This window comes from Lysobacter sp. BMK333-48F3 (assembly GCF_019733395.1).
Lineage (GTDB): Bacteria > Pseudomonadota > Gammaproteobacteria > Xanthomonadales > Xanthomonadaceae > Lysobacter.
In genome coordinates, this window is record NZ_JAIHOO010000001.1 from 3953600 (window position 1) to 4011092 (window position 57493).

Below are 57493 nucleotides of genomic sequence, written 5' to 3' on the forward strand. Positions count from 1 at the left end.
GTTCTGCTTGATGTCCCAGGTCAGCACGCTTTCGCCGCCGCGCGTGCCCTGGTCGGTCTGCTCCCAGTACTGCTTGGTGACCTTGGCCGCCTGGAAGGTGTAGTCCATCAGGATCGCGTCGCTGTCGTGGTCGGCGGTGTGCTCGACCGCGGTCACCAGTACCTCGTTGAGGGTGATGCGCAGGTACTCGACCTGGGTGCCGCCGGCCTTACAGACCGAGATCTCGACCGACGGAAGATGGCGGCCGTTGGCGCAGTACTTGAGGATCGCCGGCGAAGCCTTGTCGATCACCGCAGTGACCTTGAGGTCGTTGAAGCTGGCCTTGCCGGTGCCGCCGCCGGAGCCGGTGGCCATGCTGCCGGGTTGCTTGGCGCCCCAGCCGTAGGAACGCACGTTGCTCCAACCGCGGTGGTTGGCGTCTTTCGCTTCGCCGACCACGCCGTCGACGCGCATGTACATGTCGATTGCCATTTCGTTTCCTCTTCAGTGAGTGATTGCTTGCCAATGGCGTCTCAGGCGACGCCTTCCTTCAGCGAGGGGAGCTTGGATACCAGTCGCAACGAGACCGTGAGGCCTTCCAGCTGGTAGTGCGGACGCAGGAAGAACTTCGCGCTGTAGTAGCCCGGGTTGTCCTCGACTTCCTCCACGATGACTTCGGCCGAGGCCAGCGGTTTGCGGGCCTTGGTGTCCTGGGACGAATTCGCCGGATCGCCATCGACGTAGCCCATGATCCAGTCGTTGAGCCAGGTCTCCATCTCGGCGCGTTCGCGGAACGCGCCGACCTTGTCGCGGACGATGCACTTCAGGTAATGGGCGAAGCGGCAGCAGGCGAACAGATACGGCAGGCGCGCGGAGAGCTTGGCGTTGTCGGTGGCTTCCGTGTCGGTGTACTCGAACGGCCGCTGCAGGGACTGGGCGCCGATGAAGGCGGCGAAATCGGAGTTCTTGCGGTAGACGAAGGGCATGAAGCCGTTCTTCGCCAGTTCGGCCTCGCGCCGGTCGCTGATCGCGATCTCGGTCGGGCATTTGATGTCCACGCCGCCGTCGTCGGTCGGGAAGGTGTGGGTCGGCAGGTTCTCGACCGCGCCGCCGGATTCCACGCCGCGGATCGAGGTGCACCAGCCGTAGGACTTGAACGAGCGATTGATGTTGGTCGCCATCGCGTAGGCCGAGTTGATCCAGGCGTAGCGCGCGTGGCTGGCGCCCTCGGTGTCCTCTTCGAAATCGAAGTCGTCGACCGGGCTGGTGCGGATGCCGTAGGGCAGGCGGGCCAGGAAGCGCGGCATGGCCAGGCCGACGTAGCGCGAATCCTCCGATTCGCGCAGGCTGCGCCAGGAGGCGTATTCGGTGTTCTGGAAGATCTTGGTCAGGTCGCGCGGGTTGGCCAGCTCCTGCCAGGAGTCCATCTGCATCACCGCCGGAGACGCGCCGGCGATGAAGGGGCAGTGCGCCGCCGCGGCGATCTTGGCCATTTCGCCCAGGGTTTCCACGTCCTGCGGGCTGTGGTCGAAATAGAAGTCGCCGACCAGGCAGCCGAACGGCTCGCCGCCGAACTGGCCGTATTCCTCTTCGTAGATCTTCTTGAAGATCGCGCTCTGGTCCCAGCCGATGCCCTTGTAGCGCTTGAGCACGCGGCTGAGCTCCTTCTTGCTGATCGGCATGCAGCGGATCTTCAAGGTCTCGCTGGTCTCGGTGTTGTTGACCAGGTAGTGCAGGCCGCGCCAGGACGATTCGAGTTGCTGGAACTCGGGGTGATGCAGGATGGCGTTGATCTGCTCCGACAACTTGCGGTCGATCTCGGCGATGATCGCCTGCACGGTCTGGTAGGTGTCGGAGGAGACGGTGACGGTGTTCTCCAGCGCCTGCTGCGCCAACGTGCGCACCGCGCTTTCCACGGCCTGCTTGGCCTGGTCGGTCTTGGGCCGCAGCTCGCGGTAGAGCAGGCTGGAGAAATCGTCCGCCTGCAGGGCTTCGGCGGCGTGCACCGCCTGGGCGGCGGTTTTCTTCTCGGTCGGTTGGGTCTGGGTCTTCATCGGCAATGTCCTGGCTCGGCGGCGGTATCGCAGCGGTGCGTCGTTCAGTCGGCGCTGTCGTCGGCATCGGGCGCGGCGGCGCCTACGGTGGCGTCGTCGGAGGCCGCGGGCTTGGGCGAATTGGCCAGCGCGGCCAGCAGCGCCGGTTCGCGCAGGGCGCGCGCGATCAGTTCTTCGGCGGCGTTCTTGCCGTCCATGTAGGACAGCAGGTTGGCCAGCTGGATGCGCGCCTCGAGCAGGCGGCTCAGCGGCTCGACCCTGCGCGCGACCTGGGCCGGCGAGAAGTCGTCCATGCTTTCGAAGGTGACGTCGACCAGGATGTCGTCGCCCTCGGTGAGTTTGTTCGGCACCTGGAAGGCGACCCGCGGCGCCACCGACTTGAGCCGCTCGTCGAAGTTGTCGATGTCCACTTCCAGGAACTGGCGCTGCTCCAGGTTCTTGGGCGGGGTTCTGGACTTGCCGGCCAGGTCGGCCATCACGCCCATCACGAAGGGGATTTCGACCTTGCGCTCGCTGCCGTACAGCTCGACGTCGTATTCGATCTGGACGCGCGGCGCGCGGTTGCGGCCGATGAATTTCTGGCCGCCGGACTTTTGCTTGAGTCCCTTCTTGATGTTGGTGTTGACCACGGCGATTCCTCTGGTTCGGCTTGAAAGGGCGGGGTGGGGCGGAGCGCGCGCCGATCAGTCGGCGGATGCGGGAGCGATGCCGGCGACGGTTTCGACCTGGGCCAGGCTGGCCGGGGCGAGTTCGCGCACGATGTCGTAGAAGCTCATGTCCATCAGCCGCAACGCACGCCGGATCAGCAGCGGGGCGGGGTGGCTGGGCTCGTGGCGCTCGAGGTAGGCGCTGGCCAGTTCCAGCACCGAGGCGACGTCACGGCGCGAGCGCAGCTGCAGCGCGGCGGGGTCGTGCGGCGCGGCGGCGGCGCTGTCGGCGCCGGGCTCGGCCTGCGCGATGGCGTCGGCGGCGATGGCGGCGGGCGATTCCTCGGCGACCGCGCACACGGTTTCGATCGTGTGCAGCGGTTGCTCGATCGGGCTGAAGTCGGGGATGGACTCTGCGCCGAGTTCGAGCGCGAAGCGCGCCTTGATCCGCGCCAGCGCCGCCAGCACCCCCGGGATGCTGGCGACGTCGGCCTGGCCTTCGGCATGGGCGCGGCGCAATTGCCCGATCAACGCCGCCTGCTCGCTCGTCGCCAGCGCGGTCGAGTTGACCACCGCGACCGCGACCGCGGCATCGCGGACGCTGATGGTGGCGCCGCGCCGGTCGCGCAGCAGCGGTGCGTTGCGCAGCGAACGCGCCATCCCCGTGGGGTCGCTCAAGCCGGCCACGGCGTTCAAGCGCGGCAGCGGATCGTGGTCGTCGAGCGCGTCCAGGCGCGGGTGCAGGTCGGACCAGTAACGGTCCAGCCAGGCGGCGATCAGTTCCAGGCCCTGGGCCAGCCCCGGCAGCCCGTCGCGCTCGAGCTTGGCCTGGGCGATCAGCGCGGCGATGCGCAGGTCCTTGGTGCGCGCGCTGAGTTGCAGCGCGCGCCGCTCGACCTCGTTCCAGTCCGGTGGCTCGGCCGGAATCACCGCGGCGCCATATTGTCGCTCTTCGCGGCCGGCGGCCAGACGCAGAATATGCAGATATTCCTCGTCATATTCGAGATCGTCCCCACAGGGGGCGTCCGAACGGGAATATTCGTTGATCAGCGCGTCCAGCCCGCCGGCGTCCTGAAGCACCATCTCCCTTCCCCTGTTCCTGTCGCGACCGAGCGTCCGGTCGCCTATTGATATGGATAACAATCGCGGTGGCGGCTCGGCAACGAGCGCGACTGAAGGGGCTTGCGTGATTCAAATCACTTTTCACGAGGCTGAATGAGTATTGTTAGGAGGCGATGAATTCCGTTATGGCGTTGCACAAAATCCGCGATTAGTTGGTGTATCGATGCGTAGTTTCTTATAGCTGCGCATGAATATTGCTAAGCACATTAAGGCCGATGTCGCATTCGGCTCAAACACCAAATTTTGCAAAATGAATTTGCGCTGAATAGTAAATGTTGAACATTATTTCCCTGCGCGAGCGCACGGTGGCGATATTTGTGACCGCTTGTGGAATTGTTTATCTGGCCGATATTGGCCGGCGGCGCCGGTATTTTCTTTTCATGAATACGCGATGCCGCCGCGCGAGTATCAAATTCCGGTCCATCGCATGACGGGAGGGGCGCGGACGGGCGGGTGCCGGCTGGCGGGGCCGGCCGCGACGCGGCTGTTGCGCCGCTCATGTTGCATGGCAACATGTGGCCGTACCCCATCGGACTGTCCCGCGATGCCGCGTGTGCTGCTGGTCACCGACACCGACAAGCCGATCGGCGAACTGCGCGCGGTCCTGCAGGCGGCCGGGCACGAGGTGCTGGGTGAAGTCGCGACGACCTGCGGTCTGCTACGTGCGGTCGAGACCGAGCGCCCGGACGTGGTCATCGTCGACGTCGACTCGCCTTCGCGCGACGCCCTGGAGCAGTTGGCGATGTTGCATGCTCATGCGCCGCGGCCGGTGGTGATGTTCTCCGCCGACGGCGACGAGCGTCTGATCCGTGCTGCGGTCGGCGCCGGGGTCGCCGCTTATGTGGTCGACGGCCTGGCGCCGGAGCGGCTGGCCTCGATCGTCCAGGTCGCGATGGCGCGCTTCGAGCATCAGGCCGACCTGCGCCAGCGCCTGGACCGGGTCCAGCAGCAATTGCTCGACCGCAAGCTGATCGACCGCGCCAAGGGCTTGTTGATGGAGAAGCGCGGCATGAGCGAGGCGCAGGCCTATGCCGCGTTGCGCCAGCAGGCGATGAAGCAGGGCGCCAGGCTGGCCGACGTGGCGCGGCGGATCATCGACCTGGCCGAACTGCTGGGATGAGGAGCCGATGAGCGAGAGCACCGACGTCACCCTGAGCTTGGGCTATCTGCCGCTGATCGACTGCGCGCCGCTGATCGTCGCGGCCCGGCTCGGCTTCGATCGTCGCCACGGCCTGCGCTTGCGCTTGCAGCGGCAGGCCTCCTGGGCCGCCCTGCGCGACAAGCTGCTGTCGGGCGAACTCGACGCCGCGCAGGCCCTGGCCGGACTGGTCTACGGCGTCGACGCCGGCATCGGCGGACCGCAGGCCGACCTGGCGGTGCTGATGACGCTCAATCACAACGGCCAGGCGATCGTGCTGTCCTCGTCGCTGGCCGCGGCGCTGGCCGAGGGCCGCGACGTGCGCGCCGCCCTGGCGACGCTGCCGCGCGTGCCGGTGTTCGCCCAGACCTTTCCCACCGGCACCCACGCGATGTGGCTGTACGGCTGGTTGGCCGGGCAGGGCGTGGACCCGCTGCGCGAGGTGCGCAGCCTGACCCTGCCGCCGCCGCAGATGCCGCAGGCGCTGGCGCGCGGCGAACTCGACGGGTTCTGCGCCGGTGAGCCTTGGGCCGCCGAGGCCATTGCTGCGCATGCGGGTGCGGTCGCGTTGCCCAGCGGCCGGCTGTGGCCGGGGCATCCGGAAAAGGTGCTGGCCTGCCGGCGCGCGTTCGCCGCCTTGCAGCCGGATACGGCGACGGCGCTGACCGCCGCGGTGCTGGAAGCCTGCCGCTGGCTCGACGAGCCGCAGAACCGGTGCGAGGCCGTGGCCTGGCTGGCGCAACCGGAGGCGATCGGTCTGCCGGCGGCGACGATCGCCGACTGTCTGCTGGCGCAGCCGCCGACCGACCCGTCGGCGCTGCGCTTCCACGGCGACGGCGAGGTCAACCCGCCGCGGCGTTCGGACGGGCGCTGGTTCCTGCGCCAGTTCCGCCGCTGGGGCTGGCTGGCGCCGGCCGCGGCGGACGAGGAGGAAACCCGCTTGGCCGATCTGCATCGGCTCGATAGCTATCGTTCCGCCGCGCAGCGCCTGGGCATCGCCCTGCCCGTATCGGTCGAACGCCCCGACCCCGTCGCTTGGTAGGAGCGGCGTAAGCCGCGACAGGGGACGCGAAGAGAATGCAACGACGATGCCGTCGCTGATCGAGCTGCGTTGGTTGCGTCGGCGGAAAGCAAATCCCCCCTGCCCCCCTTTTTCAAGGTAATTCCTAACGTTTCTGGACCAAAAGTGGAGTGATTTGGTCAAGGTCTATGACCCGCAGAGCCTTGTCCAGCAAGGCTTGCAGGTCTTCGGCCCGGTGGTTGTAGCGGTAGCAAACTTCACCCAAATACAGATGGAAGAATTGGCGGGGCACCCCACGGTACGGGGCTAACCAGTTCTTGGCGTAGCTCCAGAAGCCTTCGATGCCGTTGATGTGGTCGCGTCCGACCGGCTTGCCCTTCTCCTTGCGGATCATCACGTGGTCGCCTCGTAGCTTCAGCGTGGCGTACGCCTGCCAGCGGTCGGTGTAGTACAGCGACCCTTCGCGGGTGTGCGCCTCGATCTGCTGCATCACGCTGTCGCGATCGTGCGCCGCGATCGGCATGGCCTTGACCTGGCCGTTGCGCTTGACGATGCCGAACACGATCACCTTGCCGGCGGCGCCCCAACCGGTTTTGCCATGACGTATGCCGCCAAACGTAGTTTCGTCGCATTCCACGACCCCATCGAACGGCCCTCGCCACTGCTCTTCGAAGGCGCAGCAAGCCCGCAGGACGCGGTAGAACTTTTCTGCCGTGGCCGGGCTGCATACGGGCCGGAATCGCTGCCGGTAGACCGGTACGCCCAGAGCGAAACGTTCGATCAGTTGCCGCTTCTGGGAAGCGCTCAATCGGACCGATTCCCAGGCCAAGACGGCCGGACGAAAGCGATGGGCGCACGCCCGGCACTTGAGCCGTCCATCGCTCAATTTCCATGGCCGCGCACGTTGGCAAACAGGACATTTTTGCATCTGGAACCAGCCTAATCTGGTCCAGATTCGTAGGGAATTACCTTTTTCAAAGGGGGGAACAGCAAAGGCGGCGCCGCTTTCTGTAGGAGCGGCGTCGGCCGCGACAGCCGCTGCGGTGCATGCCGATGTTGCGACTCAAGCGAGCCGACGGCGGAGGTGGACTGGACGAGCCGATCGGCCCATGAAGGGGCGATGCGCGGCCGAGCCTCATCCGTCGGCTTGCCGATGCAAGGCCAGGGCCGCCGCCAGTCCCAGCAGCACCAGCGCCGCTCCGCGATGGATCCGCCGCAGCCCACGCGCGCGCCACCGCCGGGCCGCGCTGGCGCCTGCCAGCGCGTAGGCGCCCATGACCAGAACATCGATCGCGACGAACACCAGGGCCAGCAGCGCGTACTGCGGCCACAACGGCTGCGAGTCGCGTACGAACTGAGGCAGCAAGGCGCAGAAGAACAGCCAGCCCTTCGGATTGCCCAGCGCCACCGCCAGGCAGCGCACGAATGCGCAGGCGCCTGCGGGCGTCGGTGCGGGTGTCGGCGTTCTGGGCAGATCCTGCGGCGGATCCTCGGCGATCGCGGTGTCCGCCGTGCGCCATAGCTGCAGCGCCAGCCAAGCCAGATAGGCGATGCCGAAGCTTTTGATCGCCAGGAACACGGCGGTGGAGGCCATCGCCGCCGATCCCAGGCCGACCGCGACGGCGCCGATCAGGATCAGGTCGGACAGGGCGGCGCCGGCGATGCCGAAGCCGGCGAGGCGCAGCCCGCCGGTGTTGCCGTGGCTCAGCGCGAGCAGGGTGGTCGGGCCGGGCACCACGATCACCGCCGTCGCGGCGCCCGCGAACCAGGCCAACATCGGCGCGTCGATCATGGCGTTGCGGGAGGGCCGTCGGCCGCGGCCGGATGCGCCGCGCTGTCGCGACCGCCGGCCGGATCGTCGCGATACACCTGCCCGCCCTTCATCACGAACGATACCCGCCGCAGCAGGCCGATATCGGCGACCGGATCGCCGGCCACCGCGACGATGTCGGCCTGCTTGCCCTCGGCGACGGCGCCGGTCTCGCGGTCGATGCCCAGCATCTGCGCCGCGTGCAGGGTCGCGGCCTGGATCGCGCGCATCGGCGGCAGCCCCGCCTGCACCAGCAACTGCAGTTCGCGCGCGTTCTCGCCGTGCGGGTACACCCCGGCGTCGCTGCCGGAGGCGATCTTCACCCCGGCCCGGTAGGCGCGCGCGGTGGTCTGCAGGTTGCGCAAGCCGGCTGCCTTGATCTTGGCCGCCACCACCGGAGGGAAATAGCCGGACTGGTCGGCCTTGTCGAAGGTGTAGGCATTGGGGCTGATGGTGGGCACGAACCAGGTGCCGTGCGCCTTCATCAGCCGCAGGCCTTCCTCGTCGACGTAGGTGCCGTGTTCGATCGAATCCACGCCGCCCAGCACCGCGCGACGGATCGCTTCGGCGCCGTGCGCATGCGCGGTGACCTTGAAGCCGTAGTCGCGGGCCGCGGCCACCACGGCCTTGATCTCGGCCACGGTCATCTGCGCGTTGTCGGCGCTGGCGCCTTCGCTCAGAAAACCGCCCGAGGTCATCAGCTTGATCGCGTCGGCGCCGCGCTTGTAGTGCTCGCGCACCGCCTTGCGGGCATCGTCCTCGCCGTCGATCACTCCCTGCGCCACGCCAGGGTCGCCGGCCAGATCGGCGCGATAGCCGTTGGTCGGGTCGGCATGGCCGCCGGTGGAGCCGATCGGCACGCCCGCGGTGAGGATGCGCGGGCCGATCGCGTAGCCCGCAGCGATGGCATCGCGCAGGGCCACCGTCTCGTAGGCGTTGTCGCCCAGGTTGCGCACCGTGGTGAAGCCGGCCAGCAGCGTGTCGCGCGCATAGCGGGTCGAGCGGACCGCATAGTCGGCGATGTCGAGGCGAAACTTCTCGACCGCGCTGGCCGGGCCGACCTGGTCGGACAGGTGGACATGGGCGTCGATCAGGCCGGGCAGGCAGGTCGCGTCGCTCAGGTCCACGACCCGCGCGCCGGAGGGGGCGACGCGGCCGGGCAGCACCTGGGCGATACGCGCATCGCGCACCAGCACCGTGGTCGGGCCGAGCAACTGGCCGCGGTCGACATCGACCAGGCGGCCGCAGTGCAGGGCGCGCAGCGCGGTGCCGTCAGCGCCGCCGGAGCCGTTTTCGGCGGGCGTGGCGAGTGCGGTCGAGGGGGCGAGCGACAGCAGCGCCGGCGCCCATCGCGATATCTTGAGTAGATGTAACATCAACCGTCCGTTATGGAAGTGCCTGACGGAATCGTACGAACGCTTACGAGCCACAGGAAACGATCGTTTCTCGCAAGTCTTATGACTGGAAATAACAAGCGATGATGCGTGGACTGCCGCCTTTGAGCTCGCTGCGCGCGTTCGAGGCCGCCGCCCGCCTGCAGAATTTCTCGCGCGCGGCCGAGGAACTGCACGTCACCCCCGGGGCGGTCAGCCACCGCATCAAGGCGCTGGAAGCGTTCCTGGGCGCGGCGCTGTTCGTGCGCCACGGCAAGCGCAGCCTGGTGCTGACCGGCGAGGGGCGGGACTTCGCCGAGCAGGTCCGCGGCGCCCTGCAGCAGGTCGCCGATGCGGCGCGGCGGATCCAGCGGCAACGGCCCGAGCGCCTGGTGATCAGCACCTTGCCCTCGTTCGCGTCGCGCTGGCTGATGCCGCGCATCGGCAGCTTCCTCGATGCCCATCCCGAGATCGACTTCGGCCTGCGTACCGGCAGCGCGCACGTGGATTTCGCCGCCGAGGGGGTCGACCTGGCGATCCGCTTCGGTCCCGGCGGCTGGCCGAACGTCGATTCGGAACTGCTGCTGCGCGACGAGCAATTCCCGGTGTGCAGCCCCGCGTTCCTGGATGCGCGGCCGCCGTTGGGCCCACAGGATCTGTGCGCGCTCCCGCTGCTGCAGGCCGATCCGCCCGGCTGGCGCCCGTGGTTCGAGGCGGCGGGGCTCGGCCCGCTGGAACCGCGTCCGGCCTTGGCCTTCAACGACGCGGCGCTGACCCTGCAGGCGGCGATCGACGGACGCGGCGTCATGCTGGCGCGACGCTCGATCGTGGAGCGCGACCTGGGCGCAGGCGTCCTGGTCCGTCCGTTCGCGACGGCGGTGGCGACCGACTATGCCTACTACCTGGTCTGGCCCAGGCAGGTGTCGCGTTCGGAACTGGCGGCCGAGTTCCGCGCCTGGCTGCTGGCGCATGCGGGCGCGGTGGGCTGAGCGAGCGGTGCCGGGTGCGGCCTGCGTCTGCGTCAGCGCGGACCGCGATGGGGATACGCGCATAGGCGCGGACTTGCCGTTGTTGCCCGCAGGCGCAGCAGGGCCATCCATCGACTACCGCTCGATGGCGCCGGTTCGGAATATCCCGGAACGGGTTCCGACCAGGATCGCTTGTCTGAGATCGCCTGCTCGAGATCGCTAGTTCGAGATCGCTTGTTTGGGATCGCTTGTTTGGGATCGCCTGTCCGAGCCGACGCGGCCACGGCTTACGCCTGCGACACGTCGAGACCTGGTGCGTCGCACAATATTGGTGCAGCGCCGCACGATTTTGGCGCGGCGGGGCTGCCTGGCGCTGATCCACGCAGGAGGCAGGGCGCCTAAGCATCTGAATTTGTAACGAATCACATTCGACGAATGCCTCGCACGCGATTGGCACGGGCTTTGCTTGATCTGTCGTGCGGGCGCAACGGCGCGTTCGCGACAACCCGATAGCGGCAGGCGGACCAACGGCGGTCCGGTTGCCGAAGACAACGGCGTCTTTCCGGTTCGCACCGGGAAGGCGCCGTTTTCGTTTGCCCCTTGCGGTCGCCTGGCGTGCCGATGGAACGGCGCGGCGCGGCCACCTTTCGGAGATTGCGCGGATGGATCGTTCGTTCTGGCGGGCCGGGCATACGCCCACCTTGTTGTCGGCGTTTTTGTATTTCGATCTGAGTTTCATGGTCTGGTACCTGCTGGGGCCGATGCAGGTGCAGATCGCCGAAGCCTTGGCGCTGGACACGCGCCAACGCGCGCTGATGGTGGCGGTGCCGATCCTGTGCGGCGCGCTGTTGCGTTTGTTGCTGGGCCTGGTGGCCGACCGCATCGGCGCGCGCCGCACCGGCCTGCTTGCCCAGGGCGTGGTGATCGCGGCGCTGTTCGTGGCCTGGTATTCGGGCGTGCACAGCTATGCGCAGGTGCTGCTGCTCGGCGCCATGCTCGGCGTCGCCGGCGCCTCGTTCGCGATCGCCTTGCCGCTGGCCTCGCGCTGGTATCCGCCCGAGCACCAGGGCACGGCGATGGGGATCGCCGGCGCCGGCAACTCGGGCACGGTGCTGGCGGCGCTGTTCGCGCCGGCCTTGGCCGCTGCGTTCGGCTACCGCAACGTGTTCGGCCTGGCCTGCCTGCCGCTGCTCGTCGTGTTGGCGGTGTTCGCCCTGTACGCCAAGGACGCGCCGGTGGCGGTACCGCAGCGGCGCCTGCGCGATTACGGCCGGGTGCTGGTCGGCAACCGCGATTCGTGGTGGTTCATGTTCTTCTACGCGATCACCTTCGGCGGTTTCGCCGGCTTCGCCAGCGCCTTGCCCGGCTACTTCCACGATCAGTTCGGCTTCGAACCCAAGCTCGCCGGCTGGGCCACCGCGGCCTGCGTGCTGGCCGGCTCGCTGATGCGTCCGTTCGGCGGCGCGATCGCCGACCGCATCGGCGGTACCCGCACCTTGCTGGCGGTGTACGCGCTGGCGGCGTTGCTGGTCGCGTTGGCCGCGTTGGGCCTGGGCGCGGCGGCGACGGTGGGCCTGTTCGTGCTGACCCTGCTGTGCCTGGGCGCCGGCAACGGCGCGGTGTTCCAACTCGTGCCGCAGCGCTTCGGCAGCGACATCGGCCTGATGACCGGCCTGATCGGCATGGCCGGCGGCGTCGGCGGTTTCCTGCTCGCCGCCGGCATGGGCGTGCTCAAGCAGGAATACGGCAGCTATGCGCCCGGCCTGTGGGGCTTCGCCGCATTCGCCGGACTGGCCTGGTTGTCGGTGGCGGGATTGCGCCAGCACTGGCGCCAGCAGTGGACCGCGGTCGGCGCGGCCCGGGTCTGAGGGGAGAGCCCATGAACAAACTCAAGCTGGTGGTGATCGGCAACGGCATGGCGGGCATCCGCACGCTGGAAGAACTGCTCAAGCTGGCGCCGGAGCTGTACGACATCACCGTGTTCGGCGCCGAGCCGCATCCGAACTACAACCGGATCCTGCTGTCGCCGGTGCTGGCCGGCGAGCAGGCCTTCGACGACATCGTGCTCAATCCGTTGTCGTGGTACGAGCAGAACGGGATCCGCCTGCACCTGGGCAAGGAAGTAGTGCGGATCGACCGGGTGCGCCGGCGGGTGATCGCCGCCGACGGTACCGAAGCCGAGTACGACCGCCTGCTGCTGGCCACCGGCTCGCTGCCGATCCTGCTGCCGGTGCCGGGCAAGGACCTGGGCGGGGTGATCAGCTACCGCGACATCCGCGATACCCAGGCGATGATCGACGCCGCCCGGGTCAAGCGCCATGCGGTGGTGATCGGCGGCGGCCTGCTCGGCCTGGAGGCGGCCAACGGCCTGCGCCAGCGCGGCATGGAGGTGGTGGTGGTGCACCTGGCCGAGTGGCTGCTCGAGCGCCAGCTCGACCCGGTCGCGGGCGAGTTGCTGCAACGCTCGCTGAGCGAGCGCGGCCTGCGCTTCCGCCTGGGCACCTCGACCGAGGCCTTGCTCGGCGACGAGCAAGGTGCGGTGCGCGCGGTGCGCTTCTCCGACGGCAGCGAGGAGCCGGCCGAACTGGTGGTGATGGCGGTCGGCATCCGTCCCAACATCCGCCTGGCCCAGGACGCGGGGATCCACTGCGCGCGCGGCATCGTGGTCAACGATTCGCTGCAGACCTACGACCCGCGCGTGTACGCGGTCGGCGAATGCGTCAGCCACCGCGGCGTCGCCTACGGCCTGGTCGCGCCGCTGTTCGAGCAGGCCAAGGTCTGCGCCAATCATCTGGCGCGCTACGGCATCGGCATCTACCGCGGCTCGGTGTCGTCGACCAAGCTCAAGGTCACCGGCATCGATCTGTTCTCGGCCGGCGAATTCATGGGCGGCGAGGGCTGCGACGAGATCGTGCTGTCCGACCCGGCCGGTGGGGTCTACAAGAAACTGGTGATCCGCGACGAGCGCCTGGTCGGCGCCTGCCTGTACGGCGACACCGGCGACGGCGGCTGGTATTTCAAGCTGCTCAAGGACGCGAGCCCGATCGACGACCGCCGCGACCAGCTGATCTTCGGCGAGACCGCGCTCGGCGACGCCGGCACCGCCGGCCAGGACCGCGCCAGCGCGATGGCCGACGCCGACGAGGTCTGCGGCTGCAACGGGGTCAGCAAGGGTTGCATCGTCAAGGCGATCAACGAGCAGGGCCTGTTCACCGTCGACGAGGTCAAGAAGCAGACCAAGGCCGCCAGTTCCTGCGGTTCCTGCACCGGCCTGGTCGAGCAGTTGCTGATGAACTGCCTGGGTTCGAATTTCCAGGAAACGCCCAAGACCAAGGCGGTGTGCGGCTGCACCGACCACAGCCACGGCGAGGTGCGCCAGGCGATCCGCGAGCACAAGCTGCTCAGCCACGCCCAGGCCTACGCCTTCCTGGAATGGCGCTCGCCCAACGGCTGCGCGACTTGCCGGCCGGCGATCAACTACTACCTGATCTCGACCTGGCCGCGCGAAGCGGTCGACGACCCGCAGTCGCGCTTCATCAACGAGCGCGCCCACGCCAACATCCAGAAGGACGGCACGTTCTCGGTGATTCCGCAGATGAAGGGCGGGGTGACCAACGCCTCGGAACTGCGCCGGATCGCCGACGTCGCCGACAAGTACGCGATCCCGATGGTCAAGGTCACCGGCGGCCAGCGCATCGACCTGCTCGGAGTCAAGAAAGAAGACCTGGTCGAGGTCTGGCGCGATCTGGGAATGAATTCCGGCCACGCCTACGGCAAGTCGATCCGCACGGTGAAGACCTGCGTCGGCAGCGAGTTCTGCCGCTTCGGCACCCAGAACAGCACCCAGATGGGCATCGACCTGGAAACCATGCTGGCCAACATGTGGAGCCCGCACAAGGTCAAGCTGGCGGTGTCGGGCTGCCCGCGCAACTGCGCCGAGTCCGGGATCAAGGACGTCGGCATCATCGCGGTGGATTCGGGCTGGGAGATCCACGTCGGCGGCAACGGCGGGATCAAGACCGAGGTCGCGCGCTTCCTGGTCAAGGTGCGCAGCGCCGAGGAGGTGCGCGAGTACACCGGCGCCTTCCTGCAGCTGTACCGCGAGCAGGCCTATTACCTGGACCGCACCGTGCACTACCTGCAGCGGGTCGGGATGGACTACGTGCAGCAGCGGGTGGTCGCCGACGCGGCCAACCGGCGCGCCTTGTACGAGCGCTTGCTGTACGCGCTGGAAGGCCTGACCGACCCGTGGGCGGCGCGGATCGCCGCGGCCAAGCCGCGCGAGTACCAGCGCCTGCGGATTCCGGCGCAGTTGGTCGGGGCGGAGGGCTGAGCGATGCACGAGATCGACGACGATCCGCGTTGGCAGCGCATCTGCGTGCTGGAAGACATTCCGCGCCTCGGTGCGCGGGTGCTGGAGATCGCCGGCGGCGACGACGTCGCCGTGTTCCGCACCGCCGACGACCGGGTGTTCGCCCTGATCGACCGTTGCCCGCATAAAGGCGGGCCGCTGTCGCAGGGACTGGTCGCCGGCGACCGGGTGACCTGTCCCTTGCACGCCTGGACGATCGGTTTGGGCGACGGCCGTGCCTGCGAGCCGGACGTCGGCTGCACGCCGACCTTGCGCGTGCGGCTGCAGGCCGGCGAGGTCTGGCTGGCGCTGGCCGATCTGCCGTTGCGGGGCGCGGCCTGATGGACGGCGGCGGCGCGCCCGGTCGGGAGGCCGACGACCGGATCCGTTCGGTGTGCTGCTACTGCGGCGTCGGTTGCGGCGTGCTGGTGCAGACCGCCGGCAGCGGCGAGCAGCGGCGCATCGTCGCGGTCGAGGGCGACCCGCAGCATCCGGCCAACCAGGGCCGGCTGTGCAGCAAGGGCCGCGCCCTGGCGCAGAGCGCGAGCAGCCTGCAGGGGCGGTTGCTGGCGCCGCAGCTGCGGCCGTCGCGGCATGCGCCGCGGCGCGAGGTCGACTGGTCGCTGGCGCTGGACACGGTGGCCGCGCGGCTGGCCTCGATCGTGGCCGAACACGGTCCGGACTCGGTCGCGTTCTACTTGTCCGGGCAGTTGCTGACCGAGGACTACTACGTCTTCAACAAGCTCGCCAAAGGCCTGCTGGGCAGCAACAACATCGATACCAATTCGCGTCTGTGCATGTCCAGCGCGGTCGCCGGCTACAAGCTCGCGCTCGGCGCCGACGGGCCGCCGACCTGTTACGAGGACCTGGAGCTGGCGCGTACCGTGCTGTTCGCCGGCAGCAACATGGCCTATGCGCATCCGGTGCTGTTCCGGCGCCTTGAGCAAGCGCGCGAACGCGATCCGCAGCGGCGCTGGATCGTGGTCGATCCGCGCCGCACCGACACCGCGGCGATGGCCGACCTGCATCTGGCGATCCAGCCCGGCACCGACGTGGCCTTGTTCAACGGCATGCTGCACCACCTGATCTGGGAAGACCGGATCGACCGCGACTACATCGCCCGCCACACCCAGGGCTTCGACGAACTCAAGCGGACGCTGCGCGACTACACCCCGCGCATGGCCGCGGAGATCTGCGGCATCGAAGCCGCCGACCTGGTCCAGGCGGCGGAATGGTTCGGCAGCGGCGAGCCGGCGTTGTCGCTGTACTGCATGGGCCTGAACCAGTCCGCGCACGGCACCGACAAGAACCTGGCCCTGATCCACCTGCATCTGGCCACCGGCCAGATCGGCAAGCCCGGCGCCGGCCCGTTCTCGCTGACCGGCCAGCCCAATGCGATGGGCGGACGCGAAGTCGGCGGCATGGCGACCATGCTGGCCGCGCACCGCGAGATCGGCAACGCCCAGCACCGGGCCGAACTGGAAACGCTGTGGGGCCTGCCGGCGCAGCATCTGTCGGCGCAGCCGGGCCTGTCCGCGGTGCCGCTGTTCGAGGCCTTGCGCAGCGGTCGGGTCAAGGCGGTGTGGATCGCCTGCACCAACCCGGTGCACTCCATGCCCGACATCGGCCGGGTGCGCGAAGCGCTGCAGCAGGCCGACTATGTGATCGTGCAGGAAGCCTTCGAACGCACCGACACCACGCCGTATGCCGACGCCTTGCTGCCGGCGGCGACCTGGGGCGAAAAAGAAGGCACGGTGACCAATTCCGAGCGGCGCATCTCGCGGGTGCGCGCCGCGGTGCCGGCGCCCGGCCGGGCCCGGCCGGACTGGTGGATCGCGACCGAAGTCGCGCGCCGGCTGGAAGCGCGGCTGGCGCCGCCCGGCACCGCGCCGATGTTCGGCTTCGACGGGCCGGCGGCGATCTTCGACGAACACCGGCGGCTGACCGAAGGCCGCGACCTCGACATCGGCGGACTCGACTATGCGCGCCTGGATGCGCAGGGGCCGCAGCAATGGCCGTACCCGGCCGGCGCGCAAAGCGGACAGGCGCGGCGCTACGCCGACGGCCGCTATCCCACCGACGACGGCCGCGCGCGTTTTCAGCCGACCCCGTACCGGCCGGTGGCCGAGCCCACTTCGTCGCGGTTTCCGCTGCGCTTGCTCAGCGGCCGGCTGCGCGATCAGTGGCACGGCATGTCGCGTAGCGGCCGGGTGCCGGCGCTGTTCGCGCACAGCCCCGAGCCCGGCCTGCGCATGCAGGCCCAGGACGCGGCGCGGCGCGGCCTGGCCGCCGGCGATCTGGTGCGGGTGATCGGCAAACGCGGCGAACTGGTGTTGCCGCTGGAGCTGTCCGACGAAGTGAGTTCCGGCACGGTGTTCGCGGCCATGCACTGGAGCGGCCAGTTCCTGTCCAGCGGCGGCATCAACGAAGTGACCCAGCCCGCAGTCGACGCGCGTTCGCTGCAGCCCGAACTCAAGCACGCCGCGGTGCGGGTGGAGAAGGCCGAGTTCGGCTGGCACCTGCTCGCGGCCCGTTGCGGCGACGCGCTGGCGCTGCACGTCGCGGCGCAGCCGTTCCTGCGCGATTGCGGGTATGCCGGGATCGGCCTGTATCCCTGGGCGATGCCGGGCGACGCGCCGGGGCGCGGCGAAGCCGACCAGGGGCGCGGCTGGCTGGTGCTGCGCGCGGCCCGCGTCGAGGCGCCGCCGGCAGCCTGGCTGGACGAGTTGGCGGCGGCGCTGGACCTGCAGGCGCAAGCCTTGCGGCTGGAATACCGCGACCCGCGCCGCGGCCTGGTCAAGCGCGTGGTCTGGGGCGACGCCAGCGCGCAGGACCGGATCGAAGGCCTGCTGTGGACCGATCCGCAGCGCCCGGCCGCGGCCGAGGCGCTGCTGGACACCGCCCTGTCCGGCACCGCCTGGGAAGGCCCGCGCCTGGCGGTGTTCTCGCGCTCGGCGGCAAGCGCGCGCGACCCGGTGGTCTGCCAATGCCTGCAGGTGCGCGAGTCGGCGATCCGCGCCGAGATCGCGCGCGGCGCCGACGCCGAGACGGTCAAGCAACGGCTGGGCTGCGCCAGCGTCTGCGGCTCCTGCGGGCCGCAGGTCATGCGCATGTGCCGCGAGACCGCGTTGCGGGCCTGAGCGCAGGCAAGCGGTCGCGGCCCTGGCCGCGGCGGTGGAACAGGCGGGACAAAAAGACAGGACGAGCAGGCAAGACGAGCAGACAAGACGAACAGGCGCAACACGGCATCCGGCGGAGACGAACATGCGGCAGAACATCGGCACAGGCGGGGCAGGGCGCGGCGGCGAAGTGGTGCTGCTGTCGGCCGGTCCCGGCGATCTGGAGCTGCTGACCCTGAAGGCGGCGCGCGAACTGGCCGCGGCGCAGGTGCTGCTGCTCGACGAACTGGTCGATCCGGGCATCGTCGAACTAGCGCCGCGGGCGCGGGTGCTGCGGGTCGGCAAGCGCGGCGGTTGCCGGTCCACGCCGCAGGCGTTCATCTGCCGGCTGATGCGCCGCTACGCGCTGCAGGGCGCGCGGGTGGTGCGGGTCAAGGGCGGCGATGCGCTGTTGTTCGGCCGCGCCGGCGAAGAGATCGAATTCCTGCGCGCGGCCGGGGTGCCGGTGCGCATCGTCAACGGGGTCAGTTCGGCCTTCGCCGCGGCCGCCGGGCTGGGCGTGTCGCTGACCCATCGCGAGCATTGCCACGGGGTCAGCTTCGTCACCGCGCACACTCGCGACCACGGCGAACCCGATTGGGCGGCGCTGGCGGCGACCGGCACGACCCTGGCGATCTACATGGGGCTGGGCCGGGTCGCTTCGGTCGCCGCGGCGCTGTTGCGGCATCTGCCGGCGCAGACGCCGGCGGCGATCGTGTTGGCGGCCAGCCGGGCCGACGAGCGCCGCATCGTCACCACGCTGGCGCGCCTGCACGAACACGCCGAGGCCGGCCGGGGCGGCGCGCCCGGCCTGATCCTGGTCGGCGCGGCGCTGGCCGCAGCCGCGGCCTCGCCTGCCTGCGTCGAAGAAGCGGCCGCCGCAGCGCGGCGCTGAAGCGGCCGGCGATGCCTATTTCTCGACCTTCTTGCGCTTGGCCGCGGTCTTCTTCGCCGCCGTCGCCGCGTTCTGCGGCGCGCGTGCGGCGGCCACGCTCAGATCGCCGGCGACGGCATCGTTGTCGACCGGTCCCGGCACGCGGGTGAGTTCGCCGCACAGGCGTTCGGGATAGACCAGGCACTGGCAGGAATCGACCTGTCCGCCTTCGCCGTCGTCGCCGCTGCCGACGAAACCCAGCGGCGCGTAGCGGTGCTCGACGCCGAGCGGCGGACGCAGTTCGGCCTCGCCGTCGATGCGCGGCCATTCCACGTCGCCGGTCGCGACCCGCGCCGGAATCAGCCAGTAGTCGCCGCTGCGATACTCGCCGCCGTCGCCGAAGCGGACCACGATGCCGTCCTCGAGCGGAATCCAGTACGGCTTGGCTGGGTCGTGTTTGGGCGGCGGGTTCAGCGGCACCGCGTTGTCGCTGGCCAGGCCGAAGTCGCCCTGGCCGACGTGGTCCCAGCGCCGCAGCTTGGTGCTGGCGTTGGGGCTGCGGTCCTGGGCCTGGGTCAGGACCAGCACGTTGCCCTCGACGCTGGCGATCTGGCTGAGCCGGCCGGGGCGGCCGAGCAGATCGTCTTCCTCGTCGGTGATCTCGACCCATTGCCGATCGCGGAAGTCGCGCGCGTTGGCGACTTCGATCCGGTCGCCACCGCCGCCGATCCAGCGCGTCAACACGCTGCCGTTGTCGCGCGACCATTTGAAGGTCGGGCCTTGGGGATGCTCGCTGCCGCGGTGGATCTCGACCCGGTACAGGTGATTCTCCGCGCCGCGGTAGGCCGAGTCGGGGCTGGTCGCGCAGGGGTCGTCCAGGCGCTCGTGCTCCTGCAGTTGCGCCGCCAGCCGCGGCCGGTCGCGTTCGAACAGGCGCAGCGGCGCGGCGCAGGCGGAGCGGTAGTCTTCCGACAGTTGCGACAGCGCCGCATCCAGGCGCGCGATCCACTCCAGCAGGCGCTTGCGCTCGTCCTCGTCCTCGGTCTGCTCGGCGCGCTGCTTGAGCTGGGCGATGCGGTCCTCGAAGGCCTTGCGCAACGGCTCCTGGGCCCAGGCGCGGACCTGCCACACCACTTGCCGCCGGCTGCAGGTGTCCGGCCCGCCGAGCGCGACTTCGCGCAAGTGCGGCATTTCGACCGAGGTGACGTGGCGTTCCCACACGTCCAGATAGACCCAGAAGCGGGCTTCGTCGTCGTCGCCCGATTCCAGCCACAGCCGCAGCGGATCGCCGCCGCCGGCGTTCGGATCGGCCGGCGCCGGGGTGTAGTGCGGTTGGGCGAGGTAGTCGCAGCCCTCGTTCTCGCACAGGATGCCGTCGACGTAGTAGCGCCCGGCGCCGATGCTCAGCGAGCGTTTGCCGTCGTTGTCCTGCAGCTCCAGGGCGAAGCCCGGCTCGGCGGCGGGCGCGGCGTAGGGGCCGAACACGTCGCGGGCCAGGGTGCGCAGCAGGTGCAGCAGGATCGCGCCCTGTTCGTTGGGATCGGCGTCCAGGGTGACCCGGCCTTGTTGCAGCAGGACCTGGCTGAAGTGATGGCGGGGATCGAAGGTCGCCCGAGTGAAATCGCCTTTCATATGCGTTCCTTCCAGGTCAGTCGGCGAAGAGGAGCCCGACCGTCATCCCGGCCGGGGTGTACTGGTCCAGGCGCGCGCGCAGATTGGCGGCACGCTGCGGCTCGTAGAGGTGGTGATAGACGCCCATCTGCGATTCGTCGTCGGCGCCGCGCAGGATCTCGATCGCGCAGGCGTCGAGCAGGCGCGCATAGCCGGGCCGGCCGTAGCGGCGCGAGCGGTAGCGCGGCCGCACCCGCAGGCGCTCGGCGGCCAGTTCGCGCGGCTCCTGCGCGGCCGGCAGCTTGCGCTCGCGCACCGCGGCGATGACGCCGTCGGGCTGGCAGCGATAGCGGCGCGGGGTGCGGCAATGGCAGGGCACGTAGCAGAAGCGCACGCAGCCGATCTGGCGCCGGGCGACGTTGAGGCAGTCGTTGAACAGGCAATTCTCGGCCAGCTCCAGCGCATGCGCCTCGACCGTGCCGAACACGGTGCTGCGACGCAGGGTCAGGCAGGCGTGCGCGACCGCCGAGGTCGCCGCGCCGATCGCTTCCTGGCGCGGGCCGGCGGCGTCGACGATGCTGTCTTCGATCGTCAGCGGGATCGGGTCGCTGCCGACCTCGTCCTGCTGGACCTGGATCGAGCCGACGATGCTGCGCTCGATCCGCACCGTCGCGCGCAGGTTGTACAGCTCCAGGCTGGGTTCGGACGGACGTTCGGGCTCGCAGCCGCAGCCGATGCCCCAGCCCGGCACCAGGGTGCAATGGCGGATCGACAGCCGGGCGGCGCAATCGGGTTGCAGCGCGGCCTGCTCGGCGTAGCGTTCCGGGTCGCGCGGCGCCGACACGTGCATCGGCCGGCCGGTCAGCAGGATGCCGTCGAGGGCGAAGCGGCTGCCGACGTCGAGTTCCACGGTCAGCGCATCGGCCAGGTCGGTCTGCCAGTCGATCAACCGGATCACCGGGCGCACGCCGTTGGCGGCGCGCAGGGTCAGCGACTGGCCCGGTTGCAGGCGGATATGCAGCGGTTCGACCCAGACCCCGCTGTGGATCAGCTCGATCACCGCGTGCTGCGGCGACTGTTCCTGCCACAGGCGCAGCGCGTCGGCGATGCGCGGCAGCGGCGGTTCGCTGCCCGGCGGCGTCGGCGAGCCGGCTTCGCCGACCCGGTACAGGGTGTAGTCCTGCGCCGGCCGGCGCATCGCGCGGCGGTATTCGCCGCCGCCGAGATCGGCGGCGAAACCGTAGTGGTAGCTGACCCGCACGCCTTTCTTGGGAATCTGGTTGGGCGGAAACATCAGCCGGCCCAGCACCGGGTCGATCGCGACCTTGCCGCGCGGCACCCGATAACGCCAACCGCTCAGGTCGGCGACCAGCAACGCGCTGGTCGGCAGCGGCTGGCTGCCGTCGTGGCCGGCCCATTGTTCGGCCCACACCGCCAGGCTTCTGCCGGGGCCGTATTCGTGTTCGAGTTCGCGCTGCAAGGCGCGCCGGCGCAGCGGCAACGGCAGGTTCTGTTCGCCGGCCTGATGGTAGCGGTCCGGCTCCGGGCGCGGCTTGCGGTACAGCGGCGCGTCCTGGCCGAGCACGCTGAAGGTGAAGCAGTGCGGGCCGACATCCTCGACGCAGTAGGCCGGGGTGCGGGTCACCGAGTAGCTGCGCATGCGCCAGGCGAACACGCCGACGCTGGGGATGTTGTGGCGGCCGACGCGATGGCGCGAGGCGATCCGGCGCACGTCTACGCTGTGCGCCAGCGGATCGAACGGGCTGCCGGCCAGTTCCAGCGGCGCCGGATCGCGCAGCGAGGCGGTGCCGATCCGCTGCATATGCAGATGATCCAGGTTCTGGGCGCGATCCAGATACTGGAAAAACTCGACCGCGCGCGCCGGCCAGCCGGCGACGTCGCGGGCCAGGTCTTCCAGCAACGACACGGTGCCCTTGCGCCGCCGGTGCTGGATCAGCTGGGCGACTTCGCGCCGCGGCACCAGCGCGCGCTCCAGCGCGCGGCCCTGGGCGTCGCGGCATTGCGCCGCAGCGCCGGCGGCCTCGACCGGGCGGTAGCCGAGCAGGTCGGCGATATAGGGCACGGCCCAGTCGTCGGCGGTCTCGACGAACCAGTTCTCGTACAACTGGGCGATATCGTCCTCGACCAGGTTCACCTGTTCGGCGATGACCCGCAGCAGCGCCTGCAGCGGATGGCCCTGTTCGATGTCGCGGATGCGGTGGATCGCCGGCAGCGGCCGGTACAGGCGGTCGGTGCGCGGTTCGAGATGCAGCGAAGGGATGTCCATGGCCTGGCTCACTGGACCGGGTTGAGGATCAGGGTGTCGGGCACGCTGGGCACGAAGCAGGCCAGCCGAGCCGGGCGGATGCGCTCGCCTTCGCGATAGGCGGCTCCGGCGTCGACCCGCGCCGGCGGTTGCACCGGCCGGCCTTGTTCGTCGTCCTGGCCGGTGTCGCTGTCGCCGTAGACGATGGTCTGGACGATCCCGGTGATCTCGTCCTGGCGCACCAGGCGACGCTGCCCGCTTTGCCAATCGATCACCGTCTGCGGAATGCCGCCGAAGCTGTCGACGTCGACCCAGTCGACGCCGCGCACCGACTGCATCGCCGCGACCAGTTCGCACAGCAGCGCCGGCTGGGCCAGGGCGCGCTGTTCGAAGCCGAAGCGTTCGAGCAGGCGCGCGCGCACCGCGCTCGCCACCGGCTCCCAGCGATGGCCGGCCTGCAGGCGCAGCCGCGCCTGCAGCACCAGGGCGATCCGCTCGCGCATCGCGACCTGCACCGACAGGCCGGGGTCGCCGAGTTCGCGCAGCGCCTGCAGCAGGTTGCGGTAGAGGTCGGAGTTCGGGTCCAGCGGCATGTCGTCGACCCCGGCCACGGTGATATGGACCTGCTCGCGCATCCCGTCGCTGAGCCGCGCCGCCTCGGCCTTGGCGATGCCGGCGAACATGCGGGTGAAATCGGCGTAGTCCGACAGCGACACCAGCCGGTCCAGCGCGGCCAGCGAACGCGGCGCGTTCTCGCGGATCAGCGCCGCGGTTTCGCGCTCGGCGCCGCCGGAGGCGGGCAGCGGATTGACCACGTCCTTGATCCCCAGCGGCCGGCTCACCAGCAAGGAGACCTGCTTGGCCCGCACGTTGCCGCCCTTGCCGATGCCGTTGCGGTACTCGGCGCGCAGGTTCTCGAAACCGCTGGGCGGGCGCAGGCCGTGCTCGCCGTCGCCGAAGATCACCGCGGTGACGCCGTCGTCGCCGGTCGCGCTGACGTAGGCGCGCGCGTCGGGACCGAGGCTGGAGAGGCTGTCGACCTCGCGCCACTCGACCCCGCCGACCAGCACCTTGAGCGTGCTGGCGGCGCCGGCCGCGGTCGGCGCCGGGCGCCAGGTCAACGGCGGCTGGCGCAGGGCGAAGCGTTGCAACGGCCGCCGCGCGTCGCTGCTGCCCAGCACTTCCTTGCGGCTTTCGCCATGGCTGGCGCGGACCACATTGGCGCGGATCAGCAGCCCTTCGCGGTAGTAGGTATAGGCCATCGGCGTAGCCAGGCGCAGGGTGGTGTGGGGGCGATCGCCGGGCAAGCTGTAATCGCTGCCGTGTTCCAGGCCGGCGACCATCAGCAATTCGCTGGCGCGCACGCCGCGGATGCCGTCGATGTCGCTGCGCTCGCCTTCGACCACGATCCAGCGTCCGGACTTGAGCTGTTCGTGCAGCGGGCCGAGCTCGAGTTCGCTGCCGGAGACATCGCCCAGGATCGGTTCCTGGGCCATTTCCAGGCGCCGCCGCTGCGGATGGACCCAGGTCTGGCGCAGCTCGTCGATGCGTTTCTTGAGCTCCTGGTTCTCGTCGACCTCGCGCCAGGCGGTGGGCTTTCCATCGACCCCGAAGTGGATGCCGGTGGTCTCGCCGGAGATGCCGTAGGCGCTGCGCGGACCGGTATGCACCGCGGCCACCTGCAGCACTTGGTTGCGCGGCAAGGGCGAAGACGGCGTTCCCGGCCGGCTTACCAGGACCAGATCGCCGGCCGCCAGCAGAGGATCGGCTTTGGCCAGATAGGCGTTGGTGTCGAATTCGTCGATTTCGTAGCGCCAGTCATTCCAGTCCGCCACCGACGGGACGGTGTTGCCGTCGAGCTCGGGCATGGGCTTTGCGGTAGTGGCGCCGAACAGCGTTTCTCCGGGAGCGAGCGCGTAGACCGCCTGCAGTTGCGCCGAAGCCTGCGGCGGACGAGATCCGCGCCAGGCGTCGTAGTAATTTTCCTTCAGCTTGGGCGCGAAATCGGTAATCAGCTGCGGCTGCAGATCGGCGCCGCCGCGGAAGCCCTCGCCGAGGCCTCGGCGCAGGCGCAGGCTGTTGGCGGCCTGCGGCCGGTTCGGCTTGAGCAGACTGTCGACTACCTCGTCGGGTCCGCTGCCGGGCAGGGGCGCGCCGGGCGTCTGCAGTTGAGCGAGCGCGGCGGCGAAATCCGCAATGGCCTGGCTGGCCTCGTCGTCGTCGACATTGATCTCGAGAAAATCGGCCCACAGCGCCAGCGGCGGTCGCGGCGCTCCCAGCCGCAGCGCGTCGAGCAGCCACACGCAATTGCTGATCGCCTGCGTGTCCTGAGCCGACACCAGCCGACTCAACAACGTTTCCAGCAAGGGATGGGCCGCCGGTTCCAGCGCCGGCAGCGGCTGCAGGCGCAGAGCGGTGCGTTGCCCGGCGAAGTCGGGCTCGACCGCGATCACCCGGCGCGCCACATGGACCGGCCCGGCAAAGCTGCCGAACCGGAACAGCAGCAGTTCGCCGACCTGCACGCCGGTGGCGATGCCGACCGCATGAACGCTGTCCAGCGCCAGGATCGTAGCCAGGACGATGCGTTGCGGACGCTGGCGGCGGATCTGCAGGTCGTTCCATTCGCGCCGCGCCAACAGCGGTTCGTCGGTCTCGAACGACTGCGGCAGTTCGTCCGGGCCGGGAATGCTCTGCGAACGGGTGCCGACCGGCAGCTCGACCGGTACGGTCTGGTTGTCGTCGACGGTGTAGGACAGGTACACACTTGAGGACACGCCGGGCCGCGGCGCGTAGCCGACCAGGCGCGCCAGCTCGACCAGCGAGCGGCGTTCGGTGGCGGTGCGCAGATAGCCCTCGTTGGCGATGCGTTCCTGATAGAAACTCAGCACGTCGCCGACGGTCGCCCAGGCGTCGAGCAGGGCGATGGCCGGGTCGGCCGCATCGCGGGTGGTCAGCGCCTGCAGCGGGCGCAAGCTGCGCGCGGGCCGTTCGCCGTCGGCGGGCAGGTCGATGGCGGCGGTCGCCAGCCGGGCTTTCATGCTGGCCAGGAAGCGGCCGTGGGTGCCGACGCGGTAAGCCAGCTCGGGCAGGCCGCGGCGGTTGTCGATCGGCACCGGGGTGGAGATCGCGACGCCTTCGCAGCAGCCGCAGCCGGCACCGCCGCAACCGCATCCATGACTGTGGGCGCTCATCGGCCACCTCCGACGGAGATCGCGAGCTTGCCGTGCTCGGGATAATTGGGGTCCTGGTCCAGGCGCGCGATCTCGTGCCCGCCCAGGCGCAGCAGGCCGTCCTCGAGTTCGCGATTGGCGGGCGCGAACAGCCGTTGCAGGCGGACCACGCGGGCGCATTCCACGCCCGGCACCGCCATCGCCTCGGCGACCAGCGCGCTGATCCGCAGCGGCTGGCCGAAGCTGAGCCGGTCGGGGTGGAAATAGCCGGGCTGGCCGTCGCGGCGGCGGCCGGCGCCGAAACGGTCGAGCAAGGCGGCCTTGATCGCGCCGCGTTCGTAGCCGGGCAAGGCGCAGACCTCCAGGGCCAGGTCGATCGGCACGTACACCGCGGTTTCCAGATGCAGGTCGTGGCCCATGCGGCGCACGCGCTGCAACGCCGCCTGCACCTCGCCCAGCAGCGGCGCCTCGGCCGGCACGCGCCCATAAGGATCCAGCGCCACGTCGGCCTCGTACCAACTGCCGGTCCAGACCAGTTCGCCGCTGGCGCGCTGCACGCGCGGGTCGCGTTCGGCCAGACGGGCGTAGTCGTCGGCGGTGATCGCACGCAGGCGCTGGCTGCGGAACGCGCCGGGGGCGAGCAGGCGCGCCTGCGCCAGCGGCTCGGCATCGCTGCCGCCCTGCGCCGGCAGCGGATTGTCGACCCGCAGTTGCAGGCCGCTCCAATCGCCGTCGCGCAGGTGCACGCGGTTGATGCTGTGCGCGCCGACGTTGCCGGCGCGGCCGTTGCCGATCCGGTAGCGGGCCTGGAAGCGCTGCCCGGCGGCCGGGCGCTTGCCGAGATCGTCGTCGCCGAAGCGCAGCCGGGCGACGCCCTGGTTGTCGATTTCGGCGACCACGTGGCGGTCCTCGCTCGCGCTGGAGAGCAGGTCGAATGCCGGCGTCCACGCGCCGCCGTCGCTATCGTCCAGGCGCAGCGCCGGCAGCGCCGCGCGCGGGTCCTGGCGCAGGCTGGCGGAGGCGGCGCGCGCGGCGGCGGGAGCCGCTTCGCGATGGGTCAGCGGCGTCTCGTCCAAGGACCAGTTGAAGCGCCCCGGCCGCAGTTCGATGTCCGCCGGCTGGCCTTCGCATTCGCACACCGCTTCGCTCTGGCCGTCCGGCACCGCGCCCAGGTCCTGCGTCGGCGCGTCGCGGCCGTGATCGGCCAGGACCACGTTGCCGAGCGCGATCGAGACCTCGCGCAGGCGCGGGCACTGCGGCGCCGGGCCCAGCGCGCTCAGGCACAGCGGGAACGGCAGCGCGTCGTCGGCATGCCAGCGCACCCGCAGCAAAGGGGTCGGGCGCGGGTCGTCGGCGCCGGCGGGATAGAGGTCATCCACCAGCGGCTCGACTTCGACCAGGCGTACCGGCCATACGCGCTGTGGGTCGGCATCGGCTTCCAGACCGGTGCGCGGGCCGATCGCTTCTTTCAGCAACAGCACCTCGCCGACGCGCAGTTCCAGCGCGCGCGCTTCGCCTTCGCCGTCGGCCCAGCGGTCGCGCAGCACCGCCGCGGTAGCGCCGCTCGGCAGGCAGCAGTCGTCGCGGCCCCAGTCGTAGAACGCGATCCGGTTGTGAGCGCTGCGCAGCGGGAGGGTGGCCGCGGAGTCGGCGAGGTGCGGCTGGAAGCTCTCGTAGCTGTCGGCCGCAAGCTCGCGCATCGCGTCGGCATCGAGCAGGCCGGGCAGCGGCGCGTCGGCGGCGATGCCGCTGAGGAATTGCAGCGCCGTCGCCGGCAGGTCGAGGTCCTGCGAGGTCTCGATCGCGACCCAGGCGCGGGCGTTGCAGCCTTCGTGCAGGCGGTAGTCGACCAGGCGGGCGTGACGGCGCACGGAAATGCGCTGACGGGCGGTGTCCAGATAGGCCTCGGTGGCGACCGCGTCCTGGTAATAGCTGAGGTAGTCGCCGGCATAGGCGAGCACTTCGATCAGGGTCAGGCCGAGGTCGGGCACGTGCCCGGGTTGCCAGTCCGGCGACAGCAGCGCCAGCCGGTCCTGGATCAGGCGGCGGAAGCTGGCGTAGTCCTTGGCCAGATAGGACAGCGCCGGTTCCGGCGGCGGCGCTTCGACGCAGGCCTGCGCCGGTGCGCAGTCCAGGTCGGAGGGGCAACCGGCCTTGAAAGAGAACTCGGCGCTGGCGTACATCGGGTCCAGGCCCTGGATATCGAGCAGGCGCAGGCGGTAGCGCGAATGGTCGCCGCGCCGGTCCAGGCGCAGCACCAGCCAGTCGTCGACATCGGCTTCTTCGCTGGCATGCGGGTCGACATCGACGATGCCGATCCCGCCGATCCGGGTGCCGCCTTCGATGCGCAGGTGGCGCAGCAAGCCCGGGCCGTCCTCGGCGAATTCGGGCGGCAGCTTGCCCAGGAAGTACACATGCAGGCTCAACTGGTCGGCGGAGACCTCGACGAAGTCCAGGCCGACCCGGCCGTGGAAGGCGCGGACGTCCTGGCGGCGCGGGTCGTTGCAGCACGAGAGGCTCATGGCGGCTCCTGGCTTCAGGTCGCGCGGACGAAGCGCGCGGTTTGTTCTTCGCGGGTGAGCAGCAGCACGTAGCTGAGCTCGACGATCAGCGCCGCGTCCTGCGCCGTCACCCGCAGCGCGCGCACCTCGATCAGGTCCTGCATCCAGCGCTGCAGCGCGGCCTGCAGGGTGAACTGCACGGTCGCCGCCAATTCCGGGCTATTGCCGGCGAACACCAACTGCATCAGGCCGCTGCCGAAATCGGGCCGGTTGACCCGCTCGCCGGGATGGGTGAACACCAATTGCTCGATCAGGTCGCGCACATGGCCGGCGTGATCGGTCTGCGCGCTGCGGCCGCGGCCGTCGACATGGAAAGGGAAGTCCAGGTGCATGGCGGTTCTCCGGCTCGTTGCGGCGCTCACATGGCGACGACGCGCGACTGCATCGCGCCGACGATCGGCGCGCCCTGCGGCACTTGTTCGGCGCTCTGGCAGATGCCGGGCGCCGGACCCGGCGCCGGCACCAGCATCGCCGGCAGCCCCATGACCGTGACCCGCGCGCTCGGCATCGCCCAACGCACGGTCACGCAGGGCTGCGGCTTGCCGCCGGGCAGGGTGAACAGGCAACCGGCTATCGCTATCGTCGGCGCGCCGGGCGGGATCGTCGCCACCGGCTGGCCCATCACCAGCACCCGGCTCTGCACCGGCGCGATCGTGGCCTGCCCGGTCACGTGCTGGCAGGTCATGGCGGCGGTGGCGTGCAGCAGCAATCCAGGCATGGCCCAGTTCCTCAGGTGATCGCCATGGCGATCTTGTTGAAGGTGATGGTCGGCCCGACCAGATAGATCGACGCGCCCTTGCCGTTGTCGATGTAGATGCCGCTGTCGTTGACCACCAGCATCGCCCCGGTGGTGCTCTTGAGCACGATGCCGCCGGTGATCGGCGTCGGCGGCATGTCGCTGATCATCAGCATGTTCTGCAACAGCGACTGGATGACGATGTTGGGATCGGCCGGGTTGCCGAGCTTGGCCATCGCCGGCGGATCGGCGCCGGTGTCGAAGCGGCAGCCCAGCCAGACCGGCTTGTTGACGTCGCCGTGCTCGAACATCACCCACACGCCGGCGCCCACCGGCGGCACCGCATACACGCCCATGCCGGGGCCGGGCGGCCCGGACAGCGGCGTGCAGGGCTCGGCCCAATTGGAGGGCACGAAGGCGGTGACGTCGGGAATCGTCAGCAGCAGCCGGCCGCGCATGTCCGGGTCGACGTTCATCGTCACCGTGCCGCGATACAAACCGGGAAACTGGCCGTTGCGCTGGGCCTGGCTCATGTCGGCACCTTCGGGGTCAGGGAGATCAGCCCGTCGCGGCTGAGCTGGAAGCTCTGCTTGAATTCGCCGCGCTTGAGCTTGTGGGTGACGCTGTCGACGTAGTACAGGCCGTCGTAGGCCAGGCCGGCGCCGCGCACCCCGACCAGCATCCGCGAGCGCAACACGTGGCCGTAGCGCAGCACGTCGAGCGAGCCCTGCACGGTGATCGCGTTGGCCGAGCCCTTGAGCATGCGGCCGAGCACCTGCTTGATCGTGAACGGCACCGAGTTGCCGCCGTTGTCGCGCGACAGCACCATCTTCAGCGGCGGCGAGGGCCGCGCGCCGAGCGGCGGCTGGAAGATGCTGACCGCCGGGATCGGGATCGGCGTGGGGATCCGTCCGGTGATCGGGTCGTTGATCGTCACCAGCATGGTTTCCTTGGCCAGCCCGTCGAGCGAGAAACTCAGCGACTCGACATTGGTGTGCGCGTCCATGTTCACGCTCAATGCCGGCTGCGGCACCGGAATGCGGATGTCCGGGCCGAGGTAGGCGATGCTCTGCCCGGGCAGCGGACCGGGTTCGACGTAGAACACGAATCCGTTGGCCTCGGCGATGCGGCGCAGGTGAGACAGGTCGGTGCCGTTCTGCGACTCGATCGAGTCGGTCATGATCGGCTGTTCGGGAATGAAGCCGGGAATCACCACCGGCACCACGCCCAGCGCGGCGTAGCGCGCCAGCACCGTGTACGCCTGCACGGTGTCGGACATGTTGGGGTAGGGCAGGACCAGTTCGATCAGGTCCATGGCCGCGCTGAGGTCGTCGCCGGTGATGGTCAGGGTCGACTGGCCGGGATCGCTGCTCGGCGCCAGCTCCTGGCGGGTGACCAGTCCGTCCATCAGCACGTGCGGCATCCCGCCCAGGCTGACCATCACCACCACCCGGGTGGTCAGCGGGTCGAAATAGCCGGCCGGCAGAAGGGTGGTCAGCAGCGGCGAATCCTTGGACACCGCGAAGCTCAGCTGGAAGCCGCTGCGGTCGCGGCCGCTGGTGATCTCCACGCTCTGCAGCGCATCCACGACGATGCGCGGCGCCGGCGCGGGCAGCGCCGGTCCGATCATCAGCGTCAGATGGATGCCTTGGACCATGGCTCACTCCCGAGCCGGCGGCGGCACGCCGTCGGGCAGGGTCACCCGCACCGTCTCGCCGGTGCGGTCGGTCAGCTCGTCGGGATGCATCGATCCGTTGGCGTCGCACAGGCGCCAGAACGCCTCGGGGTCGCCGAGTTCGTGGGCGGCGATGTGGTCCGGGCGCTCGCCCTCGACCACTGTGTGCAGGCGCAGGGTGACGAAGCCGTCGATCGGGGGCAGGAAGCGCCGCTGCAGATAGGGTTGCACGGTGCCGTCCTCGGCGGTGCGCATCGACAGCGCGATCGCGTAGTAGCGGCTGCTCGGCGGGAAGTCGTAATTGGCCATGACGGGGTCCTTGCGATCAAAGCGGGCCGAACAGCCCGAGCAGGCGGAGGTCGGCGGACGCGGCCAAGGCCGACAACCGCTCCTTGTGCTGCAGATAGCTCATGAACAGCCCGCCGCCCTTGCTCTCGAAGCCGATGTCGTCGACGCTCAGCACGCGCAGACCCAGGCTGAGCTTGGCCCGGATCGGGTTGAGCTGGATGTCGAAGGATTCCTCGGTGATGCTCAGCTCGGCGATGCGCACCGGCACGATCCGGTTCGGTCCGAACACGAACACCGACAACGGCGCCAGCGCCGGGGCGATCTCCAGCGAACCCGAGGCGGCGGCCGCGTTGGCGGCGAACAGCTCGGCGCTGCGCGGATAGGCCAGCGCCTCCAGGGCCGCCAGTTGCGGATGCAGCCCGGTCGCGGCGGGCGCGGGATGTCCGGTCTCCAGCGCGTCGGTGGCGTCGATCTCGGCCTCGAGCTTGATGGTTTCCGCCGGAGGGCCTTTCAGCCGCAGCGCCTCGCTGCGGTCGCCGGACTCGGCGCCGATGCCCTTGATCTGCAGGCTGCGGGTCATCGTGTCCGGGTTGTACTGCAGTCCGATGATGCGCAGCACGTTGCCGCTGACCGGGTCCAGCAGGACCAGGCCGCCGCGCAACAGTTTGGGAGATCGTGGGTATCCGCTCATGCTGGCTGTCTCCGGCTCTAGAAGCGGATCGATGGGAACGAAAAGACGAACCGCTTCTCGTCGGGATAGAAGAGCTTGCGCATGGCCGCGTCGCGATCCATGAAGTTGGGGGAATCGCGCGAGGTCATGTGTTCGGCCTGCATGCCCAGGCCGAGGTTGATGATCGAGTTGCGGTCGAGCTTGAACGGGCCCAGGCGCATGTCGCGGTCGAAGCCGAGCGTGCGGTACATCTGGTCGATGCGGCGGTACTCGGCGACGAACGAGTCGCCGTCGCCGGCGCCGAACGGGACGCCGCGCAGGTTGTAGTGCTGGCGGATGCTGCGCCAGTCGATCAGCGCGTTGGGATCCGGGCCCGGCGCCGGGCGCAGGAAATCCGCCGGCAGACGTAAAGGCGGCAACGGCACCGGCCCCTCCGGCAGCGCGTCTTTCGCGGCGGGCGCCGGCGCGACCGCCGGCAGCCGCGGCAACTGCAACGGCGGCACCAGCGACAGCGAAGGGGCGAAGCGGCGTCCGCCGAACAACGTCGGCGGCGCCAACGGCGGCAAGCGCCCATCGATCGGATCGGACTGGATCTGGCTGCGCGGCAACGGAATGTAGGGCTGCGGCGGCTCGACCGGCGTTTCCTGGGTATCGCGCAGCGGCGGCGCGAACGGATTCGCCGCCGGGGCGGCTCGGAGCGGGCTGCGGTCGAGGCCTTGGCGTTCCATCGGCGCACTCAGAAGCTTCTGTTGAAAAAAGGAATCGGCGGGATCGCGAACTCGCCGGGGTTCTGCCATTTCCATTCCTGCTGCATGCGGTCCATGAAGTTGGGGTTCTCGCGTGCGTTGAGCTGGCCGGCCTGCAGGCCCAGGCCGAGGTTGAGCAGGTCCAGGTTGAGCGGGCCCAGGTGCAGGCGCTGGGGGATGCCGAGGGTCCGCATCAAGGCCGCCGAGCGTTGCGCTTCCGCGGCGAAGGAGTCGCTGTCGCGCAAACTCGGATAGCGGCCGCGGGCGCTGTAGGCGCGACCGATGCCGAGCCAGTCGACGCGCGAATACGGGTCGTCGGGCGTGTAGCGCCAGCCGCTCCATTCGCGTCCGACCTGCGGCGGCATCGGTCCCGGCGGCGCTTGCGCCGGCAGTTGCGAAGGCAGCAAGGATGGCGGCGGCACGGTCGGGAACAGCGGTACGGCAGGCGGGGCCGTCATGCTCGGCATCGGCGGCAGACGCAGCGGCGGCAACAGGGTCAGGTGCGGGCCCGGACGCGGGGTCAGCAGCGACGGCGGCTGCAGAGTCACTGGCGGAATGTCGGGCAGGGTCAGGCTGTCGTTCGGATCGGCGCGGCCGGCCAGCGGCGATGCCGTCGTGGCGGCGGCGACCGGGGAGGCGCTCACGCCGGCGAAATCGGTCTGGGCGAACGATGGTCTTGCGCGCGGCAGCGGTTGCGGCGTGTGATGGACGTGGTCGCCGTGCGCGCTCGCGGCGCGCGCCATCGCGACCGAGTTCTTGACCCGCAGCTCGCGCTGGCCGTTATGGCGTTCCATCGCGCCCTCCGCTGGGGTCGCCGTGCTGCAGCGGGCCATCTGGGCGAGACGGCCCACCGCGCGGGCGTAGATCGCCGAATCGACCGATCGGGAATTTCAGTTCCGGCCGCAGGATGTCGATGTCGAATTGACCTGAATCGTTCGGATCCTCCTGCAGTTTATGTCCGCCCACCTCTACCTCCCTGAAACCTGGATCTTCGAACGTGCCAAACGGATCGGTCGGAAGATCGCGTTCCAGGGTCATGTGTTGGAGAGCCTTGCCTATGCCGGGAACGAGCTTGGCCCGCCCCTCGAACAAGTCTTTGATCCACTGCATGCGAGGATCCGGCATCCGACTGGCGCGGTGCCTGTCGCTCCACCGCAACTGCGAGAACGTGGAGAAAGCTGCGGGAAGGTTTTGCAGCAGCGACAACTTGGGTCCCGGATTGCCATGCAGACCGCGCACCCGCGGCCGATGCAGATCCGGAAGCTGCAACGACGGTTTCTGCCGCGGCATGCGCCGGCCCAAGTCGCTGGACAAGGCGAGCTGATACGGCTTGGGCGGTGCGGGCAGGTGGACTCCGGAATCGATCCGGGAAAAATCCCGCGATCCGAATTCGGCGATGGGCGGCAAAGGTTCCGGCGCCTGTTCGACGCCAGGACGCAAGGCATACGGGCTGGCCGTCGCCGCGGACGGCGGGCGCAGCAGAGCCTCGGCGCAGGCGCGTTCCATCAGGCGGCCTCCACGATGGCGGCGTCGTTGTGGACCGATCGGGCCACGCAGCGCAGCGCCGGGCACGAGCGGCGCGCGCTCACGACACCGACTCCAGGGCGTCCAGCGCGAGCCGGGCGCGTTCGGCGACCGAGAACTGGCGATGCCGGGTCAGCGCGCGCAATTGCTCGCGCGCGGCCGCGCGCATGCCGAGCAAGCGCAGCAGCGCCGTTTCGCGCTCTTCGATCGGCCCGTCGCTCACCGTTGCGGCCAGACCGGCCGCGATCCCGGCGAGTGCCTCGTCGTCGCGCTCCAGCGCGAACGACAGGCTCAACTCCACGCTCGTCGCATTCGTCGGATCCAATGCGGCCGCTTCGCTCGGGCCCAGTTCGAGCGACTTGCGGCAGCTCAGGCGCAGGGTCCGGCGCTCGCCCGGAGGGATCAGGCGCAGGCCCTCCTCCAGGGCCACGAACTGGTTCAGCAGCAAGGGCTGGCGCCAAGGCGTCTCGGCACCGATCTCGACCAGGCCGAGCGGGCCGCCGCTGTCGGGCACGCCGTGCAAGGGATCTGGCAGCGGCGCGTCGGCTTCGTCGAGCTTCGCGACGAAGACGAACCCGGCCGGGCGCTGCCGGCCGCGGTCGCCGGCCACGGCCAGGTACAGGCGCTGCGCGCCTTCGAGCTCGATCGAGAACGTCAGGCCGATCGGCGCTCCCGCCAGCAGCGGCGTCGATCCGTCCAGCCGCAGGCCGGCCCGAACGCGCCGCCCGTGCGCGTCGAAGGTCTGCCAGGTCTCGCGCTGTTCGTCGTGTGCGCTCATCGGAAGCGGATCCTGGTGGTGGCGGTGCGCGCGGCCAGCACCGAATCGCGCGCGGTGACCGTGACGACGCCGGTGAATGCCGCCGGCCGGGTCACCGTCGCCGCGACCGCCACGCCGGGCGGATTGGCGTTGAGCGCGACCGTCACGCCGGCTGCGGCGGCGGCCGGATCGACGGTGAACACGATGTTGCGTCCGCCCGGTTCGGCATTGAGAGTGACCACCGAGCTGAGCGTTCCGACCGGTACCGGGCTCGGTGCGGCGCGCATGTTGCGCAGGCGCACCGCGGCGACCCGCACTCGGCCGTCGGCGCGACGGTTGGGGAAAATGGTGTCGGCGGCGCGCAGGCGGAAGCGGCCCGCCTGGACGCCGGCGCGCAAGGTCGCCGCGGCCGGCAGCGCCGCCGGATTGCCGGCGGTGATGACGACGTCGCCGGAAAGGACGTTCCAGCGCGCGCTGCGTGCAGCGACGCTGGAGGCGACGGTCAGGCGCGCGGTGGCGGCGCCGTCCGCGGCCAGCGCGGTGGCGCCGGCGGCGTTGGGCGTCGCGGTCACCGCACTGAACACGATCAGCGGATTGCCGGCATAGGGATCGTTGCGCGGTGGCGCGGCCACGCCGCCGAAACGGTGGTCGGTGCGGAACTGGAAACCCGCCGCCTGCGAGCCGCGCAGCGAGCGCTCGTGCACGCCGTCGGCGAAGGTGCGGCTGACCACCGCGCCGGCGCCGCGCCAGGACGAGTACTGGAAGCGCTGGCGGAAATTCCAGAAGCGCGGCAGCTGCGGCACGCCGGGGCCGACGAAGCGGTTGACGTCGATCGCCGGGCGGCCGTCGCCGACATTGGGCAGAGCGGTCGGCGTGACCAGCTGATCGACCCAGGCATTGGCCGGTACCGCCAGGGCGAGGACGAAGGCGGGGTTGAAGCCGATCGGCGGATTGACCGGGCCGAGATTGAAATCGTTGCGATTGAGGGTGATCAGCTCGCCGACGATGCGGGTCAGCGGCGGGTGCGCCGCGTCGGAAGACTGGAAGGTGATCCGGTTGCGCACGCCGTAGGGGCCCGCGCCGCCGGCGAAAGCCAGCGCGCTGACCCGGGTCGGTACTGCGTTGACGGTGAGCTCCGACATCAGCCCGGACGCTCCGGCCACCGGTGCCGCCACCGGCTGGGTTTCGTTGAGCCGCGCTCCGGTGGCGGTGTCGGTGATGCGCACGCGGATATCGCCGGTCTGCGCGCCGGGAGTGATGACGTTGCCGGCCACGCGCGCGCCGAGCGCGCGGCGCAGGGTGACGCGCACCGGCCGCGCGCCCGGCGCGGTGACCGCGTTGACGGTCGCGCTGTTGCCGTTGATGCCGTCGCGGTTCGGTTCGGCGGTGCCAGCCGGGGCGGCGCCGGGAATCAGCGACGGCACCGCCGCCAGCGCCGGATTGGCGGCGTAGGTGGCGGAGGTGACCTGCACCAGCCGGACCGCGGCCGAGTCGGCGTTGTCGGCGGGCGTGCCCGACACCGCCGCGCGGATGGTCAGCGCTGCGCCGCCGACCACCGTGCCCGGCGCGGGCTGAACCGCGCGGATCCGCACCCGGCGACCGCCGCCGATCACCGAAACGCCGGCCGGCGCCACGCCGCCGGGGTTGATGCTCCAGGCCAGCGTGGTGCGGCCGGCGACGGTGGCGGTGGCGGTGATGTCGGTGCCGCCGACGCCGAGTTCGGCGGCTGAAGTCGCGACATTGGTCACCAGCGGCGCGGCCTGGGCGAGCATCGGCGCGGCGGCGACCTGTTGCGACAGGCCTGAACGCGCCGGCGCCGCACCGGCGCCGAGGTCTTGCTGGACGACGTGGGTCAATTCGTGCGCTAGCAGATGGCGGTGTTCGCCGGCCTCCGGGTCGGCGACCTTGTCGCCGAACACCAGGTTGCGGGCGAAGGCGAAGGCGCGCGCGCCGAGACGGCGCGCGGCGGCATGCGCGGCGCCGTCGCTGTGTACGCGCACGCCGGAAAACTCCCAGCCGAAGGCGCGTTCGAACGCGGCGCGCAGCGAGGCCGTCAGCGGTCGCCCGGTACCGAGTTCGGCGATCGGAGCGGCCTCGGCGAGCGGTTCGGCGCCGGCCGGGGCGGATGCGGCCGGCAGGGACAGCCGTTGCAGCGCCGCGTCGGCGATGCGGTCGGCTTCGCCTTCGTGTCCGGGCGCGGCGTCGATGCGTTGCGGCAGCACCATCGCGGCGAGCGGCGCCGAGGCGCGGCGGCGTGCGGGCGGGCGCGTTGCGACGGGCAGACGCGCCGGTGCGGGCCGCGCCGGCACCGCGGCCAAGGTCGATGCCCGCGCCAGGGGCGACGCCGGGCCCGCGTCCGCGCCCGAGGCTGCGCCGATGGCGGCAGGCGCAGAGGTGGCGGCATTCGCGGACGACTGTGCGCAGTGCGCGCAAGTGGCGCCGGCGATGGTGTGGTTGCCGCATTCGCAGCGGCGCGCGAGCATGCCGGTCGGGGCCGGTGCCGGTGCGAGCGCGCTGGCGGCCGAGGGCGTCTTGCTCATCGACGGATCTCGCGGCTCAAGGTCGCGACGACCGAGCCGGCCACCGCACGGGCCAGTCCGGCGGCGCCGCCGGTCGTGGCCGCCGCCGGCGCGGTTCGCGCCGGAGCGGCCGTGCGGCCGGCGGTGGGGCCGAGCAATCGGGTCAGTTCGCCGGACAGCGCTTCGGCGAACTGGCGCCGTTGCGCCTCGCCGCCGGGCAGGCCGTGCACGATCACCCGTTCGATGTGCAAGTGCAGGCTCATCCGGCCCTCCGCGTGCCCACCGGGGCGAATTCGCTTTCGTTGACCGGCTTGCCGAGCTTGCGCAGTTCGGTGCGCAGGCAGGTCAGCAGCAGCGGCATCGACACTGCCGTTCCGGTCTGGGCCGCGGCGAACGCGGCGTTGAGGGCGATGCTGTGGATGTTGCCGCCGGACAGGCCGAAGCGCGCCAGCCGCTCGTAGTCCAGGGCCTCGCGCGGCACCCCCGGAGCCAGCGCGTTGCGCCAGATGCGCGCGCGCTCGGCCGGGCCGGGGAACTGGAAGTTCACCACGAAGCGCAGCCGGCGCAGGAACGCGCCGTCGAGCGCGGACTTCATGTTGGTGGCGAGGATGGCCAGGCCGGAGAAGGCCTCCATCCGCTGCAGCAGGTAGTTGATCTCGATATTGGCGTAGCGGTCGTGGCTGTCCTTGACCTCGCTGCGCTTGCCGAACAAGGCGTCGGCCTCGTCGAAGAACAGGATCGCGCCGCCTTGCTCGGCGGCGTCGAACACCCGGCGCAGGTTCTTCTCGGTCTCGCCGATGTACTTGCTGACCACCGACGACAGGTCGATCCGGTACAGATGCAGGCGCAGCTCGCGGGCGATGACTTCGGCGGCCAGGGTCTTGCCGGTGCCGCTTTCGCCGGCGAACAGGGCGCTGAGGCCGAGGCCGCGGTTCATCCGCTCGGCGTAGCCCCATTGCTGGTACACGCGGTGGCGCTCGTGCACTTGCCCGACGATCTGGCGCAGCAGGCCGAGCGCTTCGTCGCCCAGGACCAGGTCGTCCCAACTCGATTTGGGTTCCAGGCGCTGGGCCAGCGTGTCCAACCGCGCCAGCGACAGGTCGCGGCAGACCTCCCAGGCGTCGCCGCCGCGCAAGCGCAGGCCGGCGGCGACGTCGTGGATCTGCTGCAGGTTGAGGCGGAAGTGGCCCGACAGCGCTTCGGCGCGGCGTTCGCGCTCGGCCAGTCCGTCCGGCAGCGCCTGGCTCCAGGCCGCATGCTGCTCCGCGGCGCTCGGCATCGGCGCTTCCAGCGTCCATTGGGGAACCTGCAACTGCAGGGGCGAGGCCGGCAGGCCGACGAAGGCCAGGCCCAGCGGCTGGGCGAGCAGGGTGCGCAGCGCTGCGGCGGCTTCGCCGGCATCGATGTCGACGTCGTCGGCCTCCAGGTACAGGGCCACCGGCAACAGCAGGCTTTCGCGATACCACAGCCGCGCCAGGGTCTCCAACTCGCTGCGCGCGCTCGGCAAGGATTGCGCCGGCAAGACATACAGGCGGCAGCCGATCTGTGCGCAAGCATGGGCGGCGATCGCCAAGCGGCTGCCGGGGTCGCCGCCGAGCAATTGCAGCAAGGGCAGCGGGCCGGGATCGGTACGTTCGTCGCGCCGTTCGGCGCCATGGGCTTGCAAGGCCGACACGATGCGCTCGGCCTGGGCCTGCTGCGACGGCGCGATCGGCGGCGGCGCCGGGCAGTCGCGCACCAGCCCGTCCAGGCGCGCGTCGAGCAGGTTCAAACCTTTGGCATAACCGACCACGCGCTCGTCGGCGCGCAGTGCGGCCGCGGTCAACGGGGTCGCGCCGGGCTGGTTGATCTCGATCAGGCGCAGATAGCGCAGCGGCCGTTGCGCCGCCAGCGCGTCCCACGAGGGTTGCTCGAACAGGCGCAAGGCCAGGGCGAAGCTCGGATGCGGCGTACCTTGCACCGCGGCGATCAGCCCCGGCAGCGCCGGGTCCAATTCCATCGCCACGCACAGCAGCAGTACGTCGGTTTCGAACGGCGCCAGACCGAGGCGTTCGCCCAGCAACGGCAAGGCCGGTGCGGGATCGCATTGCGCGGCCCGGACCCGCGCCGCCGCGGCTTCGGCCTCCTCGGCCGCCGAGGGGATCGCCGCCGCGGCGGATTCGGAGGCCGGCGCGGGACGCGCGAACCAGCGCGCATTGGCGCGCTCGCCGGCCTGCGGCGTCGCCGCCATGCGCTGCAGGCGCAGGCGCAACCAATGCAGCGACGCCGCCAGATAGGTCTGGTTGGCCTGGTTCCAGCGCTGCGCTTCGTCGGCGGCGCGCAGCGTTTCTTCGCTGGGCTGGTCGAGACGGGTCATGACACCACCACGGTCTGTTGCGGATCGAAGACGTAGCCGTCCGCGGCGGCGACGGCGACGATGCTGTCCAGGCCGTCCACGCGCAGCCGCACCGGATAGCTGCCGGCGACCGCGTCGGCGACGGCGAATTCGAGCGTGGTCGGCTCGGCCGGATCGGCCGGCGTATCGATGCTGGCGGCGCGCACTTCCAGATCGCCGAACAGCAGGCGCACGCCGTCGTGCTGCGCGGGCAGCAGGCGCGGCCGGCAGCGCACGGTCAGCAGCAGTTCGCCGGCCGCCGCGGCCAGCGGCGCGACTTCGATCAGCGGCGCCAGCGCCAGCGCCACCGGATTGCTGTACACCGGCGGATGTCCGGGCGGCGGGTCGTTGCGCAGCCGCACCGCATACTGGCCGATGCACCAGTCCGATACCGCGCCGGCCTCGGCGACTTCAGGCAGGGCAACCAGCAAGGCGCCGGCGACGTCGCCGGCGTCGGCGGCCAGGGTCTGGCGCATCGCGCCGCGCGGGGACTCGAACACCGCCAGGCCGAAGGCCGCGCCCAGGCGTTCGCCGCGCAGACGCAGTACGTCGCCCAGGCGCGCGGCCGGCAGCAGGTCGGAGGCGGCCGGTGCGATGCCGTACAGGCGCGGCGCTCCCGCGGCCATCGCGGTGGGCCCGCGATCGTCGGCGCCGCGTTTGAGCACCGGCAAGGCGCTGCGCGCCGAGGCGTCGGACTCGATCAACACCACCGACACCTGGTAGGCCATGGACGGGCGATAGCGCGCCTGCATCGCGGTCCACAGCTTGGTCAACTCTTCGGTGCTGAGGTATTTGGGCGTGATCTTCAGCCACTCGACCTGATCGGCCAGGCTCAGCGCGGAGAACTCGCCGAACGGCGGCGTCGGCGGTCCGAGCACGACGCGAAGCTGTTCGCGGCTCAAGGCCGGGGTTTCGTGCAGGAACTGCATGCCCAGGCCGAGCAGCGCCTCGGCGGCGAGGTCCTGGGCGCCATAGGCGGTGAGCAGGTAGTGGAGGTCCAGCGCCAGCGGCGGGCGTCCGCTGCGCTGGCCGCTGCCGTCGCGCGCCGGCAATTGCTGATTGCTCCAGCCGGTGTTCGGGGTGACCTGATAGAGAAACAGATTGAGCTGGTTGGGCTCGGTCTGGCCGGTGGTGATGCGGTCCGGGGGCAGCGCGCTGACGCTGACGCTGCCGATCGCCGACAGATCCAGGCCGAGCAGGCCGTTGCCGATCAGGTCCTTGAGTCCGGCGGTGACCGCACCGATGGCCAGGGCATTGCTCATGAGCGGCCTCCGTGGCGCTGGCGCAGGTAGTCCTCGAGCGCGAGCCGGGGTTCGCGCGCGCCCGGCTTGGGCGCGGTCGCGATCGGTGCGGCGGCGACCGCGCGGACTTCCAGGCGGCCGATGCTGACTTGCACCGGCGCCGGGATCGCCGCTGCCGGCGCCATCGCGGCCGCACGGCCCGGGCTGGCCACTGTCGGCTGGGTCGGCGCCGGCGCGCGCGCGGCCGGCAGGCGCGGCGGCAGCGCGAGCGCGGCCGGAGCCGCGGTCGATTCGCGCAGGACGCCGTCGCCGTGCGCGGCGGCGCGCAAGGTCGCGAGCGATGCGGGCGCGGCGCCGGTCTGGATCGTTTGCGGCACCTGTTCGATCCGCGCGGCGCGTTCGATACGTTCGATCCGCTCGCTGCGTTCGACGCGTTCAATGCGCTCGTGCCGGATCGCCGGATCGCGGCGCTCCGGCAGCGGCGCGCCGGGGCTTTGCCAGGCTGGGGCCGGCAGGGCGGTAGTGGCCGGGCCGGCCTCGACGGCGCCGATGCCGCGCTCGAGCGCCTGGATCGCGGCGTGCTCGCCGATCGGGGGCGCGTTGCGAACCGCCGTGGCGAATGCAGGCGACGCCGGCGTCGATGCGAAGACCGGCGCCGGCCAGGACGGTGCGGCCAGTGCGGGCGTCTGACTTTCGCCTGCGATCGCCGTTGCCGCAGCGGTGGCCCGGGAGGCCGGAGCTGCGTCTTCGCGCCGCGTCGGTTCGTTGCGTGCCGGCACGGCGGCAGGCGCCTCGGTCGCGATCGTTTCGATCGACTCGCTCGCCGCGCTGGAGCCCGGGCGCGGCTCGAACAGCGACGGCCGGCGCCGGCTCAGCAACGGCGCCTCGTGCCGGGCGCGGGCGACCAGCCGGCCGAGAAAGCCGTCGGCGACGGCATCGGCGGCGCGGCGCGGGCCGACGGGGGCGCTCATGCCTGCACCAGGTCGAGATAGAAGCGGCGCCGCACCGGCGTCATGGCGAGGATGTCGCGCTCGCTCCAGGCGTAGTGGCGGGCCAGGACATGGACTTCGCTCAACAGGTCCTGGGCCCAATCGTCCAGCTCTTCCCACAGGTAGCCGGCGACGTCGAGCGCGGCTTGCCAGCGGTGCTGGCAAGCCGGGCAGGCGATTGTCAGTTGCAGGTCCGCTTGCGGGTCGAGTTCGGCCATCGCCGCGATCAGCCGTTTGCGCAGCGTCGCCGGCAGGGTGTCGACCGCGACCGGCGCGTCGCCGTCGCGGGCGCTGAGCACGCAGCGTTGCAGCAACCGGGCGACGTTTTCTTCGGCGCTGCGCCGCGGATCCAGGTCGATCACGTCGTCGCTGCACGGCGGCCGGTACTCGATCCGATAGCGGCGATGCGCCAGCCAGGCCGGCTCCGGCGGCGTCGGCAGCCGGCTTGGCAGAGGGCAGAGCTCGTCGGCGCGGAAGCCGCTCTCCAGGCGTTCGCCGCAGGCCGGGCAGGCGGCGACCGTGCGCAGTTGGCCGCCGAACAAGCCCTGCTGCAACAACAACAGGCAGGCGTCGCGATCGCCGAGCGCGAGCCGGCTCCAGTAGCTGCGGTCGTACTGCGGCCAGACCGCCGCGAGCAGGTGCAGCGCGCGCTCGGCGGCCGACGCCGCGTGGGCGCACTCCCAGGCCCGCAGCAAGGCCTCGACCAGGCCCTCGGCGGGCGTCTGCGCTACGGCCGTCGGCGCGCCGTCGCAGCTCATGCCGGCTCCGTGAAGCTCGGTTCGGCCGGTTCGACCACGTCGACGTCGCGCTCCCAGCCCTCGTTCTCGAGCTTGATCCGTTGGATCGCCACCGCGTTGGCGTTGGAATCCAGGTCGGGCAGGGCCTGGAACTCGGATACCCAGCAGCGGTAGACGCGGTAGGCGATGGCGAGTTGGCCGGCTTCGTTGTAGACCTCGATGATCAGGTCCTTGCGGAAGTCCTTGAGCGCGGTTTCCGCGCCCAGGCCGGCGCCGAAGTTCCAGACCTTGTTGGCCCACTGCTCGAACTCTTTGTCGTGGGTCACGCCGCGCTCGAGGGTGATGGCGTCGAACTCGGTGCGGCCAGGCGATTTGCGGCTGCTGCTGGGGTCGCCGCCTTCGCGGTGCTTGACCACTTCGGTGGTGCGCTTGAGCGCACTGACCTTGCTGATGCCGGCGACGTATTTGTTGTCCCACTTGACCCGGAACTTGAAGTTCTTGTACGGGTCGAAGCGCTGCGCATTGACGGTGAACTGGGCCATGGGATGCTCCTGAGGCGTGGATGAGAAGACTCAGACGTCGATCTGGCCGGCGATCTGCTGGATGCGCAGGACCACGAACTCGGCCGGTTTCAGCGGCGCGAAGCCGACCACGACGTTGACCACGCCGAGATTGATGTCGTTCTGGGTAGTGGTGTCCTTGTCGCAGCGGACGAAGTAGGCGTCGCGCGCGGAGCTGCCCTGGAACGCGCCCTGGCGGAACAGGTTGTTCATGAACGCGCCGACGTTGAGGCGGATCTGCGCCCACAGCGGTTCGTCGTTGGGCTCGAACACCACCCACTTCAGGCCGCGGAACAGGCTTTCCTCGATGAACAAGGCGGTGCGCCGCACCGGCGTGTACTTGTATTCGTCCGCGAGTTGGTCGGCGCCGCGCAAGGTGCGCGCGCCCCACACCACCCGGCCGCTGACCGGCATCGCGCGCAGGCAGTTGATGCCGAGCGGGTTGAGCTCGCCGTTCTCGGCATCGGTCAACGGCACCGACAGCTGGGGTACGCCGACCAGCGACGCATCCAGTCCGGCCGGCGCCTTCCACACGCCGCGCGCGGCATCGGTGCGGGCGAAGATGCCGGCGACCGCGCCGCAGGGAGCGAAGTTCTCCAGGCTGTTGTCGCGCAGCAGGTTGGGCTGGCGCAGGCGCGGGAAGAAGATCGCCGCGTTGCGGCTCTTCGGGTCGGCGACCGCGTCCAGCCCGGCGATCGCCGCTTCCTTGGTGTTCCAGGCGCTGGGCGGATCGATCAGGTGGAAGGCGCGGCGGCGCTCGCAATAGGCGGTCGCGGCCGAGAGCACGATCGGTTCGGCGTCGAAGTTGGCGCCGTCGTCGCTTTTGTACGGCGGGATGCACAGCAGGTTGAACAGGTCCGCCTGCTCCAGCGCGTACAGGCCCTTCTTCTGCTCCAGCCCCTGGTCGGGCAGGAAGTCCAGCGCGCGCAGGTGGCGGCCGTCGGAAGCGGCCTTGTCGGCTTCGGCGTACTTGGCAGCCAGGGCGTCGCGCTTGGCGTTCCAGGCGTCGCGCGCGGCGGCGATCTCCTGCTCGGAGGCGCCGGCCTTGATCTTGGCGTCGAGCGCGGCCTTGGCGGCAGCGACTTCGTCTTCCGCGGCGGTGACCGCGTCGGTGCCGGCGCTGACCGACGGCGGCAGATCGCCCTGGACCCGGACCAGGGCCGATTCGGCCTGCAGCACGCGGTCGATGCGGCGTGGGCTCTCGACCACGGTGACATTGAGATAAGTTTCGCTGGCGCCGCCGGGGCGGGCGTCGCGCACGGTCAGATTGAACAGGTCCGAGGGCTGCACGCCGAAGGCCTGGGCCACTTCGGCGTTGGCCGAGGCCTCGGTCCGGCCGCGCAGCTTGCCGCCCCAGGCGCCTTCGTAGGCGGCCTCCAGTTGCAGTTCGCCGATCGTCAGCGGCGCGCGCGCCGGCACCACCGCGGCCTTGGCCGCCTTGTGCACCGACAGCGGCGTCGCGTTCGGCAGCAGCGAGGCGGCCTTGGCCGCCGCGGCGACCGCGGCGGCGGCGCTCTTCTCCGGTTCGTTGGCGTAGGTGTCGGCCTTGGTCTTGGCCTTGGCCGCCGCATCGGCGGCGTCGCTGCCGTCGGTGGCGTCGGCGACCGCGTTGGCCGCGGCCTCGGCTTCCGGGCTGGCGAAGCTGGAGCCGTACAGGCGCACGATGATCGCCTGGCTGCCGCCGTTGAGGAAGAAATCGCGCACCGCATAGCCGAGCTGGCTTTGCAGCCACAGCCCGCCGAAGCGCCGCTCGAAGTCGCCGAAGCCGTTGATCACCACGGCCCGGTCGACCGGCCCGCGCAGGGCGCGGCCGACGAAGGCGGTGATCGAGGTCGCGACCCCGGTGATGGTGCGGACGCCGCTGGGAATCTCCTCGACGTAGACTCCCGGGTAGGTGAGCGCAGCTGGCATGACCATTCTCCTTGCTGGTTCGTGGAATCAGGGGGCGGGCGGCGCCGATGCGCGGCCGAGCGAATACAAAGCGGTGCCGTCGGGCAGGCGGCGCAGTTGCAGGCTGCCGTCGGCCACCAACCGTTCCAGCGCGGCCTGGATGCGCGCTTGCGCGGTGACGTAGCGCTGCTGCGGCAGCCACCAACGGGCGATGCCGTCGAGCGTGTCGGCGGCATGGGGATGGGCGCCGATGTAGCCGAGCACCGCGGCCTGGATCTCGGCATCGCCGTCTTGCGAACGCTGCGGCGTGGTCATCTGTGCGGCTCCCTGCCTCGACCGGGTCGGCCCCGACGCAGATAAAGAAAGCAATCGCCGTGCCAACCTCGCCGCGCCGGCGCGGGTCGTCCGGGTTCGGCCGCAAGTGGGTGAATCGATGGGGAATTGCGCCTGCGCCGCATTGGCGTCGCAGCGGCCGGCGATGCGCGCTGTGACGCCGTGCGGGTGCGGACGCACCCGGTGGGTGGGTGCGGTGCAGGCTAGTGGAGAGGAAAGAGCGGAGAACAACGAGTGCGGAGGAACGACTGCGGGAAGCAGGAGTAGCGTTAGGAGATATGAAGACAGACGGCGCGCTTGCGCGCGGCGCGAGCGGGGCGCTGGGGCGGGAGAACGGGCGAACCGCTCAGGCGGTGCGGGCGCGGTCGGCGTGCAGGCCGTGGCGCTTGAGCAGCTTGCCCAGGTGGCGGCGCTCGGTGCGGGAGATTTCCGCGGCGTGGCTGATGTTGCCGTTGGCTTGTTGCATCAGGCCGATCAGATAGCTGCGTTCGAAGGCCAGGATCGCGCGGCGCTTGGCGCCGGCGTAGCCGAGATCGCGGACGTCGTCGATGCCGGGCGCGGCCGGCGCGCTCGCGGCGGCGTCGTCGGCCGCCGCCGCGGCCAGCCCGAGTTCGTCGGCGCCGATCTGCGGCCGGTCCGAGCGCAGGCAGGCGCGCAGGATCACGTTCTCCAGTTCGCGCACGTTGCCGGGCCAGGAATGCCGGGCCAGCGCCTGCAGGGCCTGCGCGCTCCATTCGCGCGGCGGCATGTCGTGTTCGCGCAGGGTCCGCTGCAACAGATGCCGGGCGAGCAGGACCAGGTCCTCGCCGCGCTCGCGCAACGGCGGCAGCGCTACATGCAGGGCGTCCAGGCGGTACAGCAGATCGCTGCGGAACCGGCCGGCCTCGACCGCCGCGGGCAGCGAGGCGTTGGTCGCGGCGACGATGCGCACGTCGGCCGAACGCAAGGGCCGTTCGCCGAGCGCGCGGAACTCGCCGTTCTGCAACAGGCGCAGCAGGATGGTCTGGGCGCGCGCCGACAGCGAGTCGATCTCGTCCAGGAACAAGGTGCCGCCGCGCGCGTACTCGACCAGGCCCGGCTCGCTGGTGCGCGCATCGGTGAAGGCGCCGCGGCGGTGGCCGAACAGTTCCGATTCCAGCAAGGCGTCGGGCAGGGCGCCGCAGTTGACCGGTACGAACGGCCCCAGGTGGCGCGCGCTGGCGTAATGGACCTCGCGCGCGGCCAGTTCCTTGCCGGTGCCGGTCTCGCCTTCGATCAGGATCGGCGCGTTGCAGCCGGCGTAGCGACGCAGCAGACGCCGGATCGCCTGGATCGGCTCGGAGTCGCCGATCATCGGCGTATGCGGTCCTGCCGGCTTCGTCGCGGAAGTCCGTGGCATGGGGACATCTTCCTTGTCGCAGGGTCAACGGCGCTGGCAGGCGGCGCCGAAGCGGGGGAGCGGACCGCGAGCGGTCACCTGCTAGCGAACGCGGGCGATGACGCGCGGCGGCCAAGCCGGGCATGTTGCGCCGGCGATACCACTGGGCCGCTGGGCCGTCGGGCCGCCGCGCTGCGGCGGACGGCACGGGCGCTGTCCGGTCGCGCCCGCCGGCGACGTCGTTGCCAATGAGGCGCCGGCTGCCGGCGCGAGCCGCAACGGCGGCGCGTCGCAGCGACGGGACGATGCGTAACGGCGTCGAAAATCGTCGAACTTGCGCTTGCAGGGAGTGCAGGCCGCGCTCACGCCGCCGCTGCGAACGGCAGCGGCGCAGGGGCGCGCGCGCTTGCGCGGGCGTGCGGCGGCCGCTAGCGTGGCGGCGGCCCGCGCTACGCGCTTTCGCCCGATCGCTCACATGACCTCACGCCGCCGTTTCCTGCAACAGTCCTTGCTTGCCGCCGCCGCGACCGCCTTGCCGGCTGCGTCGTCGGCGGCTGCGTCGATGTCGACGTCTTCGGATGGCCGCGCCGCGCCGGGCGACGGCGCGCGGGTGGTTTCGACCTGGGACTTCGGCGTCGGCGCCAACCAGGCCGCCTGGCCGGTGCTCGCGGCCGGCGGTTCCGCGCTCGATGCGGTCGAGGCCGGCGCGCGCTGGGCCGAGGCCGACCTGTGCAACAGCACCGTCGGGCGCTGCGGCAATCCCGACCGCGACGGCGTGCTGACCCTGGACGCCAGCATCATGGACGGCGACGGCCGCTGCGGCGCGGTCGCGGCGCTGGAAGACATCGCCCACCCGGTCAGCGTGGCGCGGCGGGTGATGGAGCGCACCCCGCACGTGCTGCTGGTCGGCGCCGGCGCGCAGCAGTTCGCGCTCGAGCAAGGCTTCCCGAAAGAAGCCCTGCTGACCGACAAGGCGCGCGCGGCCTGGAACGAATGGCGCAAGACGTCCAAGTACCAGCCGCTGATCAACGCCGAACGGCTGGACAACGCCAAGCCTGGCGACAAGAGCAATCACGATACCCTGGGCATCCTGGCCATCGACCGCAGCGGCAAGCTGGCCGGCGCCTGCACCACCAGCGGCATGGCCTGGAAGCTGCGCGGCCGGGTCGGCGACAGCCCGATCGTCGGCGCCGGCCTTTACGTGGACAACGAAGTCGGCGCGGCCACCGCCTCCGGCGTCGGCGAGGAAATGCTGCGCAACGCCGCCAGCTTCCTGGTGGTCGAACTGATGCGCCAGGGCCGCAGCCCGGACGAGGCCTGCCGCGAGGCGATCGAGCGGGTGGTGCGCAAGCGCCCGCAGGCCAGCAAGACCCTGCAGGTCTGCTTCCTGGCGATCAACAAGCACGGCGAGGTCGGCGCGCACGCCTTGCACCGCGGTTTCGTCTACGCGGTCTGCGATGCGGGCAAGCGCGACGCGCTGCTGGACGCGCGCTCGGTCTACACGACCGAGCAGACCTGAGGCCGGCATGAGCGCCAAGCTGCTAGAAATTTCGGCCAATTCGCTGGCCTCCGCGCTGGCCGCGCAGGCCGGCGGCGCCGACCGGGTCGAACTGTGCGAGAACCTCGGCGAGGGCGGCACCACGCCGTCCTACGGCGCGATCGCGATCGCGCGCGATCGCCTGCGGATTCCGCTGTACGTGCTGATCCGCCCGCGCGCCGGCGACTTTCTCTACTCGGCGGACGAGCGCGCGGCGATGCGCGCCGATGTCGAAGCCTGCGTGCGCTTGGGCTGCGACGGGGTGGTGATCGGCGCGCTCGACGCCGACGGCGAAGTCGATGCGCAGACGTGCGGGGAGCTGATCGCCGCCGCCGGCCCGCTCGGCGTCACCTTCCATCGCGCCTTCGACGCCGCGGCCGACCGGGGGCGAGCGCTGGAAGCGGCGATCGCGCTGGGTTGCGAGCGCATCCTGACTTCGGGCGGCGCCGCCGATGCGGTCGCCGGCGCCGAGCGCATCGCCGCGCTGGTCGCCCAGGCGGCCGGGCGCATCGCGCTGATGGCCGGGGCCGGACTCACCGCCGACAACATCGTCGCCACGGCGCAGCGTTGCGGCGTCGAACAGGTGCACGCCTCGGCCAAGGCGCCGCGGCGCTCGGCGATGCGCTATCGCAACGACGATCTGCCCGGCCTGTCGCCGGATTGGGTGCAGAGCGACGAAGCCCGGGTGCGGGCGCTGGTGCGGGCGCTGCGCGGGTAAACGGCCGGAGCGTCGGACGATGGGTTACGAATACAGGGCGATGCCCGACGATCCCGCCGACTACCGGCGGCGGCGCGAGGCCCTGTTGCTGCAGGTCGAGTCCCTGCCGACCTTCGCCGGCCGCGGCGGACCCGATCAGGTTGGGCTGGACGACGCTCCGCAGCCGTTGCGCAACCGGCGCTGGGGCGATCCGGTGCAACTGTGGTTCGAGCCCGATCACGTGCACGTGCTCTGTGCCGGCGCCTTGAGCGAGGCCTTGCGCGTCGATTTGCGCGAGCTGTTGCGGATGATCGGCGGGCGTTACGTGGACGACGACGGCGAGCCGGCGGCGTTCTGAGTCCGACCCGGGGCAGGGTGCGAGGACCGTTGCGACCGCCAACGGCTCAGGCCGGCGTCGCGAAAGGATCCGCCGCGCCCTCCCAGGTGCACAGGATCAACCAAGCGCCTTCGTCGCCGGCATCGGCGACGAAGGCGTCCCAGACCGCGCCCAGCGCCGGGCGCAGCGGCGCGTGGATATCGCGCGACAGGCGCCGCCAGCGCGGCGCTGCGCCGGCCAGCGCATCCAGGCGGGCGACGAACTCTTCGAACAGCGCACCGTTGAGCCAGGACTGGGTCGCCGCGCCGCGCATCGGCTTGAGCAGCCAGCGGCGCAGATCGTCCGGCGTCTGCGGCTGCGCCGGGGGCAGCGCGCAGTCGCGCGGGCTCAACCGCAACAGGGCGCAGACCTCGCCAAGCCGGTCGGGCGCCTGGGGGCGCAGATCCAGGCAGTGGAAACGGCTGCCGTCGTCCTTGCGCGCAGCGATCGCGTCCAGCAGCCGGCCGAGCTGGTCGGTCGGAGTAGGGCTCAGTGCGCTCATCGTCGTGCCGGAGGCGAGGGCGGGATTTCATTGTCGACGATGCGGCCCGGTACGGACAGCGCAGGGGACGGATTCGCGCGAGTAAACGGTTACCGCTGGATGACCGTGTGCCGGCCGGCACACGGAGCCGGAGACACCGGCTTGCGGCCAAGTCCGGCAAAACAAGGGTTTGCCGGAACTCGTCGTTCCGGACCGAGACCTAGCACACGGGTATTGCTGCGCCGCGTCATGCAAGGTCCGAGTCGGTTGTGGTTAATTTAGATCGATCCAATTTGGGGGTTGGGTCTGCCGCTTCGGGTGCGCTCCGGATTCCTGTACCCGTAGAGGCCGGAATTTAGATCGATAGAAAAGCAGTCCGGGGCCAGGGACGGTCGCCTTTGCAGTCCACTTTCTCTCTTGGGGAGCACCGCGTATGAGCCATTCCACCTTGCGACGCAGCGCGCTGACCGGCGCTTTGCTGTCGATCCTGTTCGCGCCCGTCCTCGCGCAAGCCCAGACGGGCGAAGCCGCCGATGCCGGCGCGCAAGCGAGCAAGCCTACCGAAATCGACAAGGTCACCGTGACCGGCTCGCGCATCAAGCGCGCCGAGATCGAAGGCCCGGCGCCGGTGTTCACCATCACCGCCGCGCAGATCGAGAAGGAAGGCTTCACCACCGTCTACGACGCGCTGACCACGCTGACCGAAGCGATGGGCACGGTCGAGTCCGACATCGCCTGGGGCCAGCACACCGTCAACGCCAGCCCGCTCAACCTGCGCAACATGGGCCCGGGCCGCAGCCTGCTGCTGATCAACGGCCGCCGCGTGGTCGACTACCCGCTGCCGTACCAGGGCAAGAGCAACTTCGCCAACTACAACAACATCCCGACCGCGATCGTCGAGCGGATCGAAGTGCTGGCCAGCGGCGCTTCGGCGATCTACGGCTCCGACGCGGTCGCGGGCGTGATCAACGTGATCTTGAAGAAGGAATTCCAGGGCGACCAGGTCAAGCTGCGCGGCGGCACCTCGACCCGCGGCGGCCGCGACCAGATGGACCTGTCCTGGGCCGGCGGCCGCAGCGGCGACAACTGGAACGTGACCTACTCGCTGCAGTGGTTCCACCGCGAGGCGCTGCCGGCGGGCGAGCGTCCGTTCATGGATTCGGACTTCGACGCGCCGCCGCAATCGCTGAACCCGCAGGACCGCAAGGTCGGCATCCTGCCCTCGGTCGGCATCCGCATGTTCAACGCCGGCACCGGCCAGCGCATGATGCCGCCGGCCGGCGCCTGCGATCAGTACAACGGCGAATTCTTCCTGCAGAACCGCCGCACTTACAACCGCAACGCCAACACCATCAGCAACACCGGCTGGCAGTGCGGCCAGAACGCGGCCTACCAGCACTGGACCCTGCGCAACGGCAGCGACGACAAGTCGGGTTACGTCTACGGCAACTACGACTTCGAAAACGGCCTGCAGGGCTGGGCCAGCATCGGCGTGTGGAGCTCGCGCGGCGAGAACATGACCTTCATGCCGGCGTGGAGCTCCAACGGCACCTATCGCGACGTCGGCCTCAACGCCGACCTCGACCTGGTCAAGCGCTTCACCCCGCAGGAAATCGGCGGCGCCGAGGGCGGCTACACCCATTCCGACGAACTGTCCTGGGACGTGTCGGCCGGCCTGCGCGGCCAGTTCGGCGATCGTTTCGACTGGGATTTCAGCATCGGCCGCGCCGAATACCGGGTCGACGAGAAGTTCCCGGCGATCGTCTACGCCGACGCCGACCGCTACTTCCTCGGCCCGAACCGCGACCGCCTCGACCAGAGCCGGTTCTGGAACCCGATCTCGCCGCAGGACTACGCCTCGATCTCGACCCGCGGCAAGAACCGCGCCGAGTCCTGGCTGACCTCGGCCAACTTCATCGTCAGCGGCGACCTGTTCGAAGGCTGGGCCGGCCCGATCGGCTTCGCCGCGCAGTTGGAAGCGGCCAAGCAGGGCTATCGCCTGGCGCCGGACCCGAACACCCTGGGCGCCAATCCGAAGTACGACCAGACCGCCAACATCGACCTGGGCTCGGGCTCGCGCAACCACTACGCCGCCGGCGTCGAGTTCAAGATCCCGCTGCTGGAGTCGCTGACCGCTTCGCTGGCCGCGCGCTACGACAAGTACGACGCGGTCTCCGGCGATGCCGCCACGACCTACAACGCCGGCCTGGAATGGCGTCCGTTCAGCAACCTGCTGGTGCGCGGCACCTACGCCACCAGCTTCCGCGCCCCGGACATGCACTTCGTCTACGCGACCCCGAGCACCTCGGTGTCCGACCAGACCGACTACCTGAACTGCCTGCGCGCGGGCCAGCAGGGCAACTGCACCTGGGACGCCGGCTTCAAGGTCGAAGACGCCGAAATCTCGCGCCAGGGCACGCCCGACCTGAAGTACGAAACCGGCAACTCGTGGACCGCCGGCTTCGTCTGGGACATCGCCGAGGGCCTGTCGGTGTCGACCGACTACTGGCGCATCGAACTGGAGGACGAAATCGACGACGTCGGCGCCAACGACGTGCTGCTCGACGAAGCCTACTGCCTGACCGGCAAGACTCCGAGCGGCGAGCCGCGGGTCAGCGCGCCCAGCGGCGACCGCTGCAAGCTGCAGATCGGCCGGGTGACCCGCGCCGCCGATCCGGACGGCGCCGGCCCGCTGCTCGGCCAGGTTACCGAGATCCGCACCGGCCCGATCAACCGCGCCGCGCGCAACGTCGAAGGCGTTGACGCTTCGTTGAAGTACCGCCTGCCGACCCAGCGCTGGGGCGATTTCACCTTCGGCCTGAACTACACCAACCTGCTCAAGCTCGAGACCCGCACCGACTCCAGCGAGGAGATGCAGGACAAGCGCAACGACGAACCGCGCAGCAAGTTCCGCGGCAGCGTCAACTGGCAGCGCGACAAGTGGAACGCGACCGTCTACGCCGACCGCGTCGGCAGCGTGCCGAGCGTGCGCTTCAACGGCTGCCTGCCGTTCGCCGACGGCTACGTGCCCAGCTCGGACAACTGCCTGGACAACGACGCCGCCAGCCCGACCTTCGGCCAGAGCACCAAGAAGTACTACGGCCGGGTCGGACCGGCGATCACCTGGAATGTCAGCGCGGGCTACCAGCTGACCGAAAAGGCGCGCGTCAACGTCTACGTCAGCAATCTGTTCGACCGGGTCAACGAAGACAAGGACCCGTACAAGAAGGACTTCGCCTTCATCGCCGACCGCATCTTCAGCCCGGTCGGCCGCGAGTTCGCGATCGAGTACGTGCTGGACTTCAACTGATGCGGTAATGCCCGCCGCGGCGGCCCTGCGGGGCCGTCGCGGCGGATTCCTCATATTTTCCAACCGATGTTTCCAAGCGACGGCAGGGCGCAACCACGATGACTCGTACTCCGGTGAGGCAAGGGCAGGCTTCGGCTTTCGGCGACGGCGCGGCGACGCGGCGCAGGGGCGGAAACGGCAAGGCCTGGCTGACCGGAGCGACCGCCTTGTCGCTGGCCCTGGCCGGCGCGGCCGCGCCGGCGGCCGATCCGGCGGCCGAGGTCAACACCTTCATCGGCAGCAAGGACGACGGCAACACCTTCCCCGGCGCCTCGGCGCCGTTCGGCCTGATCCAGGTCAGCCCGATCGGCGACCACTACAGCGGCTGGCGCTACGACGATCCCAAGATCCGCGGCTTCGGCCATTCCTTCCTGTCCGGCGCCGGTTGCTGGGAGCAGGGCGGCCAGTTGTCGGTGCTGCCGACCACCGGCCAGATCGGCCCGGGCCAGCGTTTCGACACCAAGAACCCCAAGGCCTTCGATCACAAGGCCTATGCCTCGGCCTATAGCCACGACGGCGAAGTCGGCCAGGCCGGCTACTACAAGGTGCGCCTGACCGGCGAGGCGGCCGGCCCGATCGAGGCCGAAGCCACCGCGCTGACCCGCGCCGCGGCCGAGCGCTACACCTTCCCGGCCGGCGCCGCGCAGGGCACGATCCTGGTCAACACCGGCCAGGCCAACGAACGCCATCTGGTGGTCGGCAGCAATATCGAAGTGGTCGGCGACCGCGCCATCGAAGGCAAGATCGTCACCAAGAGCTTCTGCGGCGGCCAGCAGTACACCACCTGGTTCCGGATGGAATTCGACCGCCCCTTCGCCAGCCATGGCGTGTGGGACGAAACCGGCGGCCATCCCGGCGGCCGGGTCAGCATGCAGGGCGACACCCGTCCGCACGGCGCCTGGTTCAGCTTCGACACCGCCAAGGGCAAGTCGGTGACCGCGCTGAGCGCGATCTCGCACGTCGATCTCGAAGGCGCACGCCGCAACCTGCGCGACGAAGCCAGCCGCGGCGGCAAGCCGCTGAGCTTCGAGGCGATGCGCAAGCAGGCCCAGGACGCCTGGCGCCAGGAACTGAATTCGGTGCGGGTCAAGGGCGGCAGCGGCGACGACCGCACCGTGTTCTATACCGCGCTGTATCACTCGCTGCTGCAGCCGTTGACCGGCAGCGACAGCGACGGCCGTTACCGCGGCTACGACACCGAGGTCCACAAGGCCGAGGGCTGGACCTACTACGAGTACTTCTCGCTCTGGGACACCTATCGCTCGCAGAACCAGCTGCTGGCGATGCTGCGCCCGCAACGCGCGCGCGACATCGCCCAGTCGGTGTTGAAGATCCACGAGCAGAACGGCTGGCTGCCGCGCTGGGGCTACGCCAATTACGACAGCAACGTCATGACCGGCGACCCGGCGACGCCGTTCCTGGTCGACCTGTGGCGCTTCGGCGCGCTCGAAGGCCGCGAACAGCAGGCCTACGCGGCGCTGCGCCAGAACGCCTGGGGCACGCCGTCGCCCTTGGTGCGCAGCCAGGGCCGCGCCGGCAATCCGAGTTATCTCAGCCGCGGTTTCGTCCAGTACGATCGCGCTTTCCCGGCCAAGAGCATGGACGTGGATCCGCACCACGGCGGCTCCTCGACCCTGGAGTACGCCCTGGCCGACTGCTCGCTGGCGCAGATGGCGCAGGCGCTGGGCAAGAGCGACGACGCGGCCGTGCTGCGCGAACGCGGCCGCAACTGGCGCAAGGTCTGGGACGCCGATGCGGCCGACCCGGAGCTGGGCTTCCGCGGCTTCCCGCGTCCGCGCCTGGACGACGGCCGGTTCTACATCGAAGCCGACGGCGGCTACAGCCCGCGCTCGCACCACGGTTTCCACGAAGGCACCGCCTGGCAGTACCAGTGGCTAGTGCAGCAGGACGTGTCCGGCCTGGTCGCGGCGATGGGCGGCGCCGAGCAGACCGGCAAGCGTCTGGACGCGTTCTTCGCCTACGACCAATTGCAGGCCGATCCGCTCAATGCGGCGCGCAAACAGTGGGTGGTCGGGCCGTACAGCTACTACAACCAGTACCGCTACAACCCCAACAACGAGCCCGACCTGCACAGCCCGTGGATGTACACGCTGATCGGCCAGCCGTGGAAGACCGCGACCGTGCTGCGCTCGGCCCAGGCCTTGTTCACCAACGCGCCCAACGGGGTAACCGGCAACGACGACCTCGGCACCATGTCGGCCTGGTATCTGTTCAGCGCGATCGGCCTGTACCCGGCGGTGCCGGGCACCGGCGAACTGCTGTTGCACACGCCGCGCTTCGAGCAGGTCGAACTCGACTTGGGCAAGGGCAAGACCTTGCGCATCCAAGCGCCGGGCGCCGACGGCCGCAGCGTGCAGTACGTGCAAGGCGCCAAGTTCGACGGTAAGGCCCAGGACAAGGTCTGGCTGGACTGGAGCGCGTTGCGCGGCGGCGGCACCCTGCGTTTCGATCTGGGCACCCAGCCGGCGCCGGCCTGGGGCACCCAGGCCGCGGCGCTGCCGGCCTCGGCCTGCGCGGCGCCGAACTGAGGCGCGGCCTGCGATGAGGTCTCGGACCGCCGCCGCCATGTCGCCTTGCTCGCCGACGAGCGAGCGGGGCAGGGCGGACGGTTCCGGTCGAGCCGATCGCGCGCACGCGCTGCAGTCCCTGGATCCCCGCCTGCGCGGGGACGCCGCCGGGGAAGTCTTCAGGCGCCGGGACAGGCTCTCATGCCGTCATTCCCGCGCAAGCGGGAACCCAGGGCTGCACCGCGACCTACCTGCATCGTCCGAGACTCGTCCATGAAACGCACCCTGGCGAAACTGTCCCGCGCCCGCCTGTCCTGGCTGCTGTTCGGCTTGATCGGCGCCGCCGCTCCTACCGCAAGCGCCGCCGATAGCGCCGTGCCGCAAGCGCCGGCGCCGGAGTTGGTGCCGCGCCCGGCGCAGGTGCGAGCGGGCGAGGGCGAGTTCGCGCTCGGTGCGGATACCACGATCTACGCCAACAACGCCGAAGCCCGCGCCGTCGCGCGTTTGTTGCGCGACGAACTCGCACTGCGCCAGGGCCTGACCCTGACCCTGCGCGACGGCGCGCCCAAGCGGCGCAAAGGCGAGGACGAAGCGTCGGCCTATGTGCAGTTGGTCGCCGAGCCCGCGGCCGGCGGCGATGCGCGCGCCGACGAACGCTATCGGCTCGACGTCAGCGAGCGGGGCATCCGTCTGGCCGGTCCGCCGGCGGGCTTGTTCTACGGCTACCAGACCCTGCGCCAGCTGTTGCCGGCCGCGCGCGTCGACGCGCCGTTGCGCCTGCGCTCGCTGAGCATCGAGGACGCGCCGCGCTTCGTCTATCGCGGCATGCACCTGGACGTCGGCCGGCATCTGTACCCGGTCGCCTTCCTCAAGCGCTACATCGACCTGATGGCGCAGTACAAGCTCAATACCTTCCACTGGCACCTGACCGAAGACCAGGGCTGGCGGATCGAGATCAAGCGCTATCCCAAGCTGACCGCAGTCGGCGCCCAGCGCAAGGAAACCGTAGTCGGCCGCAACATCGACCCCTACGTCGGCGACGGCAAGCCCTACGGCGGTTTCTACACCCAGGACCAGGTGCGCGAGGTCGTGGCCTATGCGCGCGAACGCCATATCACGGTGATCCCGGAAATCGAAATGCCCGGGCATTCGCTGGCGGCATTGGCGGCGTATCCGGAACTGGCCTGCACGCCGGGCCCGTTCGAGGTCGGCACCAACTGGGGCGTGTACGACGACATCTACTGCCCCAAGGAAGAAACCTTCAAGTTCCTGGAGAACGTGCTCGACGAAGTGGTCGCGCTGTTTCCGGCGCCGTACCTGCACATCGGCGGCGACGAGGCGCCGAAGACCCGCTGGCAGGCCAGCGAAGTCGCGCAGGCGGTGATGCGCCGCGAAGGCCTCAGGGACGAACACGAGCTGCAGAGCTATTTCATCCGCCGGATGGAGAAGTTCCTGCACACCCGCGGCAAGCGCATCATCGGCTGGGACGAGATCCTCGAAGGCGGCCTGGCGCCGGACGCGACGGTGATGTCCTGGCGCGGCGAGGCCGGCGGGATCGCCGCCGCGCAGCAGGGCCACGACGTGATCATGAGCCCGACCCAGTGCTGTTATTTCGACTACGGCCAGGGGCCGGCGAAGTACGAGCAATGGAACCTCGGCGGCGAGCTGACCCTGGCCAAGGTCTACGGCTACGACCCGGTGCCGGCGGCGTTGAACGCGGCGCAGGCGCGGCACGTGCTGGGCGTGCAGGGCAATGTCTGGACCGAACACCTCAAGACCGAGGCGATGGTCGAATACATGGTGTTCCCGCGCCTGCTGGCCCTGGCCGAAGTCGGCTGGACCCCGCAGGCCGGGCGCGACTACGCCGATTTCGAGCGCCGGCTGCGCGGCCAGTTTCCGCATCTGGACCGGCAGGGCGTCGGCTATCGGATTCCGGCGCCGCAGGGCCTGGCCGATGTGATGCGGGTGCAGGCGGCGGGCGAGGGCGAGGAGTACCGGCACCGTTTCGAACTGACTCCGGCGGTGC

General features: G+C 70.2%; 46 protein-coding genes (2 of these 46 cut by a window edge). 14 read left to right on the forward strand and 32 right to left on the reverse strand.

The window, feature by feature from the left end; translation table 11 throughout:
• The 4 genes in view from K4L06_RS17175 to tssA are tightly spaced (at most 54 nt apart) and all read right to left on the reverse strand, a layout consistent with a single transcriptional unit that may run on beyond the window.
• A protein-coding gene (locus K4L06_RS17175) for a type VI secretion system tube protein Hcp (RefSeq protein ID WP_221672552.1) crosses the window boundary here: on the reverse strand, positions 1-471 show its 5' portion. It extends 12 nt beyond the left edge of the window; 471 of the gene's 483 nt are visible here — the first part of the coding sequence; its start codon is at positions 469-471; the stop codon falls past the left edge of the window.
• Between the two features lie 41 nt (positions 472-512).
• Positions 513-2033, reverse strand: a complete 1521-nt coding sequence (gene tssC, locus K4L06_RS17180) for a type VI secretion system contractile sheath large subunit (protein WP_221672553.1) — start codon at positions 2031-2033, stop codon at positions 513-515.
• Positions 2034-2077: 44 nt separating this feature from the next.
• Positions 2078-2662 (reverse strand): type VI secretion system contractile sheath small subunit, encoded by a 585-nt coding sequence (gene tssB / locus K4L06_RS17185; protein WP_343225777.1) that lies wholly within the window; start codon positions 2660-2662, stop codon positions 2078-2080.
• Positions 2663-2716: 54 nt separating this feature from the next.
• Positions 2717-3763, reverse strand: a complete 1047-nt coding sequence (gene tssA / locus K4L06_RS17190; protein ID WP_221672554.1) for a type VI secretion system protein TssA — start codon at positions 3761-3763, stop codon at positions 2717-2719.
• Positions 3764-4346: 583 nt separating this feature from the next.
• Between tssA and K4L06_RS17195 the strand changes: the two genes are divergently transcribed.
• Together K4L06_RS17195 and K4L06_RS17200 are read left to right on the forward strand one after the other, a co-directional pair.
• Entirely contained in the window at positions 4347-4922 is a 576-nt protein-coding gene (locus K4L06_RS17195; protein ID WP_221672555.1) for an ANTAR domain-containing protein, read from the forward strand.
• 7 nt (positions 4923-4929) lie between these two features.
• Positions 4930-5982 (forward strand): CmpA/NrtA family ABC transporter substrate-binding protein, encoded by a 1053-nt coding sequence (locus tag K4L06_RS17200; protein WP_221672556.1) that lies wholly within the window; start codon positions 4930-4932, stop codon positions 5980-5982.
• A gap of 124 nt (positions 5983-6106) precedes the next feature.
• Here the strand turns inward: K4L06_RS17200 and K4L06_RS17205 are convergent, their stop codons facing one another.
• From K4L06_RS17205 to K4L06_RS17215, 3 genes are all read right to left on the reverse strand, one after another.
• Entirely contained in the window at positions 6107-6769 is a 663-nt protein-coding gene (locus K4L06_RS17205) for an IS1595 family transposase (RefSeq protein WP_221669514.1), read from the reverse strand.
• Positions 6770-7096: 327 nt separating this feature from the next.
• On the reverse strand, positions 7097-7738 hold the full coding sequence (locus K4L06_RS17210) for a LysE family translocator (RefSeq protein ID WP_221672557.1): 642 nt from the start codon (positions 7736-7738) through the stop codon (positions 7097-7099).
• Between the two features lie 11 nt (positions 7739-7749).
• The gene (locus K4L06_RS17215; protein WP_221672558.1) at positions 7750-9147 is read right to left on the reverse strand and encodes an amidohydrolase family protein; all 1398 of its coding nucleotides are present in this window, start codon (positions 9145-9147) and stop codon (positions 7750-7752) included.
• A gap of 101 nt (positions 9148-9248) precedes the next feature.
• Between K4L06_RS17215 and gcvA the strand changes: the two genes are divergently transcribed.
• From gcvA to cobA, 6 genes are all read left to right on the forward strand, one after another.
• Positions 9249-10133, forward strand: a complete 885-nt coding sequence (gcvA, locus tag K4L06_RS17220; RefSeq protein ID WP_221672559.1) for a transcriptional regulator GcvA — start codon at positions 9249-9251, stop codon at positions 10131-10133.
• Positions 10134-10813: 680 nt separating this feature from the next.
• Positions 10814-11980: an MFS transporter gene (locus K4L06_RS17225; protein WP_221673672.1), complete on the forward strand. Its 1167-nt coding sequence runs from the start codon at positions 10814-10816 to the stop codon at positions 11978-11980.
• 11 nt (positions 11981-11991) lie between these two features.
• Positions 11992-14445 carry a nitrite reductase large subunit NirB gene (nirB, locus tag K4L06_RS17230; protein ID WP_221672560.1) on the forward strand — a complete coding sequence of 818 codons (2454 nt, stop codon included), beginning with the start codon at positions 11992-11994 and terminating at the stop codon, positions 14443-14445.
• A 3-nt stretch (positions 14446-14448) separates the two neighbouring features.
• Positions 14449-14805 (forward strand): nitrite reductase small subunit NirD, encoded by a 357-nt coding sequence (nirD, locus tag K4L06_RS17235; RefSeq protein ID WP_221672561.1) that lies wholly within the window; start codon positions 14449-14451, stop codon positions 14803-14805.
• Complete coding sequence (locus tag K4L06_RS17240; protein ID WP_221672562.1) at positions 14805-17603, forward strand: nitrate reductase; 2799 nt, start codon at positions 14805-14807, stop codon at positions 17601-17603. Before nirD ends, K4L06_RS17240 begins: the two co-directional genes overlap by 1 nt.
• Positions 17604-17772: 169 nt before the next feature.
• Positions 17773-18516: a uroporphyrinogen-III C-methyltransferase gene (gene cobA, locus K4L06_RS17245; RefSeq protein ID WP_221673673.1), complete on the forward strand. Its 744-nt coding sequence runs from the start codon at positions 17773-17775 to the stop codon at positions 18514-18516.
• Positions 18517-18531: 15 nt separating this feature from the next.
• On the opposite strand, the gene K4L06_RS17250 is transcribed toward cobA, so the two are convergent.
• From K4L06_RS17250 to K4L06_RS17365, 24 genes are all read right to left on the reverse strand, one after another.
• Positions 18532-20127 (reverse strand): DUF6519 domain-containing protein, encoded by a 1596-nt coding sequence (locus K4L06_RS17250; RefSeq protein ID WP_221672563.1) that lies wholly within the window; start codon positions 20125-20127, stop codon positions 18532-18534.
• Positions 20128-20143: 16 nt separating this feature from the next.
• Positions 20144-22393, reverse strand: coding sequence for a hypothetical protein (locus K4L06_RS17255; protein ID WP_221672564.1), 2250 nt, complete (start codon positions 22391-22393; stop codon positions 20144-20146).
• An 8-nt stretch (positions 22394-22401) separates the two neighbouring features.
• A complete protein-coding gene (locus K4L06_RS17260) occupies positions 22402-25563 on the reverse strand; it encodes a putative baseplate assembly protein (protein WP_221672565.1) in 3162 nt (1053 codons plus the stop codon).
• On the reverse strand, positions 25560-28064 hold the full coding sequence (locus tag K4L06_RS17265; RefSeq protein ID WP_221672566.1) for a putative baseplate assembly protein: 2505 nt from the start codon (positions 28062-28064) through the stop codon (positions 25560-25562). Before K4L06_RS17265 ends, K4L06_RS17260 begins: the two co-directional genes overlap by 4 nt.
• 14 nt (positions 28065-28078) lie before the next feature.
• The gene (locus tag K4L06_RS17270) at positions 28079-28435 is read right to left on the reverse strand and encodes a GPW/gp25 family protein (protein ID WP_221672567.1); all 357 of its coding nucleotides are present in this window, start codon (positions 28433-28435) and stop codon (positions 28079-28081) included.
• A gap of 26 nt (positions 28436-28461) precedes the next feature.
• The gene (locus tag K4L06_RS17275) at positions 28462-28821 is read right to left on the reverse strand and encodes a hypothetical protein (RefSeq protein WP_221672568.1); all 360 of its coding nucleotides are present in this window, start codon (positions 28819-28821) and stop codon (positions 28462-28464) included.
• 11 nt (positions 28822-28832) lie between these two features.
• On the reverse strand, positions 28833-29372 hold the full coding sequence (locus K4L06_RS17280) for a phage baseplate assembly protein V (protein WP_221672569.1): 540 nt from the start codon (positions 29370-29372) through the stop codon (positions 28833-28835).
• The gene (locus K4L06_RS17285; protein ID WP_221672570.1) at positions 29369-30496 is read right to left on the reverse strand and encodes a hypothetical protein; all 1128 of its coding nucleotides are present in this window, start codon (positions 30494-30496) and stop codon (positions 29369-29371) included. The genes K4L06_RS17280 and K4L06_RS17285 overlap by 4 nt, the downstream gene beginning before the upstream one ends.
• A 3-nt stretch (positions 30497-30499) precedes the next feature.
• Entirely contained in the window at positions 30500-30823 is a 324-nt protein-coding gene (locus K4L06_RS17290) for a LysM domain-containing protein (protein ID WP_221672571.1), read from the reverse strand.
• Positions 30824-30839: 16 nt separating this feature from the next.
• Entirely contained in the window at positions 30840-31493 is a 654-nt protein-coding gene (locus K4L06_RS17295; protein WP_221672572.1) for a hypothetical protein, read from the reverse strand.
• A gap of 17 nt (positions 31494-31510) precedes the next feature.
• A complete protein-coding gene (locus K4L06_RS17300) occupies positions 31511-32200 on the reverse strand; it encodes a hypothetical protein (RefSeq protein ID WP_221672573.1) in 690 nt (229 codons plus the stop codon).
• 8 nt (positions 32201-32208) lie between these two features.
• Positions 32209-33012 (reverse strand): hypothetical protein, encoded by an 804-nt coding sequence (locus K4L06_RS17305; RefSeq protein ID WP_221672574.1) that lies wholly within the window; start codon positions 33010-33012, stop codon positions 32209-32211.
• A complete protein-coding gene (locus K4L06_RS17310; RefSeq protein WP_221672575.1) occupies positions 32999-33724 on the reverse strand; it encodes a hypothetical protein in 726 nt (241 codons plus the stop codon). Before K4L06_RS17310 ends, K4L06_RS17305 begins: the two co-directional genes overlap by 14 nt.
• A 79-nt stretch (positions 33725-33803) precedes the next feature.
• Positions 33804-34520, reverse strand: a complete 717-nt coding sequence (locus K4L06_RS17315; protein ID WP_221672576.1) for a hypothetical protein — start codon at positions 34518-34520, stop codon at positions 33804-33806.
• The gene (locus K4L06_RS17320; RefSeq protein ID WP_221672577.1) at positions 34517-36724 is read right to left on the reverse strand and encodes a DUF4157 domain-containing protein; all 2208 of its coding nucleotides are present in this window, start codon (positions 36722-36724) and stop codon (positions 34517-34519) included. The genes K4L06_RS17315 and K4L06_RS17320 overlap by 4 nt, the downstream gene beginning before the upstream one ends.
• A 311-nt stretch (positions 36725-37035) precedes the next feature.
• Positions 37036-37281 carry a hypothetical protein gene (locus tag K4L06_RS17325; protein WP_221672578.1) on the reverse strand — a complete coding sequence of 82 codons (246 nt, stop codon included), beginning with the start codon at positions 37279-37281 and terminating at the stop codon, positions 37036-37038.
• Positions 37278-39374, reverse strand: coding sequence for an ATP-binding protein (locus tag K4L06_RS17330; protein ID WP_221672579.1), 2097 nt, complete (start codon positions 39372-39374; stop codon positions 37278-37280). The genes K4L06_RS17325 and K4L06_RS17330 overlap by 4 nt, the downstream gene beginning before the upstream one ends.
• Complete coding sequence (locus K4L06_RS17335; RefSeq protein ID WP_221672580.1) at positions 39371-40654, reverse strand: DUF4255 domain-containing protein; 1284 nt, start codon at positions 40652-40654, stop codon at positions 39371-39373. The genes K4L06_RS17330 and K4L06_RS17335 overlap by 4 nt, the downstream gene beginning before the upstream one ends.
• Positions 40651-41604 carry a hypothetical protein gene (locus K4L06_RS17340; RefSeq protein WP_221672581.1) on the reverse strand — a complete coding sequence of 318 codons (954 nt, stop codon included), beginning with the start codon at positions 41602-41604 and terminating at the stop codon, positions 40651-40653. Before K4L06_RS17340 ends, K4L06_RS17335 begins: the two co-directional genes overlap by 4 nt.
• Positions 41601-42380 (reverse strand): hypothetical protein, encoded by a 780-nt coding sequence (locus K4L06_RS17345; RefSeq protein ID WP_221672582.1) that lies wholly within the window; start codon positions 42378-42380, stop codon positions 41601-41603. Before K4L06_RS17345 ends, K4L06_RS17340 begins: the two co-directional genes overlap by 4 nt.
• Complete coding sequence (locus K4L06_RS17350) at positions 42377-42901, reverse strand: phage tail protein (protein ID WP_221672583.1); 525 nt, start codon at positions 42899-42901, stop codon at positions 42377-42379. Before K4L06_RS17350 ends, K4L06_RS17345 begins: the two co-directional genes overlap by 4 nt.
• A 30-nt stretch (positions 42902-42931) precedes the next feature.
• A complete protein-coding gene (locus K4L06_RS17355; RefSeq protein WP_221672584.1) occupies positions 42932-44830 on the reverse strand; it encodes a phage tail sheath C-terminal domain-containing protein in 1899 nt (632 codons plus the stop codon).
• 27 nt (positions 44831-44857) lie between these two features.
• Positions 44858-45124, reverse strand: coding sequence for a hypothetical protein (locus K4L06_RS17360; RefSeq protein WP_221672585.1), 267 nt, complete (start codon positions 45122-45124; stop codon positions 44858-44860).
• A gap of 364 nt (positions 45125-45488) precedes the next feature.
• Positions 45489-46475 (reverse strand): sigma-54 dependent transcriptional regulator, encoded by a 987-nt coding sequence (locus K4L06_RS17365; RefSeq protein ID WP_221672586.1) that lies wholly within the window; start codon positions 46473-46475, stop codon positions 45489-45491.
• Between the two features lie 499 nt (positions 46476-46974).
• Between K4L06_RS17365 and K4L06_RS17370 the strand changes: the two genes are divergently transcribed.
• From K4L06_RS17370 to K4L06_RS17380, 3 genes are read left to right on the forward strand one after another with little or no spacing between them, the layout of a single operon-like run.
• Positions 46975-48018: a N(4)-(beta-N-acetylglucosaminyl)-L-asparaginase gene (locus K4L06_RS17370; RefSeq protein WP_221672587.1), complete on the forward strand. Its 1044-nt coding sequence runs from the start codon at positions 46975-46977 to the stop codon at positions 48016-48018.
• A 7-nt stretch (positions 48019-48025) separates the two neighbouring features.
• Positions 48026-48754 carry a copper homeostasis protein CutC gene (locus K4L06_RS17375; RefSeq protein WP_221672588.1) on the forward strand — a complete coding sequence of 243 codons (729 nt, stop codon included), beginning with the start codon at positions 48026-48028 and terminating at the stop codon, positions 48752-48754.
• 40 nt (positions 48755-48794) lie between these two features.
• Positions 48795-49091 (forward strand): hypothetical protein, encoded by a 297-nt coding sequence (locus tag K4L06_RS17380; protein ID WP_221672589.1) that lies wholly within the window; start codon positions 48795-48797, stop codon positions 49089-49091.
• Between the two features lie 46 nt (positions 49092-49137).
• Here the strand turns inward: K4L06_RS17380 and K4L06_RS17385 are convergent, their stop codons facing one another.
• Positions 49138-49611 carry a hypothetical protein gene (locus K4L06_RS17385; RefSeq protein WP_221672590.1) on the reverse strand — a complete coding sequence of 158 codons (474 nt, stop codon included), beginning with the start codon at positions 49609-49611 and terminating at the stop codon, positions 49138-49140.
• Positions 49612-50023: 412 nt separating this feature from the next.
• Between K4L06_RS17385 and K4L06_RS17390 the strand changes: the two genes are divergently transcribed.
• The 3 genes from K4L06_RS17390 to K4L06_RS17400 all read left to right on the forward strand — a co-directional run.
• Entirely contained in the window at positions 50024-52900 is a 2877-nt protein-coding gene (locus K4L06_RS17390) for a TonB-dependent receptor (RefSeq protein WP_221672591.1), read from the forward strand.
• Positions 52901-52998: 98 nt separating this feature from the next.
• Complete coding sequence (locus K4L06_RS17395; RefSeq protein WP_221672592.1) at positions 52999-55488, forward strand: GH92 family glycosyl hydrolase; 2490 nt, start codon at positions 52999-53001, stop codon at positions 55486-55488.
• A 252-nt stretch (positions 55489-55740) separates the two neighbouring features.
• Positions 55741-57493 carry the 5' portion of a family 20 glycosylhydrolase gene (locus K4L06_RS17400; protein WP_221672593.1) on the forward strand. 626 nt of this gene lie beyond the right edge of the window, so only the first 1753 of its 2379 coding nucleotides appear in the window; the start codon lies at positions 55741-55743; its stop codon lies beyond the right edge, outside the window.

Excerpts from the sequence above, each read along its gene's own strand:
- K4L06_RS17390 (WP_221672591.1), top strand. The coding sequence starts at position 50,024 with ATGAGCCATTCCACCTTGCGACGCAGCGCGCTGACCGGCGCTTTGCTG.
- K4L06_RS17310 (WP_221672575.1), bottom strand. The coding sequence starts at position 33,724 with ATGGAACGCGCCTGCGCCGAGGCTCTGCTGCGCCCGCCGTCCGCGGCG.
- gcvA (WP_221672559.1), top strand. The coding sequence starts at position 9,249 with ATGATGCGTGGACTGCCGCCTTTGAGCTCGCTGCGCGCGTTCGAGGCC.
- K4L06_RS17290 (WP_221672571.1), bottom strand. The coding sequence starts at position 30,823 with ATGGCCAATTACGACTTCCCGCCGAGCAGCCGCTACTACGCGATCGCG.
- K4L06_RS17375 (WP_221672588.1), top strand. The coding sequence starts at position 48,026 with ATGAGCGCCAAGCTGCTAGAAATTTCGGCCAATTCGCTGGCCTCCGCG.
- K4L06_RS17370 (WP_221672587.1), top strand. The coding sequence starts at position 46,975 with ATGACCTCACGCCGCCGTTTCCTGCAACAGTCCTTGCTTGCCGCCGCC.
- tssA (WP_221672554.1), bottom strand. The coding sequence starts at position 3,763 with ATGGTGCTTCAGGACGCCGGCGGGCTGGACGCGCTGATCAACGAATAT.
- K4L06_RS17265 (WP_221672566.1), bottom strand. The coding sequence starts at position 28,064 with ATGAGCCTCTCGTGCTGCAACGACCCGCGCCGCCAGGACGTCCGCGCC.
- K4L06_RS17325 (WP_221672578.1), bottom strand. The coding sequence starts at position 37,281 with ATGAGCCTGCACTTGCACATCGAACGGGTGATCGTGCACGGCCTGCCC.
- K4L06_RS17385 (WP_221672590.1), bottom strand. The coding sequence starts at position 49,611 with ATGAGCGCACTGAGCCCTACTCCGACCGACCAGCTCGGCCGGCTGCTG.
- K4L06_RS17360 (WP_221672585.1), bottom strand. The coding sequence starts at position 45,124 with ATGACCACGCCGCAGCGTTCGCAAGACGGCGATGCCGAGATCCAGGCC.
- K4L06_RS17350 (WP_221672583.1), bottom strand. The coding sequence starts at position 42,901 with ATGGCCCAGTTCACCGTCAATGCGCAGCGCTTCGACCCGTACAAGAAC.
- K4L06_RS17255 (WP_221672564.1), bottom strand. The coding sequence starts at position 22,393 with ATGGACATCCCTTCGCTGCATCTCGAACCGCGCACCGACCGCCTGTAC.
- K4L06_RS17330 (WP_221672579.1), bottom strand. The coding sequence starts at position 39,374 with ATGACCCGTCTCGACCAGCCCAGCGAAGAAACGCTGCGCGCCGCCGAC.
- K4L06_RS17280 (WP_221672569.1), bottom strand. The coding sequence starts at position 29,372 with ATGAGCCAGGCCCAGCGCAACGGCCAGTTTCCCGGTTTGTATCGCGGC.
- K4L06_RS17305 (WP_221672574.1), bottom strand. The coding sequence starts at position 33,012 with ATGGAACGCCATAACGGCCAGCGCGAGCTGCGGGTCAAGAACTCGGTC.
- K4L06_RS17355 (WP_221672584.1), bottom strand. The coding sequence starts at position 44,830 with ATGCCAGCTGCGCTCACCTACCCGGGAGTCTACGTCGAGGAGATTCCC.
- K4L06_RS17380 (WP_221672589.1), top strand. The coding sequence starts at position 48,795 with ATGCCCGACGATCCCGCCGACTACCGGCGGCGGCGCGAGGCCCTGTTG.
- K4L06_RS17200 (WP_221672556.1), top strand. The coding sequence starts at position 4,930 with ATGAGCGAGAGCACCGACGTCACCCTGAGCTTGGGCTATCTGCCGCTG.
- nirD (WP_221672561.1), top strand. The coding sequence starts at position 14,449 with ATGCACGAGATCGACGACGATCCGCGTTGGCAGCGCATCTGCGTGCTG.
- K4L06_RS17260 (WP_221672565.1), bottom strand. The coding sequence starts at position 25,563 with ATGAGCGCCCACAGTCATGGATGCGGTTGCGGCGGTGCCGGCTGCGGC.
- K4L06_RS17335 (WP_221672580.1), bottom strand. The coding sequence starts at position 40,654 with ATGAGCAATGCCCTGGCCATCGGTGCGGTCACCGCCGGACTCAAGGAC.
- K4L06_RS17240 (WP_221672562.1), top strand. The coding sequence starts at position 14,805 with ATGGACGGCGGCGGCGCGCCCGGTCGGGAGGCCGACGACCGGATCCGT.
- tssC (WP_221672553.1), bottom strand. The coding sequence starts at position 2,033 with ATGAAGACCCAGACCCAACCGACCGAGAAGAAAACCGCCGCCCAGGCG.
- K4L06_RS17270 (WP_221672567.1), bottom strand. The coding sequence starts at position 28,435 with ATGCACCTGGACTTCCCTTTCCATGTCGACGGCCGCGGCCGCAGCGCG.
- K4L06_RS17315 (WP_221672576.1), bottom strand. The coding sequence starts at position 34,520 with ATGAGCGCACACGACGAACAGCGCGAGACCTGGCAGACCTTCGACGCG.
- K4L06_RS17195 (WP_221672555.1), top strand. The coding sequence starts at position 4,347 with ATGCCGCGTGTGCTGCTGGTCACCGACACCGACAAGCCGATCGGCGAA.
- K4L06_RS17295 (WP_221672572.1), bottom strand. The coding sequence starts at position 31,493 with ATGAGCGGATACCCACGATCTCCCAAACTGTTGCGCGGCGGCCTGGTC.
- K4L06_RS17395 (WP_221672592.1), top strand. The coding sequence starts at position 52,999 with ATGACTCGTACTCCGGTGAGGCAAGGGCAGGCTTCGGCTTTCGGCGAC.
- K4L06_RS17250 (WP_221672563.1), bottom strand. The coding sequence starts at position 20,127 with ATGAAAGGCGATTTCACTCGGGCGACCTTCGATCCCCGCCATCACTTC.
- K4L06_RS17340 (WP_221672581.1), bottom strand. The coding sequence starts at position 41,604 with ATGAGCGCCCCCGTCGGCCCGCGCCGCGCCGCCGATGCCGTCGCCGAC.
- K4L06_RS17365 (WP_221672586.1), bottom strand. The coding sequence starts at position 46,475 with ATGATCGGCGACTCCGAGCCGATCCAGGCGATCCGGCGTCTGCTGCGT.
- K4L06_RS17215 (WP_221672558.1), bottom strand. The coding sequence starts at position 9,147 with ATGTTACATCTACTCAAGATATCGCGATGGGCGCCGGCGCTGCTGTCG.
- nirB (WP_221672560.1), top strand. The coding sequence starts at position 11,992 with ATGAACAAACTCAAGCTGGTGGTGATCGGCAACGGCATGGCGGGCATC.
- K4L06_RS17210 (WP_221672557.1), bottom strand. The coding sequence starts at position 7,738 with ATGTTGGCCTGGTTCGCGGGCGCCGCGACGGCGGTGATCGTGGTGCCC.
- K4L06_RS17285 (WP_221672570.1), bottom strand. The coding sequence starts at position 30,496 with ATGGTCCAAGGCATCCATCTGACGCTGATGATCGGACCGGCGCTGCCC.
- K4L06_RS17300 (WP_221672573.1), bottom strand. The coding sequence starts at position 32,200 with ATGGAACGCCAAGGCCTCGACCGCAGCCCGCTCCGAGCCGCCCCGGCG.
- K4L06_RS17320 (WP_221672577.1), bottom strand. The coding sequence starts at position 36,724 with ATGGTGCTGCCGCAACGCATCGACGCCGCGCCCGGACACGAAGGCGAA.
- K4L06_RS17345 (WP_221672582.1), bottom strand. The coding sequence starts at position 42,380 with ATGAGCTGCGACGGCGCGCCGACGGCCGTAGCGCAGACGCCCGCCGAG.
- K4L06_RS17275 (WP_221672568.1), bottom strand. The coding sequence starts at position 28,821 with ATGCCTGGATTGCTGCTGCACGCCACCGCCGCCATGACCTGCCAGCAC.